General features: G+C 62.2%; 46 protein-coding genes and 2 pseudogenes (1 of these 48 cut by a window edge). 34 read left to right on the top strand and 14 right to left on the bottom strand.

All coding sequences use genetic code 11. The annotated features are described in order from the left end of the window. Positions 1-1,516 carry the 5' portion of a HEAT repeat domain-containing protein gene (locus AKN84_RS48325; RefSeq protein WP_193399643.1) on the bottom strand. 1,025 nt of this gene lie to the left of the window's left edge, so 1,516 of the gene's 2,541 nt are visible here — the first part of the coding sequence; it begins with the start codon at positions 1,514-1,516; the stop codon falls past the left edge of the window. 52 nt (positions 1,517-1,568) lie between these two features. Between AKN84_RS48325 and AKN84_RS10485 the strand changes: the two genes are divergently transcribed. The 27 genes and pseudogenes from AKN84_RS10485 (at position 1,569) to AKN84_RS10370 (ending at position 33,840) form a co-directional block, all read left to right on the top strand. Then, on the top strand, positions 1,569-2,492 hold the full coding sequence (locus AKN84_RS10485; RefSeq protein WP_162240859.1) for a hypothetical protein: 924 nt from the start codon (positions 1,569-1,571) through the stop codon (positions 2,490-2,492). Between the two features lie 884 nt (positions 2,493-3,376). After that, a complete protein-coding gene (locus tag AKN84_RS44905) occupies positions 3,377-3,664 on the top strand; it encodes a hypothetical protein (protein ID WP_128970638.1) in 288 nt (95 codons plus the stop codon). Continuing rightward, on the top strand, positions 3,634-5,118 hold the full coding sequence (locus AKN84_RS10480; RefSeq protein ID WP_050420624.1) for a phage tail sheath family protein: 1,485 nt from the start codon (positions 3,634-3,636) through the stop codon (positions 5,116-5,118). Before AKN84_RS44905 ends, AKN84_RS10480 begins: the two co-directional genes overlap by 31 nt. Positions 5,119-5,145: 27 nt before the next feature. After that, positions 5,146-5,652 (top strand): phage tail protein, encoded by a 507-nt coding sequence (locus AKN84_RS10475; protein ID WP_050420623.1) that lies wholly within the window; start codon positions 5,146-5,148, stop codon positions 5,650-5,652. 1 nt (position 5,653) lies between these two features. Beyond that, positions 5,654-6,499: a hypothetical protein gene (locus AKN84_RS10470; protein WP_050420622.1), complete on the top strand. Its 846-nt coding sequence runs from the start codon at positions 5,654-5,656 to the stop codon at positions 6,497-6,499. 3 nt (positions 6,500-6,502) lie between these two features. Further along, on the top strand, positions 6,503-7,432 hold the full coding sequence (locus tag AKN84_RS44900; RefSeq protein ID WP_128970637.1) for a hypothetical protein: 930 nt from the start codon (positions 6,503-6,505) through the stop codon (positions 7,430-7,432). A gap of 10 nt (positions 7,433-7,442) precedes the next feature. After that, positions 7,443-7,682 carry a hypothetical protein gene (locus tag AKN84_RS10460; RefSeq protein WP_050420620.1) on the top strand — a complete coding sequence of 80 codons (240 nt, stop codon included), beginning with the start codon at positions 7,443-7,445 and terminating at the stop codon, positions 7,680-7,682. Positions 7,683-7,689: 7 nt separating this feature from the next. After that, positions 7,690-8,436: a hypothetical protein gene (locus AKN84_RS10455; protein ID WP_050420619.1), complete on the top strand. Its 747-nt coding sequence runs from the start codon at positions 7,690-7,692 to the stop codon at positions 8,434-8,436. A gap of 11 nt (positions 8,437-8,447) precedes the next feature. After that, the gene (locus AKN84_RS10450) at positions 8,448-8,732 is read left to right on the top strand and encodes a hypothetical protein (protein ID WP_050420618.1); all 285 of its coding nucleotides are present in this window, start codon (positions 8,448-8,450) and stop codon (positions 8,730-8,732) included. Beyond that, entirely contained in the window at positions 8,733-9,941 is a 1,209-nt protein-coding gene (locus AKN84_RS10445; RefSeq protein WP_050420617.1) for a phage late control D family protein, read from the top strand. It begins immediately after the preceding gene. 113 nt (positions 9,942-10,054) lie between these two features. Further along, the gene (locus AKN84_RS50635; protein WP_430649900.1) at positions 10,055-10,288 is read left to right on the top strand and encodes a phage baseplate assembly protein V; all 234 of its coding nucleotides are present in this window, start codon (positions 10,055-10,057) and stop codon (positions 10,286-10,288) included. Continuing rightward, entirely contained in the window at positions 10,204-10,467 is a 264-nt protein-coding gene (locus tag AKN84_RS50630; RefSeq protein ID WP_488226061.1) for a hypothetical protein, read from the top strand. Before AKN84_RS50635 ends, AKN84_RS50630 begins: the two co-directional genes overlap by 85 nt. 2 nt (positions 10,468-10,469) lie before the next feature. Continuing rightward, on the top strand, positions 10,470-10,799 hold the full coding sequence (locus AKN84_RS10435; protein WP_050420615.1) for a hypothetical protein: 330 nt from the start codon (positions 10,470-10,472) through the stop codon (positions 10,797-10,799). Between the two features lie 33 nt (positions 10,800-10,832). After that, positions 10,833-11,210 (top strand): GPW/gp25 family protein, encoded by a 378-nt coding sequence (locus AKN84_RS10430; RefSeq protein WP_202814673.1) that lies wholly within the window; start codon positions 10,833-10,835, stop codon positions 11,208-11,210. Position 11,211: 1 nt separating this feature from the next. After that, positions 11,212-11,532: pseudogene (locus AKN84_RS50970) on the top strand (hypothetical protein); the annotation flags it as partial. 60 nt (positions 11,533-11,592) lie between these two features. Beyond that, positions 11,593-13,011: a baseplate J/gp47 family protein gene (locus tag AKN84_RS10425; protein WP_128970636.1), complete on the top strand. Its 1,419-nt coding sequence runs from the start codon at positions 11,593-11,595 to the stop codon at positions 13,009-13,011. Then, the gene (locus tag AKN84_RS10420; RefSeq protein ID WP_128970635.1) at positions 13,011-13,601 is read left to right on the top strand and encodes a baseplate J/gp47 family protein; all 591 of its coding nucleotides are present in this window, start codon (positions 13,011-13,013) and stop codon (positions 13,599-13,601) included. The genes AKN84_RS10425 and AKN84_RS10420 overlap by 1 nt, the downstream gene beginning before the upstream one ends. A 40-nt stretch (positions 13,602-13,641) precedes the next feature. Beyond that, positions 13,642-16,320 carry a baseplate J/gp47 family protein gene (locus AKN84_RS10415; RefSeq protein ID WP_050420611.1) on the top strand — a complete coding sequence of 893 codons (2,679 nt, stop codon included), beginning with the start codon at positions 13,642-13,644 and terminating at the stop codon, positions 16,318-16,320. Continuing rightward, positions 16,317-19,118, top strand: coding sequence for a hypothetical protein (locus AKN84_RS10410; RefSeq protein ID WP_050420610.1), 2,802 nt, complete (start codon positions 16,317-16,319; stop codon positions 19,116-19,118). Before AKN84_RS10415 ends, AKN84_RS10410 begins: the two co-directional genes overlap by 4 nt. Positions 19,119-19,132: 14 nt before the next feature. After that, positions 19,133-22,393, top strand: coding sequence for a DUF6519 domain-containing protein (locus AKN84_RS47250; RefSeq protein ID WP_050420609.1), 3,261 nt, complete (start codon positions 19,133-19,135; stop codon positions 22,391-22,393). A 7-nt stretch (positions 22,394-22,400) separates the two neighbouring features. Then, entirely contained in the window at positions 22,401-23,681 is a 1,281-nt protein-coding gene (locus tag AKN84_RS10400; protein ID WP_050420608.1) for a Pvc16 family protein, read from the top strand. Positions 23,682-23,697: 16 nt separating this feature from the next. Beyond that, entirely contained in the window at positions 23,698-25,623 is a 1,926-nt protein-coding gene (locus AKN84_RS10395; protein WP_050420607.1) for an ATP-binding protein, read from the top strand. Continuing rightward, positions 25,614-27,818, top strand: coding sequence for an eCIS core domain-containing protein (locus AKN84_RS10390; protein WP_128970634.1), 2,205 nt, complete (start codon positions 25,614-25,616; stop codon positions 27,816-27,818). The genes AKN84_RS10395 and AKN84_RS10390 overlap by 10 nt, the downstream gene beginning before the upstream one ends. Positions 27,819-28,000: 182 nt before the next feature. Further along, complete coding sequence (locus AKN84_RS47735; protein ID WP_162240863.1) at positions 28,001-29,212, top strand: hypothetical protein; 1,212 nt, start codon at positions 28,001-28,003, stop codon at positions 29,210-29,212. A gap of 187 nt (positions 29,213-29,399) precedes the next feature. Further along, positions 29,400-31,907 (top strand): glycosyltransferase, encoded by a 2,508-nt coding sequence (locus AKN84_RS10380; protein ID WP_050420604.1) that lies wholly within the window; start codon positions 29,400-29,402, stop codon positions 31,905-31,907. Positions 31,908-31,917: 10 nt separating this feature from the next. Further along, positions 31,918-33,099 (top strand): class I SAM-dependent methyltransferase, encoded by a 1,182-nt coding sequence (locus AKN84_RS10375; RefSeq protein WP_050420603.1) that lies wholly within the window; start codon positions 31,918-31,920, stop codon positions 33,097-33,099. Between the two features lie 3 nt (positions 33,100-33,102). Beyond that, a complete protein-coding gene (locus tag AKN84_RS10370) occupies positions 33,103-33,840 on the top strand; it encodes a glycosyltransferase family 2 protein (protein WP_128970631.1) in 738 nt (245 codons plus the stop codon). 1,061 nt (positions 33,841-34,901) lie between these two features. On the opposite strand, the pseudogene AKN84_RS10365 reads toward AKN84_RS10370, so the two are convergent. Further along, positions 34,902-35,445: pseudogene (locus AKN84_RS10365) on the bottom strand (fumarylacetoacetate hydrolase family protein); the annotation flags it as partial. Positions 35,446-35,653: 208 nt separating this feature from the next. Next, positions 35,654-36,445: a DNA-binding transcriptional regulator gene (locus AKN84_RS10360; RefSeq protein ID WP_050420660.1), complete on the bottom strand. Its 792-nt coding sequence runs from the start codon at positions 36,443-36,445 to the stop codon at positions 35,654-35,656. 161 nt (positions 36,446-36,606) lie between these two features. Here AKN84_RS10360 and AKN84_RS47245 point away from each other — a divergent pair, with 161 nt between their 5' ends. Beyond that, the gene (locus AKN84_RS47245; protein WP_157863273.1) at positions 36,607-36,744 is read left to right on the top strand and encodes a VOC family protein; all 138 of its coding nucleotides are present in this window, start codon (positions 36,607-36,609) and stop codon (positions 36,742-36,744) included. Continuing rightward, positions 36,728-37,048, top strand: coding sequence for a VOC family protein (locus tag AKN84_RS10355; protein ID WP_050420601.1), 321 nt, complete (start codon positions 36,728-36,730; stop codon positions 37,046-37,048). The genes AKN84_RS47245 and AKN84_RS10355 overlap by 17 nt, the downstream gene beginning before the upstream one ends. A gap of 131 nt (positions 37,049-37,179) precedes the next feature. Here AKN84_RS10355 and AKN84_RS10350 read toward each other — a convergent pair whose 3' ends face one another. After that, positions 37,180-38,796, bottom strand: a complete 1,617-nt coding sequence (locus AKN84_RS10350) for a sensor histidine kinase (RefSeq protein ID WP_244485011.1) — start codon at positions 38,794-38,796, stop codon at positions 37,180-37,182. Positions 38,797-39,508: 712 nt separating this feature from the next. Here AKN84_RS10350 and AKN84_RS44880 point away from each other — a divergent pair. After that, entirely contained in the window at positions 39,509-39,760 is a 252-nt protein-coding gene (locus tag AKN84_RS44880) for a hypothetical protein (protein WP_128970630.1), read from the top strand. 538 nt (positions 39,761-40,298) lie between these two features. On the opposite strand, the gene AKN84_RS44875 is transcribed toward AKN84_RS44880, so the two are convergent. Then, positions 40,299-40,505 carry a hypothetical protein gene (locus tag AKN84_RS44875; RefSeq protein WP_128970629.1) on the bottom strand — a complete coding sequence of 69 codons (207 nt, stop codon included), beginning with the start codon at positions 40,503-40,505 and terminating at the stop codon, positions 40,299-40,301. A gap of 716 nt (positions 40,506-41,221) precedes the next feature. On the opposite strand from AKN84_RS44875, the gene AKN84_RS10340 reads away from it, so the two are divergent. Together AKN84_RS10340 and mobB are read left to right on the top strand one after the other, a co-directional pair. Then, positions 41,222-43,516, top strand: a complete 2,295-nt coding sequence (locus AKN84_RS10340) for an FdhF/YdeP family oxidoreductase (RefSeq protein WP_050420599.1) — start codon at positions 41,222-41,224, stop codon at positions 43,514-43,516. 200 nt (positions 43,517-43,716) lie between these two features. After that, positions 43,717-44,253, top strand: coding sequence for a molybdopterin-guanine dinucleotide biosynthesis protein B (mobB, locus tag AKN84_RS10335; protein WP_050420598.1), 537 nt, complete (start codon positions 43,717-43,719; stop codon positions 44,251-44,253). A 172-nt stretch (positions 44,254-44,425) separates the two neighbouring features. On the opposite strand, the gene AKN84_RS10330 is transcribed toward mobB, so the two are convergent. Then, complete coding sequence (locus AKN84_RS10330; RefSeq protein ID WP_283805500.1) at positions 44,426-45,526, bottom strand: FUSC family protein; 1,101 nt, start codon at positions 45,524-45,526, stop codon at positions 44,426-44,428. A 1,180-nt stretch (positions 45,527-46,706) separates the two neighbouring features. Here AKN84_RS10330 and AKN84_RS10325 point away from each other — a divergent pair. Further along, complete coding sequence (locus AKN84_RS10325) at positions 46,707-47,288, top strand: DUF4142 domain-containing protein (RefSeq protein WP_050420596.1); 582 nt, start codon at positions 46,707-46,709, stop codon at positions 47,286-47,288. A gap of 570 nt (positions 47,289-47,858) precedes the next feature. Here the strand turns inward: AKN84_RS10325 and AKN84_RS10320 are convergent. From AKN84_RS10320 to AKN84_RS10285, 8 genes are all read right to left on the bottom strand, one after another. Beyond that, positions 47,859-49,274 carry a porin gene (locus tag AKN84_RS10320; RefSeq protein WP_050420595.1) on the bottom strand — a complete coding sequence of 472 codons (1,416 nt, stop codon included), beginning with the start codon at positions 49,272-49,274 and terminating at the stop codon, positions 47,859-47,861. Between the two features lie 162 nt (positions 49,275-49,436). Beyond that, the gene (locus AKN84_RS10315; RefSeq protein ID WP_244485010.1) at positions 49,437-49,916 is read right to left on the bottom strand and encodes a GlcG/HbpS family heme-binding protein; all 480 of its coding nucleotides are present in this window, start codon (positions 49,914-49,916) and stop codon (positions 49,437-49,439) included. A 57-nt stretch (positions 49,917-49,973) separates the two neighbouring features. Then, positions 49,974-50,852, bottom strand: coding sequence for a c-type cytochrome (locus AKN84_RS10310; protein ID WP_050420592.1), 879 nt, complete (start codon positions 50,850-50,852; stop codon positions 49,974-49,976). Further along, positions 50,852-52,492 carry a cbb3-type cytochrome c oxidase subunit I gene (locus tag AKN84_RS10305; protein ID WP_050420591.1) on the bottom strand — a complete coding sequence of 547 codons (1,641 nt, stop codon included), beginning with the start codon at positions 52,490-52,492 and terminating at the stop codon, positions 50,852-50,854. The genes AKN84_RS10310 and AKN84_RS10305 overlap by 1 nt, the downstream gene beginning before the upstream one ends. Next, on the bottom strand, positions 52,479-53,069 hold the full coding sequence (locus AKN84_RS10300; protein ID WP_244485009.1) for a cupredoxin domain-containing protein: 591 nt from the start codon (positions 53,067-53,069) through the stop codon (positions 52,479-52,481). The genes AKN84_RS10305 and AKN84_RS10300 overlap by 14 nt, the downstream gene beginning before the upstream one ends. Before the next feature lie 182 nt (positions 53,070-53,251). After that, positions 53,252-53,980 carry a c-type cytochrome gene (locus AKN84_RS10295; protein ID WP_128970625.1) on the bottom strand — a complete coding sequence of 243 codons (729 nt, stop codon included), beginning with the start codon at positions 53,978-53,980 and terminating at the stop codon, positions 53,252-53,254. Further along, positions 53,977-55,755 (bottom strand): GMC family oxidoreductase, encoded by a 1,779-nt coding sequence (locus AKN84_RS10290; RefSeq protein ID WP_050420589.1) that lies wholly within the window; start codon positions 55,753-55,755, stop codon positions 53,977-53,979. Before AKN84_RS10290 ends, AKN84_RS10295 begins: the two co-directional genes overlap by 4 nt. Before the next feature lie 18 nt (positions 55,756-55,773). Further along, positions 55,774-56,541, bottom strand: coding sequence for a gluconate 2-dehydrogenase subunit 3 family protein (locus tag AKN84_RS10285; RefSeq protein WP_210168518.1), 768 nt, complete (start codon positions 56,539-56,541; stop codon positions 55,774-55,776). 385 nt (positions 56,542-56,926) lie between these two features. Here AKN84_RS10285 and AKN84_RS10280 point away from each other — a divergent pair, with 385 nt between their 5' ends. After that, entirely contained in the window at positions 56,927-57,493 is a 567-nt protein-coding gene (locus AKN84_RS10280) for a cupin domain-containing protein (RefSeq protein WP_050420588.1), read from the top strand. Positions 57,494-57,671 lie beyond the last annotated feature (178 nt).

Genomic DNA, 57,671 nt, shown 5'->3' with positions numbered 1-57,671 from the left:
CCGCGGTGCTGGCCCATTCGATCAACGACTTCATCAACTGCGTGATCGTGCTCCGCTGATTGCGGCGCTCCAATACATCCAGGAAGGTCTTTTCACCCTCGGCTGGCTTGGCCTCATCGTGGCGGCGCAGCCGGTCATCGAGCAGGAGCACGGCTCCTAGAAGACCATCGATTTCGGCGCGCGCGATCTCGACCATCTGACGCGGACGCCCGCGCAGCATCTCGTGCACATGCCGCAAGACCTTCTCGCTTTCTTCGGTCGTAGCCGCCCAGAGCAAGCGTTTAAAGGCGATGCGGTGCACGCGCGACGTCGGCCGGATAACCGGCCCGTCGTAATCGTAACGCAACGCAGCTTCGTAAATCTTGTAAGCATGGTTTTTCGAGCGCTTGTCCGCCCCCGAGATATACTCCTGTACCAGCGCGTCCATTTCTTCGGGTGCATCTTCAAAGGCTGCCACGATCGCATCGCGCAAGAAGCGGAACGAGCTGCGGTACTCATCGTAATCGTCGAGCAGCAGCTCCGCGCGCGAGAATTTCGACACCATGGAGCGATGAAACGGCTTTAGCACCAGCGGATCGCGCGCATGGATCGCCAGCAGGCCGCGTGCGCCCAATTCAACCATGTAGTGACGGCGCGACGACAATAGCCGGTCGAGGACTTCACGAATCGGAGCCGGATAAGCCGCCCAAAGGGCTTGCAGCAACTCGGGCTTAGGCGCGCGCTCCCGCCCAAAGTTGAATTCGTCGTAAGGGCTGGCGAATTCGATAATGGCAGGGACCGCATCGGCGATCTGGGCCGGGTCAATGTGCTCGACGCGGCTCAGCAGCACACGGGCATGGGTGTCGATTGGCCCTGTCTTACCCAGAGGGGCAATTGCGAGCCGCGCGATGCGCTGAGGGTCCGCCTTCACATGATCGAGAATGGTGAGACCGGCTTCGGTGAACCACGGCTCCTTCTCGGTCAGCTTGAAGATATATTCGATCAGGGACTCGACGAAGTGTTCGGGTGCGAGGCGCGCGCTTTCGCAAAGGCGGTCGCGGTGTTCTTGGTCGCGCTGCGCGTCGAACTCATCGATGTGATCGACGATGGCGCTGGAGAGAGGGCCCAAGCCTTGGCGCAGCTGTGTGCGTGCAAGCACGCGTGCCTGATGCGCTTCGGCTTGCTTCTGCTGTTCAGCCGCTACGCGCGCAGCCTCGGCGGCACGCGCGTCATCGCGCTCTTTAACGAGAGTTGACAGGTTCGGAACGCCAACAGGTTTCCGCTTCTTGCAATCGACGCAGTTGCGATCATAGAAATCCAGTGCGGACTCCCGCAAATCCCATGAGTAAAAGCCGCCCGCCGTGGCGTGGTCACATTCAAGACCATGGTTGCCGATGGGCAGGCCGGTCATCTGCTCGACCATGCCCGTGCCGCCGAACTTTTTGATGCGCACGTGCGTGCACCAATTGCGCACAAGCAGCATGGCTGCTTCGGTTCGCTCTCCTGCCTCGATAGCCTTTTGGATGTTGCGGTCCACGGACGGTCCCAGCGGAGGGGTCTGACAACGAATCGTGATATGGGAATTCAGGGTGAGAACATACCTAGAACGGGTCAAAGAAGCCATATATGTTGTATTTGGTTGCCCGCTTTGGCGACATTTCTTCAAGGCTTTCCGCAGGGTAGTTAGTGGCCGCAAGCCGATGAGCCAAGAGTTTCGCGTCCTCCAATTTAAGATCGACCCTGACACCGTTAGGAAGCTGCCGAACCGCGACCGCAACCAAGTCGTCGGATGCATGCACGCCCATAACGAACTTGTCGTGCTCAACCGGCTACTGATGTTCTCTTTGAATGATATCGGCGAGGGCGAACTTCACGATCACGCACATGGCGTCCAGATGTGGACCGTGATGCAGTTGCTCACGGGCAAGCTGTTCGAAACATGGAACATGCTCGTTGAGCGGTTTCTGCAATCTAACCCGGAAGACCCTGCCGTCGCGGCCTTGAGCGATGCGCACAAAAGGGACCTTGCGTGGCTGAAGGACTACTTCGGAACCATTCCACTAAAGAACAGCGCGCTCCGCACGATCCGCGACAAGACCGGATTTCACTATGACAAGCTGAACCTCGATCAGGCGACGAGTGCCCTGACCGAACAGGAAAGCATGATCTACGTGGCCGAGCATCCGGCCAATGCTTGCTACTATCTCGGCTCGTCATTGATCTTTAGCGCAGCCTTCGCGGCAATCGCTGACAAGCACGTTGATACATCAGCCAAGAATCAGAGCGAGCGGATGGCGGCAGGCGTGGATATTGCCCTCGCCGACCTGAACGAAGTCAACCTCCGCATGCACAATGTCCTGTACGGTCTGATCGAACATAGGCTCACCCAAGCGGCGGGTGGATCGTTCGATAATCTCGACCGCTTGGACATCCCAGTCGTTGGCGCACCTATGTCGTCGGCCGTGGCACTGCCGATGTTTTTGGACATCGAGCAACCACGAAAGCGGCCATAGCGTTGGTCTCAGCGCATACCCTCTTGAGGCCTCTTGAGGGGGCGTTCTAATCGTCGTGCGCAAGTGTATTGGCTGGGCAGGCTGATTTCGTCGTTGCGAACAGATCGACTTAAGCGCCGAGCAGAATGCTTGCCTTATATGTCGCAACCGCATCAATGATGTCCGAGCGCCGCATATGTTTGTGGTGCGCGAACCTCTGCACGAACGAAGGGTGGACGTATCTGGTGCGGTTTCTGGTGCGGCGGCCGCGCTGCGGGCAACGAGAACGAAGTAAGCCATTGATCACGTTGGTGGGCCCGGCAGGACTCGAACCTGCAACCAGACCGTTATGAGCGGCGGGAGAGCGAGTGCAATCGTTGATTTTGCTGCGGTTTTGCTTGACATCGATCGTGTTCGTCGCGCTTCGATCGGATCGCTTCTGGCGCGAAACTGGTGCGGTCCTCGAGGACTGCGGCCTACTGAGGCCTGACTAGTAACCTTTTCTTGATTCACGTTGGCTGGAGGCAAATGGCTCAAGACCTTGCGCGCGCTGCTGCCGCGAGCGTCCGCCAGAATCGCGCCCAGGAGAATGAGAAGCCGTCTTCCTATTCGTTCCCGCCGCGACTTCATTAGATTTTTTTACATCACCCGACCACGTGCGCCGCTTGTCTCGTACAACCGTGACGCTCGTCGCGGTTGTGACAGAAAACCATAAGCCGCTGGCGAAGCAGCGCATTCTTCTTGCTCTTGCGACGGACTGCGCTCGCCATCGGAGCGCTGCGAAAAACAATTGCTTGACAGACGTCGCGTGATGTATACTTAATTTTGACAATTTTTGGTTGTTTGCTCTTTTTTGATTTGATTTTTTCACTTCATTTGAGATGCACCGGTAACGGAGGCGCATCATGCCAGTGACGCCCACTTATCCCGGAATCTATATTCAAGAGGCGGCGAGCGCGTCTCACACCATTGTCTCGGCGCCGACCAATATTGCCGTGTTCATCGGATACACGCATCCGCTGAAGACCAAGCCCGAGAGTTTCGGCGCTCCCTTCGAGATATTCAGCTTTACTGACTATCAACGACAATTCGGCGCTTCGTCCGCAGTGCGGCCTTCGCCAATGCCCGCGACGGCGCGGGTCAGCCCGGCGCTTTTGGCGACATGGCGCAGGCGGTCAGCCAGTTCTTCCTGAACGGCGGCACCCACGCTTTTGTCGTCTCGGTCAATCAACCTTCAAGCAAGAGCACGGCAAGCGCGCTCGGGAAACTCGTGCCACAGCCATTGCCGCCTTTCAGCTTCCCGCTTTCGCCGCCGCTATCGCCACCAGCAGGCTGGCCGGCGCAGTCGATCGACATCGGCGGCATCGTCTTTACGCAGCGGGAAGTCACTGACGAAATCTTCGTCCTGAGCGTGGTCGTCAATCCTGCCGCGCCGATCAGCCCGGCCGCCTACGGTCTCGCCGATATCATCATCACCTACGGGCCGTCGTCGAAGAGTGCGTCGTCGGGTGTCGCTACCGGATCGGCGACGACGGTCGAGACGTATCGTCGTGTGTCGCTCGATCCGGCGAGCCCGAATTACATCATCAACGCCATGGCGGCGTCGTCGCTGGTATCGGTTTCCTTGAGCAATCCGGGTCCAGCAACGTTCACCGCGACCGGGGCCACCCCGATCTTTTTCCCGCTGCTCATCAGCCAGACCACCCAGATATTCGCCCTCGCCGACTTCACCGCTGTGCTGCAGGAGGACACGCCGCTCGACAAGCTGCAGGTATTCAACCTGATGGTCCTGCCCGGCATCGCGCCCAGCAACGATTCTGACGGCAGTGCGGGAGTTATCTTGGCCGCGGCGGTCGCATTTTGTGAGCGCAAACATGCGTTCCTGATCATGGATCCGCCGATTCGCGATTCCGCGGACGGAACGCTTCCCCCCAATTCGCACAAGATCGCCGACAGCGTGTCCGCATTTCCGGCGAGCAAGAACGCAGCGCTGTACTTCCCCTATCTGCTGACGCCCGATCCGATCACCGGACAGCAGAACGGCCTGGTCTCGGGGCAACCCAGTGAAATTCCTCCGGCCGCGACCGTCGCCGGCATCTATGCCGCGACAGACGTTGCGCGCGGCGTTTGGAAGGCGCCGGCCGGCTTCCAGGCAATCACCAATAACGTCACCGGCGTCACCGCGCGCGGGGCGATGACCGACAATCGCCAGGGCACGCTCAATCCGCTGGGCGTCAATTGCCTCCGCGCGTTCCCGAATCTTCCGACCATCGTGTTCGGCTCCCGCACCCTCGCGACGACCGACCAGCAATGGACCTACGTGCCGGTAAGGCGCATGGCGCTGTTCTTGGAGCAGACGCTGCTCGCCAACTTGAAATGGGTGCTGTTCGAGCCCAACGCCGAGCCGTTGTGGAGCGCAATCACCATGAGCATCAACGCCTTCATGCTGGGGCTGTTCAAGCAGGGCGCCTTCCAGGGCCAGAAGCCAAGCGAGGCGTTTCTTGTGAAATGCGACGGCACGACGACGACCCAGGCGGACATCGACTCCGGCATCGTCAACATTGTGGTCGGCTTCGCGCCGCTGAAGCCGGCCGAATTCGTGATCATCACCATCGCTCAACTCGCCGGCCAAACGCAGACGTCGTGATCCCTCGCAGCCGAGAAAGGACTCGCCGTGGCCATCTTCGCCGTCAACACGTCCCGCTATGACCCCTACAAGAGCTACCGCTTCCTGGTCTTCTTCGGGACGAACACGACCCCGGTCGCCGCCGTCAGCAAGGTTACTGCGCTCAAGCGCGTATCCGACGTGATCGAGTACAAGGAAGGCGGCTACAACATCATCCTGAAGGGGCTTGGCCGCACCAAGTATGATCCGATCACGCTGGAACGCGGCGTGACCCAGGACATCGATTTCATCACCTGGGCCGACGCCACGCAAAAGCTCGACCAGGGCCATCCCACCACCTCGCTTGCCAATCTACGCCGTGAAATCCGCATCCAGTTGCTCAACGAGGCGGGGCAGGCGGTGCACGGCTACATCGTCCATCGCTGCTGGGTCTCGGAATACCAGGCGCTGCCCGATCTCGACGCCGGCGCAAGCGCGATCGCGCTGGAGCACATCAAGCTCGAAAACGAGGGGTGGGAGGTCGATCCGAGCGTCGTCGAAGTGCCGGAGACCTGAGATGCTGGATGGGGCGATCAGGCGCAGGGATAGTGAGCCGCCAGGAGCGAAGTTCGTTTTGCCGGTGAGCGGGCTGACGGTCGCCATTCACCGCGCCACCGGTGTCGAAGACGTCCTGCTCGCCGAAGGCCGTGCGGATGATGCCGCCTTGGCGCTCGCGCTTGTCGAAAGTCGCGCCTGGAGCTGTGAGATCGTCGACTGGGCGACGCTCCCGATTGCCGACATCGATCATCTGGTCGTACGAATGCGCCAATCCATCCTCGGCGACCGCGTGATTTCTGATACCTACTGTACCGATCCGGCTTGTCGCAGCCGCATGGATGTTTCGTTCGGCCTGGACGAGTTTCTTGCACATCATCGGCCGCGGCGCGCGCCGGCGCGCGGAAGATCCTGGGCCGCCGAAGTTTCTGCCGAGCATGGCTGGTTCATCGCAAGATCCCGCGGGGGGGACGAAGTGGCCTTCCGCCTGCCGACCATCGGCGATCTGATTCAAACGGCGGGCGCACCGACACCGGACAAATTCCTCGCGCAGGCCTGCATCGCTCCTGACGGCGCTTCGCCGCGGTCGAGGGCCCTTGCTGAGCGCGCCATGGCGGCGCTCGCCCCGCCGCTGTCGGGCCCGATCAGCGGCCGGTGCCCGCATTGCGCTATCGCAGTTTCCTTTCATTTCGACGCGCGGGTCTATTGTCTGCGCGAACTCTGCGATCGCGCGCGCTTCATCTATGAGGATGTCGATACGCTGGCGCAGCGCTATCACTGGAGTGAAACGGCGATCCTTAGCCTGCCCAATGACAGGCGCAGCCACTACGCCGATCTTGCGCGCCAGGCGCGGCTCGCTGCGGGGTGAGCCATGCGGCGTCCGTCCTATTTCCAGAAACTTTTGCAGAAGCCGGTATCCACGCCGGTTCTGAAGCCGCCGCGCCAATTGATGCGGCCTTCCGCGCGCGGCTTCGAAATGCTCGATACCGAACAGCGCGAAAACGGCTCGGCGGGAACGACTGCCGTCGCCCCTCAATCCGCGGTGCTGCCCCCGACGCCAGACAGGCCGGAGCCGCGACCAGGGCCGCGACGGTCCGGGCATTTCGAAACACCGCCAGCGGCCGCCATGCGAAGCCCGGCGCCGGGCGACGCGAGCCGCCAGGAGCAACTGCGGCTGGATGGTTTTGAGGATTCGTTCTCACCTGCGCCCATAGCGCCGCGCGCGGCCGCGCCGTCCGCTCCAGTGACGGATTCGTCAACCCCGGAAATGCGCCCACCGGCGGCTTCGGCGCGCGCAACGACGGCCGCGACTTCCATCCGGGACGCGACAAGTCTTCACCCGCGTCTTGAAGCGCTCGATCGCGCCGCCGAGCGTTTTGCGGGCGGGATTTCTCCGTCCGGAAACACCGCGGCGTCATCGCTCGAACCGCCGCCGGCCCGCGCTGCGCTGGCTGGGGAGCCGAAGCCGGTTGTCGCGTCGCCGCCTGTTTCGCAACCGCCGCCCGTTGCCGCCCCATCGTCCAACGCGGCCGCGGCATCGTCCGCCGTGCCAGGCATGAGCCCGGCCATTGCGCGGCGAGCAGATCCGACCGAGCCGTTGCTGCCGCGGGTTCCGTTGCGCGTCCAGGCGGCGCCGCCACCACAACGGCCGTCGGTCACGATCGGAACGCTGGAAGTGCGCGTCACCCAGCCGGCCCAGAACGTGCCGCCGCGCCCGGCAATGAAGGCGCGCCACGTCGCGCCGGCAGAAAGCCGCAGCGTGTCGCGCCCCATTGTCGCTTTCGGCTTCGGCCAAACTTGATTGGTTCGTCATGGCCTCCGACGTGCAAATCGACCGCTTCGTGTTCGACGCGACTGGTGTGTCGGTCGAGGGCGCGCGGCGGATCGCGGTGATGGTCGCGGAAGGCCTCGCCAGCGCCGACGGACTGCCGGAGGCTTTTGCGGCGCCGCGTCTGAAACTCGTGGTTTCGGCGCCGCCGGATGCCGACGAAGCTACGCTGGCGCGGATGATCGTCGCTGCCGCCCTGCACGATTTCGCGCGAACGATGTGAGTGCGCCATGGCGGGATCAATCCTCAAGGGAGCGCTGATTTCCTTCACACCGGCGGGACCGCTCGGCCTGCCGGCCTTGCCCAACGTCATCATCTTCCAGTTCAACCCCGAGACAATTACGCATGCATGGACCGAGGCGACGGCGCCGCAGGCCCCGCAATCGACCCCGGACAAGCCTGCGCCGCATGTCAGCGCGCTGGCGACGACGGGCAATCCCGGCGAGAGCTTCTCTTTCACCCTGATGCTCGATTCCGACCAGCAGATCGCAGACACCTCGACCGATCCGATCGGCGCCGGCCTCGCCACGCTCAGCGGCGTCTATACGCGCCTTGCCGCGCTCGAAATGCTGCAGTTTCCCAGCAGTCCGCCGTCCTCGGGACTTGTCGGCGGCGTGACAGCGGCGGCCGATGCGGCGGGTGTCGGCGCAAGCGCGAGCTCCGGCCAGAGCGTGCCGAGCTCCATGGTCCCGATCGTGCTGTTTGTCTGGGGGCCGCTTCGCGTCGTGCCGGTGCGCGTGACCGCTTTCAGCGTGACCGAGAAGATGTTCGACGCCCTGCTCAATCCAACCCACGCGGAAGCCACCATCACGCTGACCGTGCTGACGCCGGACGATCTCGCCAGCGTGACCGACACGCTCGCCGGCGTCGCACAGGCCGCCTATTCCTACACGCAGGGTGTGCGCTCGGTCGGCGCGCTGGCGAATCTCGGCGAATCCGCCGCCAGCATTCTTGGCATGCTGCCGGCGGCATTTTGAGGGGGAGCGTTATGTTTTTTCCAGGCAGCCGCTACGTCTCCCTGCAGACCTACACGGTGACCCGCAGCGATGGCTCGACCGTCACCGCGACCCGTCTGCCGACGCCCGGCCTGGCCGTCGTGCTCGGCTATTACCGTCGCAAATCCGGCGACCGGCTCGATCACATCGCCGCGCGGTTCATGGCGGACGCGACCGCCTTCTGGCGCATCTGCGATGCCAACGGCGCCGTCTCGCCGGACGCGCTGGCGGCACGCGATCTCGTCGGCGCTCCAATTGATGCGTCGGGGACGGGGTGAATGGCGAATTCCTACACGCTGACGCTGGGCGGGCAATCGGCTGACAGCACGCTTTACTCATTGATCACGTCGCTGGAGGTGGAGGAGGGCATGGACATGGCTTCGGCGATACAAATCTCGCTTCCCGTGTCGCGCACGGACCAGGGTGATCTGACCTATATCTCCGACTCTCGCTTCGCGCCGCTTGCGCCCGTCGCCGTGGTCGCAACCGCGAGCGGCGGTGCGGGTGGTGGGACGGCGGGGCCCCTAGGCGCCGTGGCGTCCGCGCTCGGCGGCGGCTCGGCGTTTTCCGCCGCCCAATGCATTTTCGACGGCTATGTCCTTTCGCAAAAGCTGCGGCTCGAAACCGGCGTTACCAATTCGACAGCATCGATCTGGGGGCAGGACGCGAGCTGGCTCATGAGCCAGACCGAAAAGTCGCGGGAATGGGCCGACGTCACAGACGCCGACGTCGCCGCGACGATCTTCGGCGAATACGGGATCACGCCCTCCGACCAGAACTCGCAGGATGATTCCGCGAGCCACACCTCCGACACGCACAGCCTGATGCAACGAGGTACCGATATTGCCTTTCTGCGCATGCTGGCGCGGCGCGGCGGCAAGGTCTGCCGCATCGCCTGCGCCGACACGCCCGGCCAGCGCACCGGCTTCTTCGCCACGCCGAAGCTCGACGGCGATCCGGCCTTCACCCTGACGCTCAACGATCCTGCCAACTGGACGGTCAGCGCGCTTGATTTCGAGTGGGACGCGACACGGCCGACCGCCGTTGTCGCGCGCTCGGCCCTATTCAGCGATTCCGATCCCGAGGGGGCGGTCGGCGACACCTCCGACTCCGGGCTCAAGAATCTGAGCGACAGCGATCTTGCGACGTTCGCCGGACAGCCGACCACGGTGATGCTGACGGCAGCGGTCGACAATGCGGGCGATCTCACCTTGCGCGCCAAGGCTCTGTTGCGCGAAGCGGGATGGTTCGCACGCTGCGATGGCGAAGCCGACGCTGACCGTCTCGGTGTCGTGTTGCGGCCGGGGATGCTAGTTGCCGTCAAGGGCGTCGGCGCGACCTTCTCCGGTTCCTGGCTTGTCTGGAGCGTTCGTCACAAATTCACGCAGGAAGGACACAAGATGAATTTTACCCTGTTGCGCAACGGCGTCGGCGCCGCCGGGGCGTCGGGCGGCGGCCTGCTTTCCGCCCTAGCCGGTGCACTGTGAGCGGGCCGGGCGCGCGAGCGCGCGATGACGAGCTGCTCGACGTGGTCGAGCGGCTGCGCAATCGATTCTTCGGCAAGTATCGCGGCGTGGTGACGGACGTGGATGCCGCAACCATGCGCGTGAAGGCCTCGGTTCCGGCGGTACTCGGCGCGCAGACCAGCGGATGGGCGCGTCCCTGCACGCCGTTCGCCGGACCGAACATGGGGTTTGCCTTCCTGCCCGACGTCGCGCCGGCGTCTGGATCGAGTTCGAGGGCGGCGACGTGTCCTTTCCGGTCTGGGTCGGCTGCTATTGGCACGATGGCGATCAGCCGTCGGATGCGACCGAGAGCGTACGCGCGATCGTGACCAAGGCCGGGCAAAAGATCTTGATCGACGTCGACGGCGGCTCGATCACGATTGAGGACCAGAACGGCAACACCGTGACGATGGATTCGAGCGGCCTATCGTTATCGGGATCGGGGCAGAATGTCACGCTCGGCAGTTCGGGCGTGAACGTCAATCAGGGCGCGTTCGAGGTGACTTGACCATGCCGCCATTTCTCACCACTGCAAGCGTCCTGATGTGCCCGCACGGCGGCACCGTGCAGATCGTGGCGTCGAACTCCAACGTTCAGGCGGGCGGCACGCCCATGGTCACGTCCGCGGATACGTTCACGATCGTCGGCTGCTCCTTCAACGTCTCCGGCACGCCGCAACCTTGCGTCAGCGTGCAATGGGTCCAGACCGCGGCGCAAAGCACAATCTCCAACAACCCGACGCTGACCAGTGCCAGCGTCGGGCTTTGCCTTGCCGCAACCCAGACGCCGCAGGGTCCCGTAACCATCTCCACCACCCAGACGGACGTTTCAGGAATGTAGAATGTCTTGATTGCTTTCTTTGAGGAGCGGAACGTGGCTCGTACTGATTACGCATTCCCTTTTCGTATCGATGCCGCTTCTAACCAGGGTGCGCAGGCGCCTTACGCCCCGCATGTCGACCAGATGATCCGGCAGGTGCTGCTGACCTCGCCCGGAGAGCGCGCCGACCTGCCGTCATTCGGCTGCGGCCTGCGCCAGCTCCTGTTCGCGCCGAACACCGACGCCTTGAAGGCGACCACGCAGTTATTGGTGCAGAGCAGCCTGACGCGCTGGCTTGGAAGCCAGATTGATCTCAAATCCTGCAAGGTACAGTCCGGCCCCGGCGGCGACATGTCGCAAATCGAGGTGACGATCTCCTACGTCCTGATCGAGACCCAGTCGCTGCAACAGGCCAAGGTCGTGGTGATGTGACATGAACAGCCGCGACCGACGCGCGCAATTGCTGAATTCGACGAAGTTTAACGGCATCGACTTCGTCGAGATCGTCGACAAGACGCAGACGTGGCTGCGCGTGCATTTCCTCAACGCTGTCGACATCAAGGCGACGATGGTTGGGGCACCCACCATCACTGGTGGCGAGACAATACCGACCATTGCCGTGAAGCCGATTGCGGCCGGCGATTGGGGCGACGACGACGGCCATCTCGTGCTCGATCTTTACGTCGTCGCTCCCGGGGACTTCTCGATCTACACGCTGGCGCTGTCTTCGCAAACGCTCGATGTCGCCTTCTCCAGCGTCCCCTTCTCGTTCAAGGCCGGCTGTCCCTCGGATGTCGATTGCGTCGCAGCACCAGTGCCGGCCGAGGTCGCTGCGAACGACGCTCCGCAAATCGACTATCTCGCCAAGGACTTCCTGAGCTTCCGTCAGGCTTTGCTGGATTTCTCCAGCCAGCGCTATCCCAATTGGCAGGAGAGGTCGGAAGCCGATTTCGGCATGATGTTCCTCGAGGCGATCAGCGCCGTCGGCGACGAGTTGAGCTACCTCCAAGACCGCGTTGCCGGCGAAGCGAGCCTGGTGACGGCGACGCAAAGGCGATCGGTGATTCGCCATGCCCGGTTGGTCGATTACGCTGCCGCACCGACGCTGTCGGCCAGCGCGATACTGCAATTCGAGGTGGCGAAGACCACCGCCTTCGTCGGACCCCGCGTCGCGGTGACGGCACAGGGCCCCGATGGCGCACCCGTCGTCTTCGAAACCGGTCGCGGCCTTGCAGACGGCACGAACACTGCGGTCAACGCGGCCTGGAATCGCGCATCCGGCATTCGCACCTATTGGCTCGACGACAGCGCTCAAATCCTGCCCGTTGGCGCGGTCGCGATGCTCGTGAATGGCCACGGCCATGCCTTCCAACCCGGGCAACCCCTGCTGATTGAAACGGCAGCGGCGGAGGAGTTGGCGCCGCCGATCGTTCAGCTCGTGTATCTGCTGCCCGCCGGCGATCGGAGCGGCGCCTGGGCGCAAGAGCTGCACGATGATATCTTCGGTGCCGACTATACGCGCATCGCCTTGCAGGCCAAGGATGCCATCACCGTTGCGCGTGATCTGTCGAAGACCAGCGTCATCGGCAATCTCGTATTCGCGACACAAGGAAAGACCGTCCTCGAGCACCTTGTCGTCGGCAAGGCGCCACCCGCCCAAGGCACGCCCGTCGCGGCCATGGAGCGCGCGGGTTCGAGCCCGGCGACAGCCGGGCAGACGGCAATCCGCCCCGTCATCAAGCTCCATACGCTGGGCGAGGCGCCCGCGACCTGGTTGCCGCAGAGCGTGACTGGACAGTCGTCGCCGCAGCCGGAAGTGCAGGTGCAAGATCAGACCGGTGAAGCATGGATCTGGGTCGACACGTTGCTTGATGCCGCCACCGACGCCAAAGCCTTTACGCTCGACGCAGCCGCGTATCGTCCGCTCGGCGTCAACTCGGACAACAGCATGACCTACGACTTTGACGGCGACGCTGGCGACACGATCCGCTTCGGCGACGGAAATTTCGGCCTCAATCCCGATTCCAGCATGAGCTTCAAAATCAGATATCGCATCGGCGCGGGCTTTGCAGGAAATGTCGCGACCGGATCGATCACGCAGATCGATCCTGAAATCATGACCAAGAACGGCCTTGTGTCGGCGACCAACCCTTTCCCGGCAAGCGGTGGCGCCGACGCGCAAAGTCTGCTCTCGATCAAGCGACTGGCGCCGCAGGCTTCCGGGCGGTGCTGATGCGGGCGGTGCTGCCGCGCGACTATGAGGTTGCGGCGGAAGGCCTGCCCTGGGTGAGGCGCGCCGGAACGGTGCAGCGCTGGACCGGGAGCTGGCTTACGACCTTCACGACGCCGGAGCCAAAGGCGAGCGAACAGGCGCTGACATCGGATCGAATCGGACTGATCAATCTGCTCAACCGCCTGCGCATGGCGGGCTCCGAGAGCTATGCGCCCGATCCGGAATACGTCTCGATTGACCTGATCGTCGAGCTTTGCGCGCAAGGCAGCGCCTTCGCCGCTCAAGTCAGGCAGGCAGTAATCGCGGCGCTGGCGCCGACCGGGGCCAATGCGGCCTCGGCCTTTTTCGCGGTGAGCCGGTTTGTGTTCGGCCAGCCGCTCTATCGCAGCGCGCTTGAGGCTGCGATCCAGGCCGTGCCTGGTGTCGACGGTGTTCGAAGCGTCAAGTATCGCCTGCGCAATCACTCACCGGACTTCCTGACGATGAACGACGTCGTTGTCGTCGGCGTGAACCAGATCCTGCGCTGCGACAACGATCCCAGCCGTCCCAACAACGGTGCTCTCAGTGTCAGCGTAGGAGGTGGGCGATGACACGGTCGCGGGTGCGGCGAAAACGGGAGGAGCTGTGACGATGTCGAGTCGCTCCTCGTCGAGCAATTCCACCGCGCCGGTGTTTCCGCGATCGACCGCCAATGCGCCGGGCCTTTCCAAGATCCAGTACCGCGTCGGCGATTTCGTCGCGTTTCGCGACAGCCTCCTCGAGGCACTGCCGAACGAAACCCAGATCAAGAAATGGCGCCCCAGCAAGGACGGCGACCTGGCGCTGCAACTGCTGGAATGGCAGGCCTATATCTGCGACGTCCTGGCTTTCTACAACGAGCGAATCGCCAACGAGAGCTATCTGCGCACCGCGCTATTGCCCGAAAGCGTCAACCATCTCGTGCGGGTGCTCGGCTATCGCCCGCGGCCCGCGCTCGGCGCCAGGGGGATGCTGGCCGCGCTGCTCAGCTCCGGCGCTCGCACGCCTGTCCAGGTGCCCGCAGGCTTGCAGGTGCAGAGCAAGCCCGGACCCGGCCAGACTCCGCAGGTCTACGAGGTCGACAAGGCCACAAGCATCGGCGCGCCCGACCTCGTGATCGCCGACGTCGTGCCTACGGATCTCCATCTCACCGGTCCCGGCCCCGTGTTGTGGTTGGCCGGAAAAGTCTCGGGGATCAAGGCGGGCGATCGCCTGCTGCTGATCACGGCGGCATCATTGGTCGACCAGACCCTGGGCGACTATTCCTGGATCAAGATCACCGGCGTGACCGCTGCGACCGACCCGCTCGGGAGACCGGTCACGCAGCTTGCTTTTTCATCGCTCACCGCGCCGGTCCGTGACGGCGCGCAAGCCCGGGACTATATGCTGCTGCGTCTCCGCCAATCCGAGCCGCTTTGGACGTTCTCCAGCGCCACCGCGATCACGACCAGCTCGCTCGAACTTGCCGGTCTCGCGCGCGGCCTCGCCACCGGAAGCCTGATCCTGATCGACATCGCACAAGCGTCGACCTCAATACTCGACTCCGGAGTCACGACGATCGCTGACGCGGGAATGGCTCTGACGGATTCGGTCGAGGAGGAGCTATCGGAAGTAACGGCGTTTGAGGACACGTTGTCCGACGATGTCGTGTTTCGCAGCGCGTTCGGCAACATGACGTCGGCGGCGAAGCAAGCCATGTTTCACAGGATCAAGGGCGAAAGCATCAGCCCCACTATACCGCCGCCCGGGTTTCGGTTTGTTGCGAAGACCAGTGCCGCCGTCGTTTCGAGCTACGCCGAAACCATCGGGCATCCGGCAAGCTCAACTTCGGATGCGGCTGCGTCGGCATCCGCTGTCGCCATTCCGCATACGACGGTCGGTTTCACACCAGCCATGCCCGACGCGACAATCTTGCCTGCCGCGGCCAACGTCACGGTCCGCTGGGATTGGCTGCCGGTCGGAACGCTGGTGCCGGTTCTGACTTCAGCCGATTACGTCTATGTTGACGGCAACAGTCTGACACCGGGCGCGTCGAGCCCGGCGCAATTCCCCTCGAAGACTACGCAGGTGATGCTCGAGGACGGCAGCGGCAGTGCAAGCACGGCGGTGCTCACCGGTTCGGCTGGGTCACCGTCGACCGGGCAGCCTTCGTCCGCGACCCTCGGCCCTCTCAGTCCGCCGCCTGCAGCGCCGCTGACCTCGCCGATCGACGTGTTCTTCAATCTCGTCAATGTGTCGCAGGGCAAGACCGTCGCGAGCGAGACGCTTGGTGGGGGCGATTCGCGGGTCTCTGGACAGGATTTCAGTTTCACCAAATCCCCTCTGACCTATTTCGCCGACCCGGCCTCGGTCTCCGGCGACGGCTACAGCAGCACCGCGCAGGTCAGCGTTAATGGCGTGCAGTGGCAAGAGGTGCGGAGCTTCTATGGTCAGTCGCCGACAGCTCAGGTTTTCGTGCTGCGCGAGGACGACTCCGGCCGGACCCATGTGACGTTCGGCGACGGCATCAACGGCGCGCGTCTGCCGACGGGGGCGGGCAATGTCGTCGCCACCTATCGCTTCGGCTCCGGGGGCGAGCCGCCTTCGGCGGAAACCCTCACCAACGTGATGACACCGACGCCGGGCCTGAAGGGTTTTCGCAATGCGCTGTCGCCGACCGGCGGCACCAACGCCGATTCACCGGCGCGGCTGCGCCAACTCGCGCCCGCATCCGTGCTGACGCTCAACCGGGTCGTCTCCATCGACGACTTCGCCACGGTGGCCGCGACGGCTCCGGGCGTCACGCAGGCCGCCGCCAGCTTTGCTTTCGATCCTTTTTCGCAACGTCCCAAGGCGACCATCTGGGTCGCGGGCGACGAGGGCGCCGTGACGTCAGCGATGACCGCGCTTGCGGGCGCGGGCGCTCCGATGGGCAACGTGCGGGTGCTCGCGGCGACGCCCGTCATCGCCCGGCTGACCGTCAATTTCATTCGGGATCCGCGCTATGCGGAGGCTGCCGTGGAGCAGGCGTTGCTCACCGCGCTGGTCGATCCCGACACGGGTCTGCTCGGCGCCAATGTGATCCGCATCGGGCAGGGGGTCTATGAGAGCCAGATCGCCGCGGCCTGCCTCGCCGTGTCAGGAGTCGCGGCGGTCCAGTCGATTTCCTTCGCTCCGGCGCTAAGGGTGTTCTTCGGCCTGCGCTTCGGTGCGCCGACGAGCGAGGCGCTGCGCCACGATCCCGGTATCGGCAACTATTTCGTTGTTCCCAATGATGCCGACCACGTCAGCCTGGTCGGAGTCGTCTCATGACCGGCGCCGCGGACAAATATGCGATCTACTACGGCGACAAGCTATGGAGGCTGATGCCGGCGGTCTATCGCACGCTGGACACCGATCAGTACGATGTGCCTGGGCCGCTGCGCGAGATCGTCAATCGTATCGGCGTCAGCGCCGCCGAGGTGAGGCGCAACATCGACCGCTTGTGGGACGATCAGAGCATCGAGTCCTGCGACGACTGGGTGATCCCCTATATCGCCGATCTCGTCGACACTCGCCTCGTTTCGGGACTGGACGCGGCAAGCCAGCGGCGCGATGTCGCCAACACGATCGACTATCGCCGCCGCAAGGGCACGCTTTCGGTCATCGAGCAGATCGTCCATGACATCACCCAGTGGGACGTCAAGGCGGTGGAGTTCTTCCGCCGGCTCGCGCGCACGCGGCACGGCCTCGATCCCGCGATATGGATGGGCTCCGAGCCGGGCGATCGCGCGCTGGCGCAGGCCGAAGGACTCGTCGGCCCACAGACCGCCACGCCGATCGGCGGCTTCGCCAATCTCCGCAATGTTGTCGGCGCCGTCAAGGCCGGCACGCCCTTCGACGAGTTCTTCCACTTCGCCGACACCAGGGCGGGCCAGGGGGATTTCGGCTGGTACGCCATCCCTCATCTCGGACTTTTCGTCTGGCGACTGAAGAGCTTCCTGGTCGGGCCGGTGACACCGGTGCCCGTCAATAGTTGTCCGGGCTGGTTCTGTTTCGATCCGACCGGGCGTGACATCGCGTTGTTCTGTGCCGGGGCTGCGACCTTCGGCGACGCCTGGACCTCGCCGACTGAAGCGCAGGTTCCCGGGCCGATGTCGCAAGCACTGCTCGCGGCCGAGATTCAGACGGCGACAGTTCAGGGCGGCAATCAGACCGGCGCCCGGCTCAAGACCACGGGCTGGGGCGACAACGCCGCTGATCTGCCCGATGTCGGCGACACCCTGACGATCGAAGGCGTCAATGCGGTCAATTCACAGACGCATGCCGACACCGGAGCACAGCAGGTCTTCACGGTAACAGCGCCGTTGATCGTCGACATCGACGGGTCTGGAATGCTGACGCTCTATCCGCCCATCACCGTGGGCGGCGCCGGCGCAACAGTGGTCGCATCGCCCGCGGACGGCGCGCAAATCTCGCGTGCGGGCGCGGTGCCGGATCCGCTCTATCCCGGCGCGCTTGCCGTTTTTCCGCCACCCGCGAGCCCGCCGCAATCTCCGACGATCCCGCCGATCGCTCCGATGGACCTGAAGCTGCGACCGCAGCGCGGCCGGTTTCACGTCGCAGGCGGTCACGGCGTCACGGCCAAGTACAGCTATGGCTTCCCCTCGGAGATTGGGGCGGGTCCCTATAATCGCCTTGGCCAGACGACGCGGATAGACACGCCCGGTTCGGAATCTCTGATTTCCGGCGGCGGTCCAAATCTTGTCGCCAGGCTCGCGGCAATCGCGACGCTGACGCTCAAGGATTCTCTCACCTATGACGCACCCTCAGCGCCGGTACAGGTGACAGCGCTGACCTTGCGTGCCGATAACCGGCAGCGTCCCCTGGTCAGGCTCGCGACCGGCGGACGAATGATTTTCGTCGGCGCCTCTGCGGATGCCGCGCTTACCTTGGACGGATTATTCGTCAGCGGTGGCGACATCGTGCTCAAGGGACAGTTCGCGACAGTGACGCTTGCCTGTTGCACCCTTGATCCCGGCAATCCGGCTTCGAGCCCGCCCACAAGCCCGCCTTCCTCGCCGCCGAGCCCCTACGCCCTGTCAGCCGACGGACGTCCCCTGGTGCCGACCCGGCTCGTCATCGAGGCCGCCATCGGCACGCTCAAGGTCGATCGCTGCGTGCTTGGCCCGGTGCGAGCGCGCGAGGTCGACCCGAAAGATCCGACACCGATCCCGCAGGCCGTGGGCAATGTCGAGAATGCGATCCTCTCAAACAGCATCCTCCAGGCGATCGAGAGCAAGCGGTCGACCGTTCTCGACGCGTCCGCGGTGTACGATCCGTTGCGGCTGATGCGGCTGTTGCAATTGGCGATGGATCCGGTTGCCGTGCATCTGCGGCAGTTGCGGCCCAAGCTCGTCACCGTGCTCGGCGCACTGGCTTCGCCGCCGACAGCGACGCCACCGCCGCCTCTGTCCTTGCTTCCCGCGGTGCTGGCCGAGATCAACGCGATCATCGCCGGTCCGTCCATCTACGACAGGGCGTTTGCGCATGTCCCACTATCAGAGCGAACGCTCCAGCTCCTGAAAACGCAGGACAAGGCGAGTTCGGCCTCGGGGCTCAATCGTGCGCTGCTCGAGGATGCGTTTCCGCTCGAGCTCGCCGAGGCGGCCCTCGCCTTCGGCGATGGAATGCTGGACGTCTCTCGTTGCACCGTGCTGGGTCGCGTCGTCGCGCATCGGCTGGAGGCGAGCGAATGCATCCTGCAGCAGATGACGACGGCCGATGATCTCCAGGACAGTTGCGTTCGCTTTTCCGCGCTTACCAGCCTCAGCCGGGCGCCGCGTCAATATCAATGCGTCCTCATCCCCGACGGCGCACCGTTGTTCACGTCTACGGAATTCGGACAGCCAGGCTTCGCGCAGCTGCTGCCGACGGCCGATCTGCGGCGCTTGCCGGACACCAATCCGAATGGCGGGCCGCAAAACACGATTTCCGCCGGCGCGGTGGATGGTTCGGAGATGGGCGCCTATGCCCGCGACAGGAATCCGATCCGAGGGCGCGCGCTGTTGCTGAAGATGCAGGAATACATGCCGGCCGGCCTGACCCCGGTCATCATCAACGTCACCTGACGAAGAGGCTCGTCATGAGCAGCGACCGCAGCAGACGCATCGAGACGCCTCATTTCGGTTACAACGGCGTCGTCGCACAGCAGGGTAGGGTAGTCCTTGATCGCGACTTCAATGCCGAGCAGGCGCTGATGGCTGACCGCGTCGGGCTCGACGCATTGTCCTTTGTCGGTCCCTGCGGCACACCCGATGACGGCTTTCGCATCGATGCGCCGCCGCCGGCCAGCCCACCCTCGAGTCCGCTGTCGAGCCCGCCTTCGGCTGCGGCTGCCGATTTCCGTATCTCTCCCGGATTGATGTATGTGGGCGGTCAGGCGGTGACCCTTTCCCTGGTCGAGAATGCGACGACCGCTCCCTATTCCTATCTGCACCAGCCGGACTGGCCTGCGCCGCCGCCGGTCGTGCAGCCTCAGCGGGAACTCGTCTATCTCGATGTAATCGAGTTGGAGGTTGGTGCGGTCGAGGATCCTGATCTGCTCGAAGTGGCGCTTGGCGGACCGGACACGACGGGGCGCAAGAAACTGCTGCGCCGGATCAAGCGGGTGCCGGTGAAGCAAGCTGATTGTCGCGCCGCATGGGCGGAGGCCGTGGCGCGGTGGCGGCAGCAGGGCCTCGCCTTCAATCCGCTGCTGATGACGCTGGTGCCCGCGGTTGGACTAAAGGTCGGCTTCGTCTCCGGCGGCGGAACGGGCGATCCCTGCGACCCGGTGGTGACCGGCGGCTATCTCGGTGCCGAGAATCAATTGATCCGTGTGCGCATCGACAAGTCCGGCGGCACGCCGCGCCTGTTGTGGAGCTACGACAACGCGAGCTTTCTCTATCGCGTCGATACCGTGAACGCGGACAAGACCCGAATCAAGCTCACCTCCGATCCGCCCGACGCTTTCCATTATCCGCAGGCAGGCCAGTTTGTCGAGGTGTTGGCCACCGCTGCCCTGCTTGGCAAAGAGCCCGACGCGACCGGTTCGCCGAGCGGCGTGGAAATCGTGCAGGCCGCGGCCGAGCCGACCGGCTTCATCGCGGCTTTGGCACGGGCCTATGGTCCGGCCGTGAACGGCGATCCGACCAACTATCTCGTGCTCAACGCCGGCGATTGGCCGAGCAACTTTGCCGACAACAACCTGCCTGTGTTCGTGCGGGTCTGGCAATCCGCCGAGGCGCTTCCCGCGTCGGGCGGGACCGTGACGATCGCCAGCGCTGCGACCGGTGTCTCCACCGGGCTCACGGCGACCATCACGCTGCCTGAGAAGGGCGTCTTGCCGGATGGCGCATTCTGGGAGATCGCTGCGCGGCCGGGCACGCCGCAGGGTGTCTATCCCGAAACCCTGCTGCTGGCGCCGCGTCCGCCGGACGGACCGAACCGGTGGGTTTGTCCGCTTGCGGTGATCGACTGGAGCGCGAAAGACGGCCCGGTGATCACGGATTGCCGCCAGACATTCCTGAGCCTCGTCGCGTTATCGCGGCGCTTGCCCGGATGCAGCACGTTCTCGATCGGCGTTCGCGATCTGACGACGGCCAAGCTGCAGGCGTGGATCGATGCCGCGGCGGCGACCGCGCCTCTTGGTGCCGTCATTTGCCTTGCAGCCGGCGAATACGACCTCGATGCTCCACTGCGCCTGGATGCGCGCCACTCCGGCCTGACCATCGATGCGTGCGGCGGTCCGGCTGTGATCAAGGCCGCCGAGGGTGCCGATCCAAAACTGTTCGTCGACGGCCTGGTCGTGCTGACCAGCGCCGCGGACGTGACGATGCGCGGGTTGGAACTGTATCCCGTCGAAGCGCCGGCATCTGAATCGCTGCTGCGTGCTTTTGTTAACCAGCTCGCGGTGGCCTCGCTCGATGCCAAGACGGCCCTGCGCCAACCCCGCGTCGCGTTCGGCTTCCGCCTCCTGAACAGCGCGCGCCTTAAGCTGCAGCATTGTATCATTTCATTCCTCGCTCAACGTCCCGATGACACGGCCGACTTGATTGCCGCGGGGACATTTGCCCAAGGCGCCTGTCATGGACTGGCCATCGAAGAATGCAAGTTCCTGTCGCATGTTGCACCGACATACACGCGTCTGGAGCTCGACACTCCGTCCACGCCGGCACGCCTCAAGCCATTCCTAGATGATCTCATCCAGGTTTCGCTCCCATCCCATTCCCCGCTCAATTTGAGCGTCTTCAACACGGCGATCGCGCACACCACGGTCGCGCGGGACTTGACGGCCGCGCCGCCGCGCGCAGCAGCGGCTGCGGTGATTGCGTCGCCACCGGCCGCAGCGCCTGCAGTACCACCGGCATCGCCACCCGCAAGCCCGCCGTCATCGCCGCCGGCTGAGGTGACCGGTGCCGAATTGCGCGACGAGAAGATCTTCACGGGTCTCGCCGCCGTCGCCGCCAACCGCCTCAGTATCGGCGCCCCGGCGCCCAAACCGGCGATCTCCACGGTCGGCGTGCTCGCTGCCAACAACGGCTCGGCGCGCGCCAACATCGCGGACCTGAATTGCGCACTCGAAGACGCCGTGGTTTCGGATTGCGAATTCGACTGCCTGACCTTGGCCACCTGGTTCTCTGCGTCCTTCGACGTGCTGCGTCTTGTCGACAACCGCTGCGATCAGGGTGTTGCCGGAATTTGGCTTGAACTGCCGGGCGCGGCGGCTCCCACCAATCCTGCGCCGAATTTGCCGCCGTCATATCCGCACACGACCTATTTCGAGGAATATTACCTGCAATACGCTTTCGCCTCGGCGATGCCACCGCCTAAGGATACATCTCCACCAAAGGACGCATCGAAGGACACGTCGAAGATAGATAGTGCAGCGACGAACGATGCTCCGCGAGAGGTGACGCAGTTCGCTCTGCATGTGCGGGGTAACGATGTACGAACGCGGGTATCTACCAAGGACGCACAAGTATCGACAAGCTGCCTTTTTCTCGCGTTGAACCGCACGGCGACAGGCAGTCTAGCTACGGTCCCGGAGAACTCGGTCGTGGTCGACGGCAATCGGCTCGTTTGCGGCGCCGGTCAGTTCGCGCCCTGCGCGCTCATTACGTTTCCCCAGAGCCGGCCTTGCGTCATCAGCGGCAATCTTATGGACAACACCGCCAGGCAGGTTCCGGACTTCAGAGGCCAGAGTCTGTGGCTGTCGGTGGCGAATGCTGCGAGGGGCATCGATGGCGTCGCCGTGACCGGAAACACGCTGGCGGGCGCGCCCTCGACGCTCGCACAGCTGACGCGGCTCGGCGTGGCGGCGCCGGCCAACACGTGGGTCATCTTCAACGCGGACCCGGCATGAGCCTGCTATGAGCAACGCCCTCGCCATCGCCGCGGTCACCGAAACTCTGGTGCAGACGCTGGAAGCCAATCTGGTTAGCGCATCCAAGGTTCAGAACGCGTGGGTGAGCAGCGTCACGCCGGATCAAAAGGACAAACTGCCAGATCCCGGCGTCAACATCTTTCTCTACCAGATCACGCCCAACGCGGCGTTCCGCAACGCCGATCTGCCGACGCGGGGCGCCGATGGAAAATTACTGCAAAGGCCGCAGATCGCGCTCGACCTGCACTATCTTTTCACCTTCTACGGCGACGACGGGGCGCTCGAGCCGCAGCGCCTGCTCGGCGCCGTCACGCTTGCGCTGCATGCAAATCCCGTTCTGGCACGCAACACCATCCAGCTTGCCCCGATCGCGCCACCGAACCAGCAAGGCGGACTGCCGTCCACGGCGCTCGATTCCGGCCTCAACATGCAATCACAACTGATCAGACTGACGCCGGTCTCCTTCACCATCGAGGAGTTGTCCAAGATCTGGTCATTCCTGCTCAAGGTCGATTACGTGCTGTCGACGGCCTATGTCGCCAGCGTGGTGCTGATCCAGACCGACGATCCGCAGCCACCGCCGGCGCCGCCGGCGCTGTCGTATCGCCTGGCTGCCGCGCCGTTCATCCTGCCGGTCATTTCGCAGGTGGTCGCTTCGCCGAATCCCGCCGTGCCGATCACCGACCAGTCGTCGGTTGCCGTGATCGGCGCCAATCTCGCGGCGACTGCGAGTGGAACGACCGTGGTCCTCGTCAACAATGTGGCGACGCCTGCGAGCCTGGTCACGCCGAACCGGATCGTCCTGACGCTGCCCTCCTTGCTGAAGGCCGGGATCCAGACCGTGCAGGTCGTCCAGCCGTCGCTGCTTGGCTCGCCGCCGACCCCGCATCCGGGAGCAGGGCCGATGTCGGGCGTGTTTCCCTTCGTGCTCGCGCCCGCCATCGCGCCGTCGTCGCCTCCGGGCCAGTTCGCCGTTCACTATCTGCCGTCTTTCGGCTCGCCGCCCGGGCCTGCCATCCAGGTTGGCGTCGTCCCGATAGTCAGGGCCGGGCAGCGCGTGCTCTTGCTGTTGAGCCAGACCAATCCGGTCAGGACACGGCTGATCGACGGCGGTGCACAGACGACGGACGGTGCGACGTTGATCTTTCCCGCGGCCGGACTCTCGACGGGCCAATACTTCGTGCAGGTGCTGATCGACGGCGCGCAGAGTGCGCTGACGCTCGGACCGGGCGGCGCGCCGGCCGGCCCGACCGTCGTCGTCTCGTAGATGGGAGATCGATGCCATGCCGTCTCCAGTCGAAACTAGCCGAGAGCAGGCGGCGTTCGGTTCCGCGATCGCCGCGCTGAAGCAGCTTCTCGCCGCTCCGTCGTCGCCACCGTCGCGCGGCGAGACGCCGGCCTCGCTGCAGCGATTGCGCGATGCGTTCGGCCTGTCGCAATTCGAATCCGACATCCTGCTGCTCTGCGCGGCGATGGAGTTCGACGGCGGAACGCCGGCGCTGCTCGCGCAGATCCAGGGCGATCTAGCGCGGCCGTTCCCGTCCTTTGCCTTGCTGTTCGAACGGCTGCCCGAGGCGCATTGGTCGGCGCTCGCACCTGACGCCCCGTTGCGTTACTGGCGGCTCATCGAAATCGGCGCCGGCCAGATCCTCACCCAGGCGCCGCTGCGCATCGACGAGCGCGTTCTGCATTTCCTCGCCGGCGTCGGCCGCTTCGATCTCAGGCTGTCGAGTTTTCTTTCGCTCCTGCCGCCGGTCGCTCCGGAGGAATTGCCGCCCTCGCAGACGGCCATCGTGCGCGAGATCGTCCATCTCTGGTCGGGAGCCGCGCGCGGCACCGAGCTTCCGCTCGTGCAGTTGCGCGGTGTCGCTGCCAATTGCAGGCCGGTTGCCGCCGCCGTCGCGCACGCGCTCGGGCTTTCCGCCATGACCCTTCCCGCCGAACGCCTGCCGGCAATTCTTTCCGATCTCGAAACCTTCATACGGATGTGGGAGCGCGAGACCGTGCTCTCGGGTGCGGGTCTGCTGTTGATCGATCGTGAGGACGATTCCGAGGACAGCGAGGCCGACCGCGGCCGCGCCGCGGCTGTGGCGGCGCTGATCGAGCGGGCGAGCGGACCAACCATCCTGCGCGACCGTGAGCCGCGTCGGATCGAGAGCCGTGCCGCCGTGGTCTTCGCCGTCGGCCATCCGTCGCGCGAGGAGCAATTGTCGATCTGGCGTGACGGCCTGGGATCTGCGGCTTCGGCCTTCACCGATCTCGATGCGGCGGTGGCGCAATTCAGCCTCAGTGCGAGTGCGATCCGCCACATGGCGCGCGAGGCGCGCGCGGAGCTTTCGCCGCCCGGCGCGGCACCTCCCGGCTTGTGGGACATGTGTCGGCGGCAGCTGCGCGGCGGCCTTGACGGCCTCGCCCAGCGTATCGAATCCCGCCAGAATTGGGACGATCTGGTCCTGCCCGATCAGCAGAAGCAGGTGCTGCGTGCGCTCGCGGCGCAATTGCGCCAACGCGGCAAGGTTTTCGATGACTGGGGTTTTGGCGCCAAGACGGCGCGCGGGCAGGGCCTTTCGGCGCTGTTCTACGGGCCGAGCGGCACCGGCAAGACCATGGCCGCGGAAGTTCTTGCCAATGAATTCCGCCTCGACCTCTATCACATCGACCTGTCGCGCGTGGTCAGCAAATATATCGGCGAGACCGAGGCCAATCTGCGCCAGGTGTTCGACGCAGCCGAAGACAATGGCGCAATCCTGCTGTTCGACGAGGCCGACAGCATGTTCGGCGCGCGCAGCGAGGTCAAGGACAGCCACGATCGCTACGCCAATATCGAGGTCAGCTACCTGCTCCAGCGCATGGAGGCCTATCGCGGCCTCGCCATTCTCACCACCAACATGCGATCCGCGCTCGACCCCGCGTTCCTGCGCCGCATCCGCTTCGCAATCTCCTTCCCGTTTCCCGACGCGCCGCAGCGCGCCGCGATCTGGCGGCGGGTTTTCCCATCGGCGGCGCGGACGGACGGGCTCGACCCGGATAGACTGGCCCTGTTGCGGCTCGCCGGCGGCAATATCCGCAACGTCGCGCTGAACGCCGCATTCCTGGCCGCCGACAGTGACGAGCCGATCGGGATGCGCCATGTGCGCGAAGCCGCGCTTGCCGAATATTCCAAGATCGAGCGCCGCATGACACTGGCTGAAGCCGAAGCATGGGTGTAGCTGCCGCACCAAAGGCCGCAGCCGCGGCGCGTGACGGACCGGGCCTAAAGGCGCGGCAGCCCGCCGTCGCGCCGGCGCCTCCGCAATTGGCATTGGCACGGAAATCCTGCGAATGCGGTGCCGAGGCCGGCCTTTCCGGACGCTGCGTGCCCTGCCTGGGCACAAGCCTGACATCGGCGCGAGACAGGTCGTCGCGCCTGGGAGGCGCGGCCGCTGCGCCGGTCGAGGCGATGCGCAAGCCGGCGCCCGCCGGCGCCGCCGTCCACAACATCGCGCAGATGAACCTTCGCGCGGATCTCGGTGCGGGCAATCCACTCGGGATCGCTGCCGCGCCGAAGACGATCCGCTTGCAGACACAATTGCGCGTGTCGATGCCGGGCGACGCCGCCGAGCGCGAGGCGCAGGAGGTCGGCCGGCGTATCGCCGATATGCCGCCGCCGACCGGCACGCCGCCCGACAATCTGGTTCCGTTGCGGCACGGCTTCGCGGGCATGGTGCACCGACGCGCGATCGGGCCCACGGTCGCAAGCCCCACCGTCATCAGAGGGATCGAGACGACGCGCGGCGCCGGCGCCCCATTGCCGCGCGGGGTACGCGAGTTCATGGAGCCGCGCTTCCGTGCGGATTTCTCCGGCGTCCGCGTGCATCGCGGGCCGGACGCGGCGACGATGAGCAATGCACTGAACGCGCACGCTTTCACCGTCGGCCGCGACATCTATTTCAACGACGGCCAGTTCAAGCCGGACACGCATACGGGCCGCGAGCTCATCGCGCATGAGCTGGCCCACACGATCCAGCAGGGCGGTGTCATCCAGCGCGCCGCGGCGGCGACAGCCGTCTCGGAACGGACCGGCGCCGGTGTTCAGCGAGGCGTCTGGGACAGCATCAAGGGTGCGGCCTCCGCCGTGGCCGATACCGTGGTCGATGTCGGCAAGGGCATTTTGGCCGCGATCGGCGATCCTCTCAATTGGCTCGCCGACAAGGCGAACATGATCCCCGGATTCCGGCTCCTCACGATCGCGCTCGGCGTGAACCCGATCAATATGACGCCGGTGGCGGCGACGCCGGAAAATGTGCTGATGGGGCTCGTCGAACTGATCCCCGGTGGTGGCCTCGTCACGCAAGCGCTCAAGAACGCCGGTATCTTCGACAAGGTTGCTCCCTGGTTCAAGCAGAAGGTGGCCGAGGCGATCGACACGGCGAGTTCGATCAAGAGCGCGGTCTCGACCTTTATCGCAACCCATTCCTGGAAGGATCTCGCCGATCCCGGCGCCTTGTGGGAGGACGCGAAGAAGATCTTCACCCGTCCCTATGACAAGATCGTTGGCTTCTGCAAGGGCGTGATCGTCGACATCCTGAAGTTTATCAGGGACGCTGTACTCAAGCCGATCGCCAAGCTTGCCGAAGGCACGGACAACTGGCCGCTCGTCATCAACGTGCTTGGCGAGAATCCGGTCACCGGCGAGCCCGTGACCCGGGATCCCGACGTGCTGATCGGCGGCTTCATGAAGCTGATCGGCCAGGAGGAGATCTGGCAGAACATGCAGAAGGCCAAGGCCGTGCCGCGGGCTTGGGCGTGGTTCCAGGGAGCGATATCGGCGGTGAAAGGCTTCGTCAGCCAGATCCCCGGCAAGTTCAAGGAGCTGTTCTCGTCGCTGACCATCGAGGACGTCGTCACCGTTGTTGGTGCTTTCAAGAAGGTGGTCGGGGTGTTCGGCGGCTTCGCCGGCAACTTCATCAAATGGGGCCTGGATGCCGCCATCGAGCTCTTGAAGATCATCTTCGACGTCGTGAGCCCCGGCGCGTTCCAGTACGTGCTGAAGACGGGCGCGGCGCTGAAGGCGATCGTGAAGGACCCCGGCCCCTTCGTCAAAAATCTGATCGCCGCCGGCAAGCAGGGATTCGACAATTTCCGTGCCAACTTCGTCGAACATCTGAAGAATTCGCTGCTCGACTGGTTGCTCGGCGCGGTCGAAGGCGTCTACCTGCCGAAAGCGATCACGCTCGCCGAAATGGGCAAGTTCGCGCTCAGCGTGTTCGGCATCTCCTGGGGGCAAATCCGCGCCAAGATCGTCAAGGCGCTCGGACCGAAAGGCGAGATGATCATGAAGGGCCTGGAGACGGCCTTCGAACTGGTCAAGGCGTTCATCACCGGCGCCTGCCGGCGGTCTGGGAGTTCGTCAAGGAGAAGCTGACCAACCTCAAGGACATGGTGGTCGACGCCATCGTCGGCTTCGTCAAGAGCGCGATCATCGAGAAGGCGATCCCGAAGCTGATCGGCATGCTGGTGCCCGGTGCCGGCTTCATCCCGATGATCATGTCGATCTGGGACACCATCAAGGTGTTCGTCGAGAAACTCTCGACCATTGCTGCGGTGGTGAAATCCTATGTCGATTCGATCGTCGCGATCGCGCAGGGTGAGATCGGCGGCGCAGCCAAACGCGTCGAAGCCGGCTTCCAGAGCATGCTCACGCTCGCCATTTCCTTCTTCGCGGGATTCGTCGGCCTAGGCGGCATCCCGAGCAAGGTGAAGGAGGCGGTCGGAAAGCTGCGCGAGATGGTCGACCACGCGCTCGACACGGCGATCACCTGGCTGATCACCAAGGCCAAGGCGCTGTTTGCGAGCTTGTTCGGTGGGAAGGACAAGGATGCAAAGCTCGACACCCTTCCCTTTGACGCGACCGTCGCAGAGCCTTTCTCAATGGGACCCGAAGGCCACACGATCAAGGCCGATCTGCACGCGGGAGAGCTGAAGGTCACGGTAGCCTCGGCGGAGGCCGATCTGGTATCGGCGTTGAAGGCCGCGATTGCAGCGGAGTCCAAGGACACCGGACGCCAGGATTCGCAAAGGAACAAGATATTGATTGAGCTGAATGCGGCTCTATCCCGGGCCCAGTCCATTCGCGAGGACTGGATAGCCCTCGAGGCGCGTGACCCTGCTAACCCAAACAAGAAGGTCACCTACGAGCGCTTCATGACCGGCCGGGTGCGCGAAATCATCGGACGGCTCCGCGAGCTCGCAAAATACAATATCACCGATCTTCAGAACATAATTGCCAAGCCGACCAAGCGGTACATCCCGAAAGGCATCAATATCCGGCCGACCGTTTACGACAAGGCGACCGGCGGAAAGTGGGCTTCCGAGAGCAAGACTTTCAGAAACAAGAAGAAGGCCGAGCTCAGCCAGAACGTGTTCGCCATCGCCAGTATGCGTTCGGTCGACTTTGCGAAAGCACAGTCCGAATGGAACAACCTGCTCGCCACGGGACGGCTCGATGACCAAAAGGTTCCGACGTTTGCGAGCTATAATCACGCCAAGGATTTCCCCCCGCTGGAATACGAGACCGATCATCGGAAGTCTCTCGGAGAATTCTGGAATGCGGGGGAAAATGACAAGGACGACGCGACGCGCTCTGCGACCGCTCTCGATCAGAGTAACTGGCAGTTGCTGACCGCGCGAGAAAATGCGGCAAAGTCCGGTGTCGGATTTAATCGTGAAGTCGGACCGAATTTCGCGAGCGCGGCCGCCGACAGCCCGGCCGGCTCCAGCACGATCAACGGGCAACCCTATCTCGACCACGAGCCATGACATCACCTATTCCCCAACGGCGGCGCTCGCGCGGCGATCATGTTCCGGCAGCGGGATCGCCTCGGCGGCGAACCCGTTCGAGCGAGAATATCGATTTCCTGGAACGCCCCGCGACCGTCCGTTCCGAGCTTGCCGGCCGGGCGGCGCTGCAACGGTCGATCGCGAGCCCCGTGGGAGGATGCGACCGATGACCGCGCCCCTGATCTCCTGCATCCTGCCAACCTATAATCGGCGGCCGTTCATCGCGCACGCGATCGCCTACTTCCAGCGCCAGACTCACGACAACTGCGAGCTCGTCATCCTCGACGACGGCGACGACGCGGTCGGGGACCTCGTTCCGAAAGACTCAACCATCCGCTACGAGCGGCTGCCGAACAGAATCCCGCTCGGTGCCAAGCTCAACCTTGCCTGCGAGATGGCGCAGGGCGATCTCATCGCGCATTTCGACGATGACGACTGGTATGCACCGTGGCGCCTCGCTTATCAGCTCGAATCGCTGGAGGCGACCGGCGCCGACATCTGCGGCATCAACCAGCTCCTCTACTACGACCTTCGCGACGGCCGCGCCTACGAGTATCGCTATCCCCGGGAGCAGCGGATCTGGCTGCTCGGCAGCGATCTCGTCTACCGCAAGGATTTCTGGCGCACGCATCGCTTCGCGGACATCGACGTCGGCATGGATGGGCTGTTCTGCTGGAGCGCCGCGCCAGACCGCATCGTGGCCCTCGATCGGCGCGACTTCGCCGTGCACATGATCCACGGCGCCAATGTCAGTCCCAAGCAGGTGAGCGGCCCCTTCTGGTTTCCTCATGAGGTCGACGCCATCACCCGCGCGCTCGGCGCCGACTGGCCCTATTACAGCCGTGGCGAACGGGAGGGTTCCGACCTGCCGATGCTGCGCGGGTCCGGCGACCCGTATTTGGCCGGCGCGCGGGAAGTGCCGCGCAAGGGCCTGCGCGAGCCGGATTGCCGCGCGCGACCGCCGTCGTCGTCCGGGGCGCAAACGAGGCCGCAGCCCGCGCGCTCCGTGGTCATTGGCGTTCACCTGCACGCCGAGCCGGGGCGGCTGCGCGAAACGCTTGCGGGGATCCAGGCGCACACGTCCGGCGACTTCGATCTTCTCCTGTTGCCCGACGGGCCCGATGCTGCCACGCGGGCCGTGCTGGCGGAGTTCGAGCAATTTGCCCGATCCGCGACCGAAGCGCCGCTGGGGCCGGCCGCCTGTTTCAACAGGCTCGCGCGGGAAACCGATGCGCAGACGCTCGTCCTCATCGAGAGCGGCACGCTGGTTTCTCCCGGATGGCTCGACCGGCTCCTTGCGGTGCTCGACGCTGATCCTCGCCACGGCCTCGCCTGTCCTTCGACCAATCGGGCGTGGAACGAGCTCGCCGCGTTCCCTTATGCGCAGAGCGACGTGGCGGGCCTCGCCCGTGCGGCCGAGGAAGCCGGGCGGCGCTTCGGCGCAGGCTGGAAGAGCCTCGCGCCCTTGTGGGGTGTCGGCGACTATTGCCTTGCGGCAAAGCGCGCCGTCGTCGAGGCGATCGGTCCCGCGGACGAAGGCTATGAGCTCGGACCCTGCTGGGAAATGGATTACGCCGCTCAGGCGGCGCGCGCGGGTTTTGGCGTGGTCTGGGCGCAGGGCGCCTTCGTGTTCCGCCATCCGTTCACACCGCGGCGGCAAACGGAGGAAGCGCGATTGTTCGGCGTGAGCCGGCAACGCTATCAGGACCGGCTCTGCGGCTTGCGCCGGAGCGGCGCCAAGCGCGGCTACGCGGATCACTGCCACGGCGCCGCGTGCCCACATTTCGCAGCACCTGCGGCGTCGCCGGAAGTCGCGGCGGCTGCCACTTGCGAGGCGCCGCTCGTCACCTGCCTGATGCCGACCCGCAATCGCGCGAACTGGGTCCCGCAGGCGCTGAAATATTTCTGGACGCAGGACTATCCGAACCTCGAACTCGTCATCGTCGATGCGAGCGCTGAAAGCGCACTTGCCACGCTGCCGGAGGATCCGCGTATTCGCCGCGTCCGGGCGCCCGAGCACGCCTCGATCGGTGCCATGCGGAATCTCGGCTGCGAGCAGGCGCGCGGCGAGGTCATCATTCATTGGGACGATGACGACTGGTATGCGCCAACGCGCGTCTCGACGCAGGTTCGGCCGATTCTCGAGGACCAGGCCGACGTCACCGGGCTGCGGGACAATTGGTTCTTCGAGCTCGATACCTGGCAGTTCTGGCGCTGCACACCCGCGCTGCATGCCAGGCTCTTCGTGCTCGACGTACACGGCGGCACGCTGGCGTTCCGTCGTGCACTGTACGCACCGTATTGCCGCTATCCCGAGTTGTCGCTCGCCGAGGATGCCTATTTCCTGACGCAACTCGTCGCGCGAGGGGCGCGGTTGCGCCGGCTTCCCGGCGCCGACGTCTTCGTCTACCTGCGCCACGGCACAAATGCATGGAGATTTCCCTGCGGCACCTATCTCGATCCGCAGGGCTGGGTGCAAGAGAACGAGCCGGCCCTTCTGGCGCAGGACCGCTCGTTCTACGCGGCGCGTTCGCTCGCGGTTCCCGCGCCGGAGATGACGACCGCGTCGGAGTTGCGCGTGTCGGCGCCAGCCCTTCCGAATCCCGACTGGACCGCCGCCGCTTCGGCAGCATCGTCGGCGGTCCACGCACCGTGCGAAGCGCGACAGGTGTGAGGCGTGCACCATGGCAAAGATGTTCCAGGAGATCGAAGGCTGGTTCGACTTCGACGATATCTACGAGCTCGCACTGCGACGAAGCAGCAGCCGCAAGCCCGCGCGCTTCGTCGAGATCGGCGCTTACAAGGGGCGTTCATCCTGCTATCTCGCCGAGCGCATCGCCGAAACGGGCAAGGCCATTCGCCTCGACGTCGTCGATACGTTCGCCGGTGATCCCGACGTCGGCGAGCGGGATCTGTGGCCCGAATTTGCCGCCAATCTCGCGCGTGCCGGCGTCCTGCCGCGCGTCCAGTCGCATCGCTGCGCAAGCCTCGATGCCGCGCCCCGATTCGCGGATGGCTCGCTCGATTTCGTGTTTCTTGATGCTCGGCACACCTTTGAAGATGTGCAGCGGGACCTCGCCGCATGGTGGCCGAAGTTGGGGCCGGGCGGTCTGTTCGCCGGCCACGACTATGGGTATTCGCCTGGTGTGCAAGCCGCAGTCGACGCGTTCGTCGCTGCGCACGGGTTCCAGCACGCCTTCCGTACCAGCGGCGCCTCGTGGTTAATCTACAAGTCGCTCGTCGTCGACGCCGCCTATTGTCTCAGCCTGCCGCGGCGCGCGGATCGACGGCAGAAGGCCGCGGCACAGCTCCGCGCCGCAGGACTGGAGGGCTCGGTCACGTTCTTCGATGCGATCGACGGCGCTGCGCTCGACCATCCGCATGTGGTCTCCGACGGCCAGGCCGGTTGTGCGGCGAGCCATCTCGCCGCGCTGCGCGCGGCGAGCGAGACCGGTCATCGCCATGTGCTCATTTTCGAGGACGACGTCGAGTTGGTGCCCGATTTCCTGAGCCGCATGGCGACATCGCTCGCCCGGTGTCCGTCGGCCTACGATCTCTGTTACGTCGGCGCGCTCTGCGTGGAGACCTGGGGCAATTATCTGCACCCGTTCGACGAGTACGTGGCGCGCGTCGGTTCGGTCTGCGGCACGCACGCCTATATCGCCAACCTAGAGGCGTTGCCGGAGATCGAGGCGGGCCTCGGTGGCCTCGGCCGTGTGATCGACGACTGGTACGCCGCTTGGTTCGCTCCACGCGGAGACACCTATGCTTTCGTGCCCTATCTCGCCTTTCAGGCGGCCGGTTTCAGCGACGTCGCGCAGGGCCACAACGCCAATGCGGCCCATGCGCACTACGTCTGGCGGTGAGCAATGACCCGTAACCCCGACGGAAGAGAGAGCTCGGTCCCGGACGGCCTCGCCGTTCGGGTGGTATCGTTCTACATGAAAAATATCTCCGCCGAGGTCGTTGCCTGCCAGCGCGCGGTGCTCGACGCTTGCCGACCGCAGGCGTTCGCGTTTGAGCAGGTTCTGACGACCCGGTCGCATGGCGAGGCGATCGACGAATACGTGACCAATTCGGCATACGATGTCATGGTAATCCTCGACATCGACTGCGTGCCGCTGTGCCGGGACGCGCTGTCTCACCTCGTTCGTCACGCGGCGCGCGGCGCGCTGATCGGCTGCGTCCAGCGCGCCAATCACCTGCAGAACGGCACGCATCTCTATGTCGCGCCGTTCTGCATGGCCTTTTCAAAAAGGCTTTTCGAAGAGATCGGGCGCCCGTCGTTTCGGTCGACGGATCGCGGCGACGTCGGCGAGGAGCTGACTTATGCCTGCGCCGCTGCGGGTCGTTGGACGCGGATGCTGTGGCCCTCGTTTGTCGAGAGCGCGCGTTGGGACCTCACCGAAGGTCGCTGCTTTGGACCCAACACCGAATATGCGGGACTGTTCTTTCATGCATTCGAAATTCGCGCTCCCGCGAACCAGGCGTATTTCGTGGCGCGCTGTCGGACAATTTTGGCAAGGGTCGCGGACGATGCGGATCCGTCTTCGACGACCCGCCGATGCTTGGCGTCCCACGCCGCCGATGTCCGCTCGCAGAAGTGAAGCTGGCCTGGCAAGCCACGGGTATACTCGATGGCAATTGTCCTATTGTGCCAACGTCCACCTAACCGACCTCGACATCTTCGACAACGTTCTAAGTCACGGCAGGTAACCTGCTCGCGCTGAAGGCGCTGGAGCAGGAATATTCGCCGTAACGCTGCCACGCTCTCCGGGAAGCGAGTTGTGGCTCGAAACGAAAGCCTCGTAGCGATCGACGGCGACGCCAACGCCGAGAATCGGCTCAAGCCGGGACGAAATTGGTGGGCCCGGCAGGACTAGAGCCTGCAACCAGACCGTTCTGAGCGCTGCGCTGATCCGGAACCCGCGTAGCGCAGTGCTCTTCTTCAGCGCTTCCTCAAAAGACACTTTCGCGTACGAAATGCAGCGAAACTTGTTCACCGTTGCTGGAGCCCATTGAAATCACAGCAAATGAGCCCGCCCTCCGAGCACACCACAAACCCAAGTTTAGCGTCGAAGTCGCCGGCTATCGCAGCCGTCACAGGTTCAAATCCCCGTCCAGGATTTGGACCTATTCTGGGGACCAAAGCCGGCGACAGATTGCGTACGAACGATTGGCTTTTGACTGATTACCAACGGCGGATGTCGCGAGCTGGGCTGCTCCGTAGGAAAACAGGGCTTCGGAAGGTAGTGCGCTTAGCGACGGAGCGGTCCTTTGACTAGAACCCCCGACGAACCCTCGATAGATGCCCGAGGAAGGCTGATTGGTAGCCAGGCAAGTTTTCGGTCACGACGAACTCTGCTTAACTGATAGGATTCTTGCAGAAAGCTTATCAGTTGCATTTGCTCGCGAACCGATCGAGAATCCAGAAATACCTATTAGTGGCTAACCAATCGCCTTACCTTACGATCGGTTGTCGAGGATCAGTTTGCTATCCTCCCTGCGCAGGGGGCGAGCTGCGACCGCGCTACGTGCAGCGCTGCGAAAGGCACCACGTTTCCGCATATCGACTTGCGCTTCGTATTGTCAGAATAACAGCATTCATTAACACCTACGGAATTTCCCAAATCTGTGTTTTTGTGATCGTGACGTTTCGATGGTCGGGTTACGCGGGCTCCGCGACCACCATGTTGCGGAGGATGCCGATGCCCGAGATCTCAACTTCGACGGTGTCGCCGGGCCGCATCCACAGAGGCGGCGTGCGCTTGGCCCCGACGGCCGCCGAGTGTGCCCGTGACGATGACATCGCCCGGAGCGAGCGGACATATCGGTGAGATGTAAGCGATCAGCTCGGGGATCGGCGTGATCAGGAGATCGGTCGTCGTGTTCTGCACGACGGTGCCGTTGAGCCGGGTCTGAAGCGTGAGCCTTGAGGGATCGGGAATCTCGTCTGTTGTCGCGAGCCACGGGCCAAAGCTGCCGCTCTCCGCAAAGGTTTTTCCGGAGAGGAACTGGCTGGTGTGGCGTTGCCAGTCGCGGATGCTGCCTTCGTTGTAGCATGAGTAACCGGCGACATGATCGAGCGCGCAGCTTGCGGGAACATGCCGGCCGGCTTTACCGATCACCAGCGTGAGCTCGCCTTCATAGTCAAAATCATCGCTGACCTTTGGCTTCACGATCGGCTGCTCGTGTCCGACCTGGCTACACGGAACGCTTTGACGTACGACGGCGGGCCAGCGATCATCTAGGCTTTGGCAGCGGCGTCCATATGTGCGCAGGCTTGCATCTTGCGCGCTTGGAGATGACGGCGCTCATGGAGGTCATGGTCGAGAAAATCCGGCGGTTTGATATCGGCGAGCCAGTGCTTGCGCTCAACAATGTGCTGCGCGGCCTTGCGTCGCTGCCGGTCCATGTAAATTAGGTGGGGATTGGAATCGCGGCGACGGCGTGCAGCATGGGGGTGACAAACTTGGCAATCGCTTCGTCAAGCGAAAGTGCCGAGCGGATCCAAATGACCGAAACGCAACCAAATACGATTTCATCCCGTATAATTGGAACGGCGATGGAAGAGGTCTTGGGATTGAATTCGCCCTCATCGCGGATTGCGTAGCCTCGCTGCATAGTGTCCGCGAGCATGCGCATCAATCGGCCGGCCTCGAGGAAGGGGCGGTCCTCAGCTTCATCGATGCGACGTAAATGGTTGATGATCACGTCGCGCTCGTCTGGCGGGCAGGTTGCAAGGTAAGCGCGGCCGGCCGAGGTCCGCAGCATTGGCAGGCGCTTGCCAATCATACCGCGATCAATAGAGAGCGGACTACGCGAATGTGTGGTCTCCTGGATCACCATGGCCGCGTTCTCGTAAGTCGAAAGATCGACCGGCCAAACCAGGGCTTTGCTGAGCTCGGCAAGATAGGGCGCAGCCACTTGGCAAATCACGACCGCGGGGTCGTAGCCATCGCCGAGGCTCAATGCCCGCCGCGTGACCCGGAAACGATCGTCGCTCGCGCTGCGCGCAACATAACCAAGTTCCTCAAGCGTTTCGAGCAGGCGATAGACTGTCGGGCGAGGTAGGTCGAGCTGACGCGCAACGTCGCCGGCGCGAATGCCGCCGGAACGATTGACCTCGTGCAGCACGTCCAGCCCTCGCTTAAAGGCGCGAACACCGTCTGACTGGCCTGCCCGCCCGGATCGCGTCCGCTCTTTGGACACTTCAGATTCCTCCCTTATACTGCGTCGACTTGCCAATATCGTCATTACGAACACGAAACGTCGCCGAACTAGCAGTTTACGTAGGATTGCGCGACGTTGGTACCAAATTCGGACCGGTGCGTTTTCGCGCTGCGGCGGATGCAGTCCTTGGAGGAAGTGGCATGGAAATCACGGCGCTCGGCTACGTCGGGATCAAATCCTCGCAACTGGACCAATGGAACCAGATGGCGACCGGACTGCTCGGGATGCGCCAGATCGACCGGGGACGATCGGAGACAGCGGATGATTGTCGACGGTAGCAGCGATGCCGGACTTGCCGTGATGGGTTGGGAGGTGGCGACCAGTGTGGAGCTTGCTCGTTTGTCCAGCCGCCTCGACGACAACGCCGTTAAGGTCAGGCAGGGGACGCGCGCGCTTGCCGATCAGCGTTACGTCACCGCTAGGAGCGTGAGGCTTGCGGAGCGGCAGGGCGTCGTAACGTGCTGCCCGCTTTCTCTCAATCGGATGGCCAAGTTCGTGCAGCATCGCCTCTGGGCCGAGCGTCAGACGGTGGCCGATCTCTTTCGGGATGATGGGATTGTTTTCGTTTGCGGGGACGGTTAGCACATGGCGCTCCAGCCGTCCGCGAGACACTTGTGCGAATTTATCATGAAGCAGCCTGGGGTTCATCATGAAGGGACACAAGCGTGGGCCGACGAGGTCGAACACAAGCACGGCCGTGCGGATGTGTTTGCTTAGACGCGCAACGGCAGCGCCCGATCAGATGCGCCGGCAGCCTCGACAGGCACAGTGAAGTGGAAAGTGGCGCCGCCTACCGGCTTAGCCGTCACCCACAATTCACCCTCGTGCGCCTCGACAATCGACCGACAGATCGCAAGGCCCATGCCCATCCCGTGCGTCTTGGTTGTGAAGAGTGGGTTGAATATCCGGTCCGCGGCGCCCGGGTCCAGGCCCTTCCCCGTGTCTTCCACCGAGACCATGACATAGCCAGAGTGATGGAGTTCCGACCGGATAGATAGCACGCGCTCCCCATCACTCGTGGCCATGGAATCGATCGCATTCGTGATCAAATTCACGAGCACTTGCTGGAGCTGAACCTGCTCGCCTCTTACCAGCGGCAGCTGCGCGCTGAAGTCAGCGCGAACGTCGACCCGATGGGTCCGCAGGCTGTCGTCGACGAGCGCCAGAGCTTGCCGAACAACATTGTTGACATCGAGCGAAGTCCAAGTTTGCGTGCCCTTTCTGTAAAGTGTTCGGATGTTGTCAATCACGGCGGCCGCACGATGTCCGTCACTCACAATGTCCCGAAACGCTTCCTCGGCCATATCGATGTCTGGCTCGGCGCTCTTCAGCAAGTTCAGTCCCGCGCTGGCGTTGGTTACGATCGCTCCTAAGGGCTGTTTGACTTCGTGAGCAATCGAAGCCGAAATGGCGTCGCCAGTCATAAGTCGCGCCTCACGTTCGCGACGTTGGCCCAGAACGGCATGTAGCAGCTGGCCATATAGCATCGTTATCTGTTGCAACAGGATGAGCAATACGAGGCTTCCAGAGAGCAGTCCGCAAACTCGTCCTGCATACCATCCGACGCTAAAGCGCGTCGGAACGGGGAACAGTTGGAGGGCCGCCTCCGTTGCGTACGCGCACATGACCACCATTAGCCAGAGGTCGAGCACCGAGCGGACCCGAACCCATAACAAGACAAGTGCCAGGGCGACCAATGCCATGATTGGCACGTTCAGATAGTACGCGAAATTTGCCGTTCGCTCCTCGTTGAACATCAGGGCGGGCATGATCCGCCCACCAACCGTGACCAGGGCCGTCGCGCTGCCGACGAAGGCGGCGACCAGCCCGACACTCGCAAGTATCGCAGGACGAATGACGCGCGAGAACCGCTGGACCGAATCCGCCTCCTTCAGCAGAGAATAGGCGATCACGAAAAGGGGGAAGCCCACGTGCCAGATCGCATTCAGCCAGGCGGTACTCTGAAGGCCGGCGCCCAGAAGGCCTCCCGGCGAGAAAACGCCCGGGAATGTCAGCGCCCAGGGAATTACGATGAGCGCTGTCAGCAGATAGCCGCTCGCCAGAGCGAGGAGCGCACCCGAAGGCACGATGGCGAAGTGTGCGAAAAGCAGTGCTGCAGTGATCAAATCGTTGACGAAAATCGCAGTGGCGTAGGCGGGTACAAAGGCGTCGATCCGCCGTATCGGAAGGGTCGCAAATGGGGCTGACACGACGAAAACAACGAGCAGCGCGAACACGATGCCAAGCGCGAGCCGCTTATGAGTAGGGCTGGGTGGTAGGTTGGAGAGCACAAACTCGTGCCCCTCTAGATCGAGCAGCGATGTTTCCATAACCGAGCCGAACCTTTCGAGACAAAACCGACTGAGTGCACCCCGATCGCACCTTTCAATCTTGGCTCAGTTTGTTCGTGCCTAGCAACAAGCTTCGCGTGCCGATGGCACCTTGACTGCCAGATGGAGGTCATTGCCTTGGTCGACGCTGGCGGAACCTGTGTTGAGACCCGCGCATTGGCCGGTTGGCGTAGAGACCGAATGGCTTCGTGAACGGCAAACGGGGCATTGTCATGGGATCGTTTGTTATTCGGCCTCCAGTATTTGAACGCCGATTTCCAAATGGTCGACGAACACCAAAGTGGTGTAAGCGCGGCGGGAGCGCGCTCGAATCGTCCCAAGTTGCTCGGTGCTCTGGCAGCTCACCGTCGCTTGTCGTTCGGCTTCCAATCCGCGCGTCAACGAGAGCCGGCTATCTGCACATCCTGGTCGAGCCCTTAAGCGGAACTGAGCGGCGCTCGTCATATAAAGATATTTCAGTGGTGACGCGGCGCGCAGGCATTATCTAGCAGCTGTCCGCACAAAGAGGCGGATTTTGTGCAAGTAGCGAATGATACACGAGGGTCCGATGACATGAGCGAACATGATGGATCGGCTGCTCAGTGACATATTTTCGGCCTGTGTGCATCCGGAAGCATGCATGACGTGCGATGCAAGCCAGGGTTCTGAGACATCCAGGCGCGTGTGAGGCTAAGAAAGAAGCCGCCAAGCAATGAAGATCAAGTCCCATTCAGAAAGTCACATTGTAGAGCTTGAGAACGGATCGCAGTGGCAGATTTTCCCTGGTGATCTCGACGTGACCATTGGCTGGAAGTCTGAGACCGATCTGAAGCTGATTCGGATATATGATGAAGTCAGCTCACACGCCTTGGTACGCTCGGCAGACAATGAACGCGTTAGAGTTCTTCCCGTAGGAGAACGCTGGCCGATTAAAGAAGTTAGAATGATCTTGCGAGAGGGATAACCTAGGCAGACGGACAGCAGATAGTTCGTGGAGAGTATGAGCTTGGGCTCGACGAACTGAATTTGACTCGAAAGTGGCCCCCTTAACAACAGAGCGTTTGCAGAAGTCGCCACCTCTCTGGACCCCACGCTGCGTTAGCTGCGTTCCGCAGGGCTTGCGGGATCCAGGGATCTTGCCCAAGACAGAGGCTTGGCTGGAGAGGCGAACGTCCCATGTGTTCCACGTGCGGCGTGAGCCGTCGCATGCGGAGTTGTCGTGGCCGCCTCAGTTCAAATTGACGGAACCATGGGCCCATAGTAGGCGCCCCAGTGGCCCCACACATCGCGGCCGCCAATGCCCACAGGATCCGTCGCGTAAGCGGCCGGCGCTAGCACCGTAACTGCGGTAACCGACTCCGCGACGTCCTTGAATATGGCGCGCGTCAGGTGTCGCGTTCGCATCATCTGCAAGGTGCCGCAAGGTGCCATTGCTCGCACGAGCCATGGTGAAAGTTGCGAGCACGGCAGCGGCGATTAGTGCAACTGGCAAAAATCTGGGCTTAGTCATTCAATTTAGCCGTTTGATCCCCAACGACAGGCGTGCCATCGAGCAAGGTAAGAACCGGCTTGATTTCAATGACATAGGCCGACGCGAGTAAAGTCACAGTAACGAGTGCCATCGTAGTGATCGAAAGCTTGCGGCTATCCGTTTTCGCAGGTTTCCTGGCGCTCTCTGTACGAACTCTCATATGTTCGTTTTTGTCCACGACTGCTCCGTGTTCAGTTGGCTGCGACAGTCTGTCGAAACGAGTCCCTGAGAGGGACAATCGGGATGGTTAGCTGAAAAGGAAGGGGAGAGCGATTAAATTGCCATTTAGATAGCTCACTTCGTAAGCGAGGGTGTGTTACGATTTTCGCCATCTCAAAGTCGATTGAGGTCGGTACAGCAAGCTCTCCTTCCGTTGACGCTCTATCGATGCGAATGGTGCCGCCGCGCATAGTAAGACTAGTTTTATGGGAGCAATCTAGCGAGCAAGCGGTAGAGCGGCCTTGGTGGCTTTGCAGTCGCTGTTCGGGTCTTGCGCCAGAATCGAAGCGAAGCCCTACGGGGGCTCGCCGGACGCAGGTCAGCGGCGACAGTACAGCTCAATGATCCGCTTTGCTCGAAGAGGGCTTACATCCTCCGCTCATGCCCCCGCGTGCATTGAGCGCCCCGGGCGGTGCCATGGTTCGGCCGCACACACGCCGATCCTGCACAGCGGCCCTTCAATAATGTGGAGAACGCAGCTAGCCGAGAAGCTGGCCCAGCGCCCGTCGCCGCTCCATAAGCCTTTTGAGCAAGCAATCCCTAGTTTGCGCAATTTCCGCGAAGAACAAAATCGGGCAGTAGACTAGCTCTGGAGGGGGAGGCCCTCAGCCTCAGCCGATACCCAGGGGAAGATCGGCGCATCTCGCAAGAACTCGAGCAGCCGGAAGGGCACCCGTGAAGAAACCAAACATTCACCCCTACAATGGGCCGGCCGGTGGCTGGGGTGCTCTTAAGGCCACAATGGACGTCTTGCTTGAGCAAGGCGTCGCCGTCAAAGGCGGCAAGACCCTGTTCAAGATGAATCAGCCGGCGGGGTTTGACTGCCCCGGATGCGCGTGGCCAGATCCAAGCGGCTCGTTTCCGTTGAAGTTTTGCGAAAATGGCGCGAAGGCCATGGCGTGGGAGACGACATCAAGCCGTGTCACTCCGGACTTTTTTGCCCAGCACACCGTTTCCTGGCTCGCGGAGCAGTCGGACTATTGGCTCGAGGAGCAGGGGCGTCTCACCCATCCAATGGTTTATGACGAGGCGAGCGACAAGTACGTGCCGATTGAATGGGAGGACGCCTTCACGCTGATCGGCCGCGAACTGGGCTCGCTCGAAGACCCGAACCAAGCCGAGTTTTATACGTCAGGCCGCGCATCGAACGAAGCGGCTTTCCTGTTTCAGTTGTTCGGGCGAGAGTATGGAACCAACAACTTTCCCGATTGCTCGAACATGTGCCACGAGGCCACAAGCGTCGGTCTTCCCCCCGCGCTCGGCGTCGCCAAGGGGACGGTGCTGCTCGAGGATTTTGCCCACACCGACGCCATTTTCATCTTTGGGCAGAATCCCGGCACGAACAGTCCACGAATGATGGACGAACTCCACGCCGCCGCCAGACGTGGCGTGCCGATCGTGACGTTCAATCCACTGCGCGAACGCGCTCTCGAACGCTTCGCCGACCCGAAGAATGTCATCGAGATGGGAACGCTCGGCGCTACCTCGATCAGCTCGAACTACTACCAGGTACGGATCGGAGGCGACGCGGCGGCCCTCAAGGGCATCATGAAAGCATTGATCGAGTCCGACGACGCCGCGTCCGCCACTGGCGCATCGCGCATTGTCGATGTGGATTTCATCGAGAAGCACACACATGGTTTCGAACCGCTCGTGGAAGACTTGCGAGTAACCTCGTGGGACGTCATTGAGCAGCAGTCCGGGTTGAAGCGCGAGGATTTGGCTGCGGCTGCCGCAATCTACGCCAATGCCAAGGCGGTCATCGGCGTATGGGGAATGGGCGTTACCCAGCACCGTCACGGAACCGAGACGGTGCAGCAGATCGTCAATCTTCTCCTCATGCGCGGAAATATCGGACGGCTAGGTGCGGGCGCGTGCCCGGTCCGCGGGCACTCCAACGTGCAGGGTAACAGGACCGTTGGAATCACCGAGCAGCCGACCGAGGAGTTCCTCGACCGCCTTAAGGACACCTTCGGTTTCGAGCCGCCACGAGCACACGGCCACGACGTCGTGACCGCAATCGATGCCATGGTTCACGGCAAGTCCAAGGTGTTTATCGCCCTTGGCGGCAATTTCGTGGCCGCAACTCCCGATACCAAGATCACTCAGGACGCGATGCGGCGGCTCGATCTGACGGTCGGCATCAATACCAAGCTCAATCGCGGCCACGTGGTACACGGCCGAAGGGCTCTTATCCTGCCATGCCTTGGCCGCACCGAAATCGACATGCAGGCTGATGGCCCCCAGTCCATCACCGTTGAAGATTCAATGTCGATGGTGCATGCATCCGCCGGAAGCAACGAACCGGCGTCTCCCCACCTTCGCTCCGAACCGGCGATTGTGGCCGGAATCGCCCAGGCGGCATTGCCGCATTCGCGCGTTGCATGGGCTCCGATGATTGAAAACTATGATCGCATCCGCGACAGGATCGAGTCGGTCTTGCCGATCTTCTACGATTTCAATTTGCGGATCCGTGTGCCGGGGGGATTCCATCTGACGTCCTCGGCCCGTGAACGGCTCTGGGAGACGCCAACTGGACGCGCGAATTTCATCATCCTCAATGGCGTCGCCGAGGATCCCTGCGTCGGCGACCCGGATGCGGTCTGGCTGACCTCGATCCGCAGCCACGACCAGTACAACACGACAATTTACTCGCTCAATGACCGATACCGCGGCGTTTTCGGCCAGAGGCGTGTCGTCTTCATCGGCACAGGCGACATGAAGAAGCGCGGATTGAAGGCAGGTGAGTGGGTCGATCTTCGGACCATTTCGGACGACGGGGTCGATCGGGTGGCCTATGGGTTCAAGGTCGTGCCCTACCGGCTGCCCGAGGGTTCCTGTGCGGCCTACTACCCTGAGACCAACGGCCTGGTGCCACTGCACAGCCATGACGCAAAAAGTCACACGCCAGCTTACAAGGCGATTCCCATCAAGATCACTCGATCGAAACCTGGATCCCCCAACACTTGATTGCCGCCATGAGGACCTTGTCCCCAAGCGCCGCAACAACGCCGTGGGTTGCACGGTTTCCTGCTCCGCCGGAAGCAAGCGCAGCGACGCGTTTCGCCCATATCGATCGGCAGTCTGTGCGCAGCGAGAGCCAACGTTACCGATTGATGTAAACGTACTGTGTGGGTGGCACGTAACCATAGGAACGAGGACCATGTCACATGCTGCCACACATCATCGGAGTCGCCGGTTGGAGCGGCTCCGGCAAGACGACTCTGATTACCAAGCTCATACCGATGCTGATTGCGAGACAACTCACCGTTTCTACAATCAAGCATGCGCATCTTGGCTTCGACATCGATCTGCCTGGCAAAGATTCCTACGAACACCGCAGCGCCGGGGCGACAGAGGTGCTTGTGACGTCAGCCCGTCGCTGGGCGCTCGTGCACGAGCTACGCGGCGCACCGGAGCCAGATCTGCGCCAACTGTTGGCGACACTCAGGCCGGTCGATCTCGTGATAATCGAAGGTTTTAAGCGGACCACGCCGGTCGAGATCGAGGTACACCGTTCGTCCCTTGGCAAGCCGCTTATTTGCCTCGACAATCCTGCTGTGGTCGCCGTCGTGAGCGACATGCCGGTCGCGCTGCCATCGACCATTGCGAACCTGGCGCTAGACGATCTCGAAACGATAGCCGACGTCGCGCTGACGCGGGCTGTCCCGATCGCGCAGTTGTTCTTTGAAGAAAACGAACGATAACAGCGCACTATTGCGGCAGTAGATCCGGCTTCCATCTTTGGCCGCGAGCAACTGCTGCTGCCAAAGTTCGTTGCGCGCAGTACAAGCGATCATGATTAATGGCTCAGCTATCGCATTGCGTGTGTTCCAATGGAATCTCCCAGAGCACCTCGTCACTCGCATTGACCGAAACTCAAAATCTTTCACGGTGCTCGACAATACAACGTTCCAGATCCGTGAAATTCCGGTGCAACTGTTCGAACGCGAGTCCAAGTGTGAAGACGCGCTCAAGCGAATTGAGTGACATCTCCTCCTTAAGGCTCTGTTGACGCAATGCCTCTATTTTTGCCGCGTACCCTTCGAGAGCTGCACCGACTGGCCCGCTTAGCGGCGGCGGTTTGCGCGCAGCGAGCGCGGCTGCGCTGCCGCTCAAATAGCCGGCGGCAGAACCATTGATGTGGGACAACGCCGGTTCGAGCCAAGCTTGTAATGGCGCCGGCAGCGGCAGGACAGTGGTGCCCGCAATCAAGGTAACATCATCGCGAAGTCGGCGTAGCGTTCGCAGGAGGGGCGCGAGGTCCGGGGTGGGTGTTAGGCAGGTTAGCCGTTCATGCGCGCCTTCCATCGCCACGGCGTGCAGCCCTGCATAAGCTTCATCAATCTCCTCCAAGATGCGCGAGACAGCCGCTTCATCAAAGGCTTGCGTGAGCGATCCTGAAAGCTTCGGGAGAGCACCTGCCATAAGATCGAGCGTGCGCGCGGCGGCGCTGATCGCCGAATCGTAGGCACGTTCCGGGAACACTATGAACGAAACGAGGAGCCCGACCCCGCATCCAACTGCAACCTCGACGATCCGTTCAAAGGCCGATGCGATCGGTCCGAGGTGAGTCATGACCGGAGCAAGCGTTACCAGAACGGCCGTGAAGGGCGCAGCGCCGAAGCGAGCATTTTCCGCGGCGACCAGAGCAGCCGGTGCCAAAGCGATGGCGAGAACAAAAGCCTGCGCGACTTCATTGTGATCAGCGATCACTGCCCCGACAGTGCCGGCGAATATTGCGCCTCCAAGGGTGCCCGCCAGATAGTCGGTCGTCGCTTTCAGTGACCTGCCGACATTCAACTGCGTCAACAAAACCGCCGTTAGAACCGCCCAAAGGGCGTATCGTAGGTGAAGCTGTTGGGAGACCAGCAGGGTCAGCACGCCGGAGGCCACGAGTCTAATGCAAAGTCTCAGCTCCGCGCGGTGTCGTTGGCGACAGCTCCGAAGCCAAGTTCTGAGAATGCGGGTGGAGTTCATGGCTGCATTAGTGTCGACCACGCGTGGATCCGACCGGTAGCTGACAGCCCAGAGCCAGCACGAGCGGGTGGACAAAGAAAGCGGAATGGGGCGCAGCCCCTCATCGATCGCAATTGCAAAGGGAATCGTGCAGGGCCAGAGCCCGCCGCTTCAAATTCCCGGAGCGACGTCCGGAGCGGCGCAGGCGTTCTGAGCCCGCGGTTCGGGTTGTTCGGGACGCTATGGATGGCAGAAGGTCTACCCATGGAGAGCCGGATCACTAGAACGGATACAACGGAGTTAGGTGAGCTCTGCTCGAGAGCCATTAAATTGATCTTTAAGTATTCACCTGGACTTGAGGCGCGGCGATGCGCGGACCGTCCGACTTCTGCGGAGTATAGAGTCGAGGATGAGCCAACTCCCATCGAGCGCACGTGGTCTAAAGCGGAATTTAGTGGTGCCGACTGAACTAGGCTCCATCTCACGTGGAGAAGCCAAAGAGTTTTCTGGCTGCATCCAAAGGAGAAGTTCAATGACACCATTCAAGGTCTTATCTGCTGGATTGGCTGCCGTCGTGCTCGCGACGCCCGTCATGGCACGCGACGACTGTCGGACAACGCGGCACATCGCGAAACTATCCCATGCAAGGGCCTCGTTCACCGCCCGTTACACTGGCGATCACATCCGTACTCCAGCGCCGCGTGTCCGCGCACGTGTCACGGCACCCGAGAACCAACCCGGCGGCATTTGCGATTTCGGGGATAACCCGATGATTTGCTAACGCTGTGCCTGGAAGTGTGATCGGTCTGCTATGACGGACGCGGATGCTTTGGAGTCACTAGCGGAACTGAACAGCGATCTGAAGACGTGTTGCCCTTCATCTAGGACACTCGGATGTCCTCTCGCGCGAAATGCCAAAGACAGCTCATCTGCACTACATGTGTCCGCCGGGTCGCGCGCTTGGTCAAATACCGGCATTGTGTAGATTGATCGTTCCGTTAATCGTTGAGAAGCGGATGCGTTGCCGACAACCACAAGCCGGCGCGCGCAGCTGCTCTCGCACGGTGCCGCCCGAGGCAAATTCGTCGTACTGCTGATTAGGGACAACTGAGGTTCAAACACGGCAATGCGAGCAAAGTCAGCTGTCCGGCGGCAACCTACGTCCGATGGCAGTCTTTACCGAAGGAAAGGAGTCTCTCTGATGAAGCGCACAGCGAGCTTGGGTTTCGTCCTCTCGTTTCTGCCGATAGCCGCGGGCATCAACCTTGCAAACGCCCAGACCGCCGACACAGCACCCGCAGCGTCTGCGGCGACTACAAAGCTGAGCGCGGTGGACTATAACTTCGTGGCCCAGGCCAATCTTGGTGCCCCGTTTCAAATCGAGTCTGGCCGGGTTGCCGAAGAAAAGACGAAGGCTGCTGCAATTCGCGAGTATGCGCATCTGATGGTTTCCAGCCACATCCCGGTTGTCGATGCGCTGAATACGATTCTCAAGCGCAAGGATATTGCCGCGCCACCCAACACGCTGCTGCAGGGCGCCTACCACGCGATGGTGTCAACCTTCAAGGCGGAACCACGCGCGGCGCTCGATCGTGACTATGTCGAAGGGCAGGTCGAGTATCAGAAGGGAAATGCGGCTCTCTTCCAGTATGAGATCCAGTACGGTACCGACGCGGATCTCAAGGAGTTCGCGCGAAAGACCTTGCCGAAAATCGAAGACCATCTGCAGCGGGCATTGAAGCTTGCCAAAGGCGAGAAGCTCGGAAAGACGGCTTCGGAGTAGCGGCTGCTTGGAAGGGCGCTGAACCGTCGCGGACAAGCGCTCTGATCTCGTCTGCCGGCGAAAGCGAGAGCACCGGGTTCGTCCAACAACTCAAAACCAGTACGCCTGGCAGCCAGGTGAAGCTGAGACTGCTGCACCTGAATGCCTGGCACAGCAAGCCACGAAGCTGGTTGGTGCATCTCCGAAGCTAGACAGCCTTCGCAGAACCCGCGGGTGCGACCAAGGCGGATGGGCCCGCGATATGCGTCGCTGTCGGATCTACACAAGCCTTCGAGGTAGATCGGCAGTCCCGCATGCAATATGTGTGCGATGATCGCCGAGTCGCGTTGAGGGGCACAATCCATTAGCCCGGCCTGCAAGTTCGGTCTCAGTCCCTTCGAAGTCGCGGTCGGGGGAAAGTCCGGCGTGCAATGCGGCCTTCATGGTGAGGCTGAACTATGTGGCTTTTCGACCACTCGCTACTGCGCTCGTTCATCTGACGCAGCATCTTTTATTTGCCAGCTACGGCGTGTCGCGTTCAAACCCCCGAAGGCCACAGCCGGAAATGGCTCGTTTGTGCCTGCGAGTCTCTCAGAAGCGGAAACGAAACCCAGCGGTGGGCGCGACCGTGCTTCGATTGAGGTAGCCGTTCGCCAAGCCGCCGGTGATCTGCGAGTACATCAACCCGGCGTAGGCATCAAATTTCTTCGCAAACCGCCAATCGATGGCAAATGAAACGGCGTCGAACGTCCCGTGGCACGCTGCCGGCGTCGGAAGAGCGCTGCAACTGGCATGAGGTCCGAATGTCGGCTGATCATAATGATAGTATGCGCCAATCACATCCAGATTGTCGGTGACGGAGTATTTCGCCCCAGTCCAGAATACATGGAATAGCTTGTCACCGGCGTTGAAAGAGGTGCTGCTAATGTTCGTGCTATTGAACGCAGCGCAAGCGGCGCATACGAAGTCTCCTGCAATATCGGTAAAACCGTTGCCGGCCGCAAAGGGATGACTGGGGGGCGCGTATCGTATGTATTCGTAACCTGCAAACAGCTTGACCGGTCCGTTGCTGTATTTGGAAACGAGCATCACGCTGGTGTTGTCGGAGAGCGTAGCGGTGAGAATCTGGGGAAGCACTGCGGGTGGCGCGCTGCCAGCAAGCCCTATCGACACGGCATCACGGACGTAGCTGCCAATTGCGTCGAGTGAAAGCGTGCCGCCGGCCAGATTGGGAATGTCGCCGCCGAGTTGAAGCTGGTAGGAGCCAGTCGCAGCGTTGTTCAGGCTGTAACCGCCGAATTGCCAGAGCGCGGCAATTCTGAACTGGCCAATGTCGGCATGATATTTCACCGAAGTGCTAAATCGACAGTCCTCCGTATTGCCCGCGCCGCAGGCAATACCCTGAAAGCCGATCGGCGAGAAAGCGTACGAAGCGGCCATCGGATCGTAGGCAAAAACCGCGTCCAATGTCAGGGAGTTCTGCCGGAAGACGGTTAAGCTGCCATAAGGTGAACTGACGCCCAAATAGCCCACGGAGTTGTAAAATTGGCCAGCTCGGCTCGAGTCAGCGTACGAGTTTTGGCTCGTGAGCGGCACGCCGGCATTTTGGGCCACCGAGTGCGGTCCATTGGCCAATTGGAGGGAATAAGGGTCGAACCCGGCCTGCAGGTCGAAAACAAACGCCCATCCGGGAGCGAATGGCTCGTTACCCTTGATCCCGATGTTTGACTGGGTCAGGCCGTTTGGCGCCGCGCCCCACAGCGGACGATTGCTATACTTCTGAATGAGATAATCTTCCCCGACAGCGGATGTCCCATTGAACGGCGCCGCGTGGCTCCGCCACGTCAGGCCCATGTCGATTGTGCCGTAAACCGTGATGCCACTCCAGGTCAGCATACAGTTGGTGACGACAAAGTCCTCAGCGCTGCCACACGTGGACGGCTGCGACGCAGCCTTAGTGACCGTGGCGGGGGCAGCCTTCGTCCTGTCCTCGGCCGACGCATCCATCGCGCACGTAGTGCAAACGAGCATAAGAACTATCGCTCTTCGATAGAGAGTTCTGTTATCGCTAGTCCAGGACGCGCCGCTCGCAGAGTTTCCTTTTTCTCTTTCACGTTGGGCTTCCCCATGCTGGACCGATCGGATACGCCGTGCGTGGCACTTCTTTGATTAACGGCTCAACGCCGCACACCCAGCCTGCGCGATCTGGGCGTCGTGCTCCGGTGTGTCGAAGCTCGCGCCGATACCCCCGATGACCTCGCCATCCACCTCGATCGGTAGGCCGCCCTGCATCATGATGAAGTCACGGGCGGTAACAGCCGCGATTCGGCCATGGTTGACGGAATCTTCCAGCGCCTGCGTCGGCTTTTTGAACAGTGCCGCCGTCCGAGCCTTGCCGGGCGCGAGCTCGATGCTTGCAACGTAGGCTGCATTATCCATCCGCAGCACGAGTATCGGCCAACCGCCGTCGTCGACCACCGCTATGACGCCGGCCAAATGCTGTCGTTCCGCTTCGGCTTGCGCTGCGGCGACCATCTTCTGCGCGGCCTCGAGCGTAAGCACTTTCTTGTCCGCCAGTTGCGCCAGCGCGGTCTGTGCTGAAAGGATGAAAGTTGCGGTAACCAATGCAGCTCCAACGTAACTACGCATCACCATCTCTCCTTACAAAGTTCATGGCCTGGCGGCGGCTTGGCGTCGTAACTCTGTTCATGGTGCGTCTTCGTGCGCGCCAGCGTGTGTCGTCGGCGGTGACTGGAGAGCGCCCGCGTAAAACGCGGCGAGCGCTTGCATTTCGTCCGTCGTCAGTTGCCTTGCGATCACACGCATCTGCTCGAAGATGTCGTTCTGGCGCAAACCCTGGGCGAAGCTCGCAAGCTGCCGTTCGATGTAGGCGGCCTGCTGACCGTGCAGCGCGGGCGCGCCAAGTTTGTAGCCACCCGGGCCGTGACACGACGAGCAGGGCGCGATCCCGCGCCGTGGATCGCCCGCGTAAACCAAGCGCTTCGCCGGATCGCTTTCCCTCGGGCCGTGACCGGATTCAGGGATACGCGCAGGGGGCAGCGGCGGAAGCCTGTCCTTCTGCGCGGCCAAATAGGCGGCAACATCCGCGGAATCCCGAACCGATAGCGTCTTCGCGATTGCTTCCATGACGCCCGACGTGCGCTTGCCGAAGCGAAAATCGTCGAGCTGTTTGAAGATTGCCGCTGCATCCATGCCCGCGAGCGTTGGGGCCACCGTCGATTTGCTCAAGCCGTTTTGGCCATGGCAGGCAACGCAGTTCATGGCGATGAAGGAGCCATGTCTCACGTCGCCGGCGGAAACTTGATCGAGAGTATGGGTGGTCCAGGCGATCCGGCTGGGTGTACGCAGGGCCGGTTCTGACTCCTTCGCGGGTGCGATATCAGCGTTGAGCCCGAGCCCACGGCAAATCGCGCTCCAGAGATCCAGCGTCGGATCGTTCTGCTGATAGCGGCTGAGAACGCCAAAGCCGAGACCTATCGAGATAACGGCCACGCCGGCTACAAGCGCCCACGCGACTTTCGGCCAGGGGTTGATAGGCGAGACGGTATTTCGATCACGCGCCATCACCGTACAATCGAACCGTTTGATGGGCCCGTCATTTCATAGGCGGGAACCGACGATTTCAGCACGAAGAACTGGCCAATCGGATACCCGTAAGCCAGGACCATCAGCGCCAGCACTATGGCGTTCCACAGGGCGAAGCCGTTCAGGGATGCGGGAACAGATTTGGGCGGGTTCACCGCAAGAGCGTAGGTCAATGGTGCGGCGAGCCGCCTTTCGCCGAATTGAGACCTCACCAAGACGACAATCAGGAGGATCGCGGACGAGAGCAGGATGACGCCGCCTGCGACGGAGACGATCACAAGCGGACCCATACGGGCCGTGAATGGATCGCTGTAGTCGAAGATGGCGACGCGTCTAGGCTGTCCCATCAAGCCTGTGATGTGCCACGGGATCGTGACGATCATCATGCCGACAAACCATAGCCAGAGCTGCCAGCGTGCCACTCGCTTGGAGCGTAGAGGCCTTCCGGTGATCCTCGGCCACATCTCGTACGCGATCGCGAAATACATGATCACGACTGCACCACCGAAAATCAGATGGAAATGCGCAGTTACCCACGACGTGTTGTGGATCATCGAATTCATGGCGAAGCTCATGTTGATGAGCCCGCCGAACCCACCGAGGCCGAGCATGACCAACGAGAGGGCTACCGCAAGCACCATCGGTTCGCCCCAGGGCAACGCCGGAATCCAGCCCAACAGCCCCGTTCCGCCGCGCGCCCGTCCGGCGATCTCCAGGCTGGCGCAAATCGAGAAAATGGTCAGCAGGGTTGGCAGCGCAACAAAGAACGTCAGAAATGACTGCAGGAACTTGAATCCTACGCCGTGGTCCGGATCGGCGAACATGTGGTGCATCCCGACAGGCAGCGAGAACACGAGAAACATGACGAACGTTAGCCGGCCCATCGTGTCGCTATAGAGCCGCCCGCCGGCGGCCTGTGGGACGAGCGTATAGAAGGCGATGTAGGCGGGCATTAACCAGAAATAGACGATGGCGTGCAGAGTCACCGAGAACAACGTGCGTGCCAGGCCGGCGTCGATTTGCGTCGTGAGGCCAAGTGCTCGCGGAAGGAGGATGCCGGCAAGTTCCAGCAGGACGCCGCTCGCCGCCCACGCCCAAAGGATGGCGGTGGCAGTGATCGCAAACATTGGAAGCGGCACTGGTTGGCCTGGATTCTCTCGCTTCCACGCCGCCATGTTGTAGATCATGATCACGACCCAGATCATCGATCCGGCAATCAGCAGGAATGCGCCTCCGTAATACCAGGCGCTTGCCAGGAGCGGGGGATAGAACGTGTACAGCACAGATGCCTGACCCGCGAGGACGGTGATGACAGCCATCGCTGTCCCGATCAAGCAGATGGCGAAGCCGATCCATGCCGGCGCGACGCCGCGCACCGGACGCCCCAGGCTGGTCGTCGTCACCGCGTAACCAAATCCCATTGCAAAGAACGTGGTCACCACATACGCCATCGCCGTTCCGTGCAGCGTCACCGAGGCGTAGTAGGCATTCGGGTCCTCTAGCGGCGCTGGCAGCGGGCTACGCATCAGCATCTGCCAGGCGCCCAGCAGCACAGAAGGCAAGAACACTGCAAAGGCGATCCAGTAGTGATAGAGCGCCAGGCGGCTACTGTTTTGCACAGCTTGTCCTTTCGGCTGCGTCCTGTGGCGGAAACTGCTCGCTCGGGACGACCTCGACACGAGCCGACATACCGTGATGCCCGTAACCGCAGAATTCGTTGCACGGCATATTGTAGACGCCGGGTCGGCTGAAGGTGGTGCGAACCTCGGCGATGAATCCGGGAACTACCATGGTGTTCACGTTTGTCGCTGGAAGCAGGAAACCGTGGATGACGTCCGTACTGGTAAGGCGAAATTTCACCGGCGCTCCGACGGGAATCCGCGTGCAGTCGGGAACGAAAGCGTACTGCTCGGCAATCAGCCGCACCGTGACCGAAGCGTCGGGATCGACCGCGGTGCCAAGATTGTTTTCGGCGAACTCGCCGCCGAGATGCAGAGTCACCGGATCGATCGTTTCTACATTGCTCGGAGGATGAAGTGAGTTGCTAACTCCGGTCACCACGATAACTGCGATCATTACTCCGAGCATGCCGAGCATGATCGCGAGCCAGCGGTTCTCGGCGCGCGTGATTGCCTCTTCCGGGATGATACCGTCAGGCAGGGGAGGCGACGGCGATTTTGTATCGATCTCAGCCAACCGAGCCTCGCGGAAGGAACAAGAGGAAATAGAATGCGAGCCAGCCTATGAACAGCAGACCGACGGATATGCCCGCTACGACCAAGGCACCGCGAGTGCCAAGTTCAAACTTGTCCGGTGCGCTCGATGCATCGATTGGCGGGGAAGCCAGTTTCAGCTTAGTGGCAGGTGATCGGCGTTGCTCATCGGGGATCGCTGACATGAGGTGTCCTATGCGATGCGTCGGAATCGACAAATCCCTGCACTTGTTGGTAGTAGGCGGCGACGGCGGCGATATCCTCCTCAGTGAGCCGGTGAGAAAGCGGGGCCATTTCTTCCGGACTGCTCTTTCGGAATCCGCGACGCCACATCTGCAGTTCAAGCGCGATATAGGATGCGTATTGTCCCGCAAGGTATGGAATCGCCGGCGGCTCTCCGGCGCCTCCAGGTCCGTGGCAATTGTTGCAGGCTGGAATCTGCCGCGCTTCGTTGCCAACCTTCGCGAGCTTCTCGCCCTGAATGATGAGCGTCGGGTTGGGCGTCGGCAGCGGCAGGAAAGGGGCATTGATAGCCGCGTAGTAGGCGGACACGTCAGCGATATCGTTGGGCGCCAGCGCCTTCGCGACCGGTGACATCAGCGGGTTATCGCGGATGCCCGACGCGAAGTGCTGCAGCTGCATTGCCAGATAGTGGGCCGACTGCCCGGCGATCCTCGGTGATGCGCCGCTTCCGTCGGCAACCCCATTGAAGGCATGGCATTGGGCACAGGCCGGCGCGCCGGCGGCCGTGCCTTGCGCGGCGATCACCGCCCCGTGTGCACGATCCGGAGCATGCTCTGCGGTCTGTATCTGCGCCGACGCTGTCCAGGCCATGCTCAGAACGACAGCCCCGATGCTCGCAGCAAAAATGGAAGACAGACGCGCAGGGTTCATGCGTGCACCAGTGGCCCCGGCGCCCTGACATATTTATTCTTGATAGCGTCGAGCGCCCAATAGGTCAGCGCCCCAATGGTGACCGAATAGTTGTATGAGCCGTTCTGGGGAAATGCCGAGGCACCCAAGCTGAAGACGTTCGGGACGTCCCAGCACTGCAGGTAGCGGTTGACGACGCTGGTCTTGGGATCCGCGCCCATGATGGCGCCGCCGCAATTGTGCGTGCTTTGATAGACGGTAGTGGTATATGGACGCCGTTGGCCGCCTCGTACCACGATCTTGCCGCCCATCGCGCGACCAATCTCCACGACCCGGTCCGCGATATATTGCGACATGCGAATATCGTTCTCGGGAAAATCGAACGTCATGCGCAGCAGTGGCTGACCCCACGCGTCCTTGTATGTAGGATCGAGGTCGAGATAGTTGAGCCGGCTTGCCGTAGAGGTGCCGTGCTGCTGAACCAATATTGTATGATTGTAATGCTGCGCGACGGCCCGCTTCCACTCGAGCCCCCACTTTGGCGTACCCGGTGGTGTCGGATGAAACTCGATCGGGCGCCCTCCGGTCATGATTGCGCCGACATATTGGCCGCCGATGAATCCGAGGTTCGAGTGATCGAAATTGTCGCCGCCGAAGTCGTCGATCATCGTCCCCGGGGCGCCTGAAGACATAAATGGGTTAACGTTGGTGCTTTCGTCGAGGAACACTGTGGCCCCGCCAGTGGTCTGATAAGTGTAGTTGCGACCCACGGCTCCCTTTCCGGTCTTGGGATCGTAGGGTTCGCCGATGCCCGAGAGCAGGAGCGTGCGGACGTTGTTGAGAGGGAAAGCCGTAATCAGCACGAGCTCGGCGGGTTGCTCGTATTCGGCACCCGAGCCATCGACATAGGTGACGCCCGTTGCCTTCGTGCGGGTTGAGTCCAGGTTGATACGCAGCACCTCGCAATTGGTTCGCAGCTCGTAGTTCGATCGATTGAGCAGGGCGGGCAAGATCACGGTTTGCGGACTGGCCTTCGCGAAGTGTTCGCAGGCATAGCGCTCGCAGAAGCCACAGAAGACGCACTGCTGGAGCTTGAGCCCTTCCGGATTTGTGTAGGGCCGGCTCAGATTCGAAGACGGTTGCGGGTAGGGATGGTAGCCGAGGTTTTCCGCTCCCTTGCGAAAGATCGCACCGAAATACGTCTCCTTCATCGGCGGATTGGGATATTCGCGCGAACGTGGGGCCTCGAAAGGATTGCCGCCCGGCTGGATCTGTCCCTTGATGTTGCCAGCTTTGCCGCTTACCCCGCAGAGATATTCGAACCGATCGAAATGCGGTTCAAGCTCCTCATAGCTGACGCCCCAGTCCTGAATGGTCAGCTCCGCACCGCAGGCTTCGAGAAATTTCTTCCCATAACGCTGCTCGATGTGGGTCTTGTAGATGAAGTCGGCGACCTGGAAGCGGAAGCTCTGGCCGTTCCAATGCACGAATGAGCCACCCAGTCCTTGTCCCGGCAGAAAACTCTCCCAGCGGCGGATCGGCAGTGCGGTCTGATCGGAACTGTTGCGAAAGGTCACCGCGACCTTCGTGTTGTCCTGCATCATGCCCTTGCGGATCGAAAAGCGCAGCTCGTCATGGATTGCAGGTGATTGGAAATCGGGCACTGTGTAGCGGGGAGCGCCGCGTTCAAGTCCGACTACCTTTAGTCCGACCTTCGCTAATTCGAGCGCCGCGAGAGAGCCGGTCAGACCGACACCGATCGTGACAACATCAACGGGCTTTAAGCGTTGCACCATTTTGCATCTCCATTCCCGCTAAGGCGAACTGGCCGGAATGCCCGGATCCATAAGGAGGTGCCCGTTGGCGTCCTCGGCAAGGCTCATCGGTGGCCTGTCGATCTTGATGCCATGCTTATCGACGAGTTCGTAGTAGGATGCATAGGCACCGGGGAAGCCGATCATCCGCCACGAGATCATGTTATGGTTGCCGCCATACACCGGATCGCTGAAGAAGCCCTCCAGGGTGCTCTGCCAAACGTGTGAGAAAAAAACGTCGGACGGAACGCCGCCAAGATCCGTTCCGCCCTGCTCGAGACTCGCGAGATACTTGTCCTGTCGGTCGGCGCTCATTTGTGCAAACGGCGTCTGCGCAAGCGCCTTGTTGATGGCCGCCAGCGCCGTGCGGTACAGTTCTGCAGGCGTGAAGGATAGCTGATAGCCTTGGCTCGGTGTTCCTGGCTGCCAAGGGCCGCTGCGATAAAGCCGCTCGCCGGTGCCCCAGGCACCCGCGAGTTGCTTATCGATATAGTTCGCAACGCCAGCCTCGAGCGCGCCACCCCATCGATCATCCTTCGGGATCAGGCGCGCGATCGCCGCCTCGATGAATGTGGCCTCTTCGGAGTTGAAGAAGAGATATGTCGGCTGCTGAGCCGCGCGAGCATCCGCTGCCGTGGATGGCGTAGACGAAGCGTCGTTATGTCCGCCGCCTTCTTGTGCCGGGCTTGCAATTGGCAGCATCGTTGCGCCAATCACTCCCGTTCCATGAATCAATGTCCTGCGCGAGATATCAACCACGATTGCCATTGCCTCGAGCGGGGGCGATCCCCTGTGGCTAAATAGGCTGGCTCTGACGCAATGGGCTAAGGCGAAATTGCTGAATTGTAGCTTTATTGCCGGGTTTTTCTGCCGCATCTGCGCGGCATCGCGCCTGAGGTTTGCGCAAGACGCGACCGATTATAGCAAGGAAACCAAAGCGACTTTTCAACGAACCGATATTCGTAGATCAGCCGGTTGTAACTCACGCCCCCGGTGCCGCGACCGGCTTGGGAGCGGCTGGCCGCCGCCACACGCGGTGGCTGGCCGCATACCTGATCGTGACCCAGGTGGATTTTTAGCTCTAGAGGAAGACACCCTGGCGACGTCGGGGCTGACGTCTCGGTCCCCACAAAGCCCATGAAAGGAGAATGGAATGTTGCGTGTGAAGGTCTCGAACCCGCGCTCAAGCGGCCACGGTCTTGATCACGGTATTGTTTCCACGAGACGCGGGCTGCCGTTAGCTTCCTTACTTGCCGGCTTACCTTTCCCATTTTTGGAAAAGGTGGCATTCGCCAGTGAGATTGATCCTTCGAAGACCGCTATCACGTTGCCTGATGCAATTCAGTTCGTGCCATGGAGTGGAGCGCCCACGCGCAGTGGAGAGATGGCGACTCTCTACGGAGGCCTGGATAGGCCGGGTCCCTATCTCGTATTGATGAAGTGGTACCCGGGTTACATGAGCGCACCACATTACTATGCGAGCGATCGGCTATCTATGGTGTTGTCCGGCACATGGTGGGTGAACAGCGGGGCTGACTTCGATCCAGACCACACGTTCCCGGTTCCTGCCGGAGGTTTCGTCAGGCGGGTTGCCCATACCCCGCACTACGATGGCGTAAAGAGTGATGCCAAGGAGCCAGCAGTGATTGCGCTCTTCGGAATCGCGCCGGTCGATCTCATGCTGGTAGACCCGAGCGAGCCAAACTGGCGGAAAGTCTGATCCTTCTCGCGTTCCTCTCAACGCTGCGCGAGGTCAAAAAAAGGCTAGCCTAGACTAGCCCAGCGTGGACGCGGGTCAGCAGCCCGATGGTGGCGAACCGCCGGGGGGGGCCGGAGCTCCCGTCGCGTTGGCCGGTGCCATCATGGCGGGATTTGCAAGGCTCATACTAACGCTTTCA

It is taken from the genome of Bradyrhizobium tropiciagri, assembly GCF_001189845.1.
GTDB lineage: Bacteria > Pseudomonadota > Alphaproteobacteria > Rhizobiales > Xanthobacteraceae > Bradyrhizobium > Bradyrhizobium tropiciagri.
Note: the sequence above shows the minus strand (reverse complement) of the source record. Positions and strands in the feature narration are given on the sequence as shown.

Coding starts and splice junctions, on each gene's coding strand:
- AKN84_RS10415 (WP_050420611.1), top strand. CDS start 13,642: ATGTCGAGTCGCTCCTCGTCGAGCAATTCCACCGCGCCGGTGTTTCCG.
- AKN84_RS10375 (WP_050420603.1), top strand. CDS start 31,918: ATGGCAAAGATGTTCCAGGAGATCGAAGGCTGGTTCGACTTCGACGAT.
- AKN84_RS10280 (WP_050420588.1), top strand. CDS start 56,927: ATGTTGCGTGTGAAGGTCTCGAACCCGCGCTCAAGCGGCCACGGTCTT.
- AKN84_RS10295 (WP_128970625.1), bottom strand. CDS start 53,980: ATGAACCCTGCGCGTCTGTCTTCCATTTTTGCTGCGAGCATCGGGGCT.
- AKN84_RS44900 (WP_128970637.1), top strand. CDS start 6,503: ATGCGGCGTCCGTCCTATTTCCAGAAACTTTTGCAGAAGCCGGTATCC.
- AKN84_RS10320 (WP_050420595.1), bottom strand. CDS start 49,274: ATGGATGCGTCGGCCGAGGACAGGACGAAGGCTGCCCCCGCCACGGTC.
- AKN84_RS44880 (WP_128970630.1), top strand. CDS start 39,509: ATGAAGATCAAGTCCCATTCAGAAAGTCACATTGTAGAGCTTGAGAAC.
- AKN84_RS10285 (WP_210168518.1), bottom strand. CDS start 56,541: ATGGCAATCGTGGTTGATATCTCGCGCAGGACATTGATTCATGGAACG.
- AKN84_RS10410 (WP_050420610.1), top strand. CDS start 16,317: ATGACCGGCGCCGCGGACAAATATGCGATCTACTACGGCGACAAGCTA.
- AKN84_RS10390 (WP_128970634.1), top strand. CDS start 25,614: ATGGGTGTAGCTGCCGCACCAAAGGCCGCAGCCGCGGCGCGTGACGGA.
- AKN84_RS10455 (WP_050420619.1), top strand. CDS start 7,690: ATGGCGGGATCAATCCTCAAGGGAGCGCTGATTTCCTTCACACCGGCG.
- AKN84_RS44905 (WP_128970638.1), top strand. CDS start 3,377: ATGCCAGTGACGCCCACTTATCCCGGAATCTATATTCAAGAGGCGGCG.
- AKN84_RS10460 (WP_050420620.1), top strand. CDS start 7,443: ATGGCCTCCGACGTGCAAATCGACCGCTTCGTGTTCGACGCGACTGGT.
- AKN84_RS10480 (WP_050420624.1), top strand. CDS start 3,634: ATGGCGCAGGCGGTCAGCCAGTTCTTCCTGAACGGCGGCACCCACGCT.
- AKN84_RS10395 (WP_050420607.1), top strand. CDS start 23,698: ATGCCGTCTCCAGTCGAAACTAGCCGAGAGCAGGCGGCGTTCGGTTCC.
- mobB (WP_050420598.1), top strand. CDS start 43,717: ATGCTGCCACACATCATCGGAGTCGCCGGTTGGAGCGGCTCCGGCAAG.
- AKN84_RS47245 (WP_157863273.1), top strand. CDS start 36,607: ATGGAAATCACGGCGCTCGGCTACGTCGGGATCAAATCCTCGCAACTG.
- AKN84_RS10435 (WP_050420615.1), top strand. CDS start 10,470: ATGCCGCCATTTCTCACCACTGCAAGCGTCCTGATGTGCCCGCACGGC.
- AKN84_RS10350 (WP_244485011.1), bottom strand. CDS start 38,796: ATGGAAACATCGCTGCTCGATCTAGAGGGGCACGAGTTTGTGCTCTCC.
- AKN84_RS10310 (WP_050420592.1), bottom strand. CDS start 50,852: ATGGCGCGTGATCGAAATACCGTCTCGCCTATCAACCCCTGGCCGAAA.
- AKN84_RS10370 (WP_128970631.1), top strand. CDS start 33,103: ATGACCCGTAACCCCGACGGAAGAGAGAGCTCGGTCCCGGACGGCCTC.
- AKN84_RS10290 (WP_050420589.1), bottom strand. CDS start 55,755: ATGGTGCAACGCTTAAAGCCCGTTGATGTTGTCACGATCGGTGTCGGT.
- AKN84_RS10330 (WP_283805500.1), bottom strand. CDS start 45,526: ATGAACTCCACCCGCATTCTCAGAACTTGGCTTCGGAGCTGTCGCCAA.
- AKN84_RS10325 (WP_050420596.1), top strand. CDS start 46,707: ATGAAGCGCACAGCGAGCTTGGGTTTCGTCCTCTCGTTTCTGCCGATA.
- AKN84_RS10355 (WP_050420601.1), top strand. CDS start 36,728: ATGATTGTCGACGGTAGCAGCGATGCCGGACTTGCCGTGATGGGTTGG.
- AKN84_RS50635 (WP_430649900.1), top strand. CDS start 10,055: ATGCGCGTGAAGGCCTCGGTTCCGGCGGTACTCGGCGCGCAGACCAGC.
- AKN84_RS10470 (WP_050420622.1), top strand. CDS start 5,654: ATGCTGGATGGGGCGATCAGGCGCAGGGATAGTGAGCCGCCAGGAGCG.
- AKN84_RS10400 (WP_050420608.1), top strand. CDS start 22,401: ATGAGCAACGCCCTCGCCATCGCCGCGGTCACCGAAACTCTGGTGCAG.
- AKN84_RS10450 (WP_050420618.1), top strand. CDS start 8,448: ATGTTTTTTCCAGGCAGCCGCTACGTCTCCCTGCAGACCTACACGGTG.
- AKN84_RS10420 (WP_128970635.1), top strand. CDS start 13,011: ATGCGGGCGGTGCTGCCGCGCGACTATGAGGTTGCGGCGGAAGGCCTG.
- AKN84_RS10315 (WP_244485010.1), bottom strand. CDS start 49,916: ATGCGTAGTTACGTTGGAGCTGCATTGGTTACCGCAACTTTCATCCTT.
- AKN84_RS10380 (WP_050420604.1), top strand. CDS start 29,400: ATGACCGCGCCCCTGATCTCCTGCATCCTGCCAACCTATAATCGGCGG.
- AKN84_RS10445 (WP_050420617.1), top strand. CDS start 8,733: ATGGCGAATTCCTACACGCTGACGCTGGGCGGGCAATCGGCTGACAGC.
- AKN84_RS47250 (WP_050420609.1), top strand. CDS start 19,133: ATGAGCAGCGACCGCAGCAGACGCATCGAGACGCCTCATTTCGGTTAC.